This window comes from Novosphingobium sp. 63-713 (assembly GCF_001898925.1).
GTDB lineage: Bacteria > Pseudomonadota > Alphaproteobacteria > Sphingomonadales > Sphingomonadaceae > Novosphingobium.
In genome coordinates this window covers 1-57,671 of sequence record NZ_MKVS01000052.1, presented here as the reverse complement: position 1 = coordinate 57,671, position 57,671 = coordinate 1, and the positions used below count along the sequence as shown (strand labels likewise).

The window sequence follows — 57,671 nt, the reverse complement described above, 5'->3', positions numbered from 1 at the left end:
GGTTCTGATGTTGGCGCTGGCCTTGGGTGGATGTGCGGCGGAGAAAGCGCCGCTGCCCAAGGCTCCGGTGGCCGCGAGTTTTGCGGTGACGGAGGCATTGACCCCGCTGACATGGCAGGAGTTCTTTGCCGATGCGCGGCTGCAGAGGCTGATCGCGCTGGCCCTGAACGAGAACCGCGATTTGCGGATTGCCGTGCTCAACGCTCAGGCCGCGCGCGGGGCCTTGTCGGTGGCGCGCGGCGCGCAATTGCCCTCGCTGGAGGCGCAGGGCAGCTTTACCGGGGCGCAGACCGCAGGCGGCGGTTTTGGCGGCTTTCGCTACGATCAGTTGAGCGGCCAGATCGCGCTGACCAGTTTCGAGATCGACCTGTTCGGGCGCCTTCGCGCGCAGAGCCGCGCCGCCTTCGACCGCTATCTGGCCAGCGAGGCCGGACGACGGGCCAGCGAGCTGACAGTAGTGGGGGCGGTGGCCGAGGCCTATGTGGCCGAAAGGCTGGCGCAGGAGCAATGGCAACTGACCTCCTCGACGCTGGCCGACTGGCGCGTGTCGCTTGATCTCACGCGGCGGCTCCATGATGCGGGCCAAGCCAGCGGCAGCGATCTGGCGCAGGCCGAAGGGCTGGTGCGGCAGGCCGAGGCCGATCTGGCCCAGCGCCAGCGCGAGCGCGAAACGGCCGCCCATGCGCTGTCTCTGGCGGTGGGCGCGCCCTTGCCGGACGATCTGCCTGCGCCGATCGGGCTGATGCTGGCCTCGATGCCCGATCATCTGGGGGCAGGCCTGCCCTCGGACCTGCTGACCCGGCGGCCCGACATCATGCAGGCGGAATATAATCTGCGCGCGGCGCAAGCCGATGTGAATGCCGCGCGCGCCGCCTTCTTCCCCCGCCTGTCGCTGACCGGGGCGCTGGGGGCGGTCAGTCCGGGCCTGTCGGGGCTGTTTTCGGGGGCGAACAAGGCGTGGAATTATGCGCCTGCGGTCTCCTTGCCGCTGTTCCCCAACACCTCGCTGCGGGGCACCCTGCGCCAAGCCAAGGCGCAGCAGGGGATTGCGGTTGCCACTTATGAAAAGGCGATCCAGACCGCCTTTGCCGAAGTGGCCGACGGCATTTCGGCCCAGCAGACCTATGGCCCGCAGATCAAGGCGCAGGATGCCGCCGCCGATGCCGCCGACCGGCGCGTCAACCTGTCGAAACTGCGCTATCAGGCGGGGGTGGACAGCCGCCTCGAACTGCTCGACGCCCAGCGCAGCGCCTATTCCGCGCGCCAGACCCTGCTCTCCACGCGGGCAGGCGCCTTGCTGGGAATGATCGGATTGTATCGGGCGCTGGGCTCGATCTGATGGCGATGGCGGGCGGTGCGCGCCGCCCGCCATCGCCATCAGTTCCGCGCAAAGGCCCGGTGATAGAGCGCCAAGGTCCACGCAAGCCCCTGGAAAAACAGTGCGGGATCATAACGGGGGCCTTCGTCGCGCAGGAACGCGTGCTGCGCGTTGACCTCGTGCCATTCATAGCTTGCCCCGACAGCTTCCAGACGATCACGGATGGCCATGCGCCCCGCGTAGGGGACATGGGGATCCTGCCGCCCCCAGACGAACATCGTCTCGGCCTTCAGATCCGCCATGCGCGCCAGACTGTCATCCGCGCGGCCAAGGCCCAGACTGCCGGAATGGATGTCAGTGGGATAGAAACAGGCCGCCGCGGACACACGCGGGTCGAGCGCCGCCCGATAGGCCAGATGCCCCCCAAGGCATACGCCAAAACTCGCCACCCGGCCGTCGCAGGCGGGATGGTCGATAAGAGCGCTGATCCCGGCCTTTGCGTCGGCATCGTACCCCGCAAGCGGTTTGAGATATTTCAGCTCATTGCCGCGATCCGTTCCGACCGGATCATATTCGAGAACCGTGCCGGCAGGCTCGAACTCATGATAGACCTCAGGCACGGCAACGACATAGCCATGGCCCGCCAGAATGGCCGCCAGCCTGCGAATGGGATTGGTGACCTGATAGATCTCCGAGAACAGCAGAACGCCGGGAAACCGGCCTTCGATCGCGGGCCGGAACATATGCATCCGCATCGTGCCCCCGCCGGGCACCAGCACGTCCATTTTCTCATCGCTACGCAGGATCATGTCATCACCCTCTGCAAGGGGCGATTTCGATGCCCCATGTCACTTCGGCAGAGAATGCCTTTGGCATAAGGCAGCGCCTTGCAGCCAGTCTATTTTCGAACTTTGACATCCATACGAATGCCAGGAAATGGTGGGCGCTGTCGATCGCCGGACCCGACGGGCAAGCGGATCAAATCATTGAGCAAGGCGCAAAAAACCGGCTCCGGCAGATCACCACCTGCAAAGAGCATTCGAGGAATCACGGGTGCTCCGTTGGGTAGGGGCCTATGTCAATGGCCTGGTCACCATAAAATGGGGTAAATGAAAGACTTAACCTTTGGAGGCTTAAGGCCGGGCGGGAGGATGCGGCGCAGCATCGCACTTTATTAATGTATAACCTATTTTTTTGCAGACCGCGATGTTTCGGGAATTCTCGATATGTATCGCCTGCAGAGAAAGGTTGCTTCTCTAGACGCTTAAACGTTTGCCCATTGAAATTATGTAGAAATTTTTTTGGATGTTAATCAAGTTTAAATAAAATATTTGACCCGTTACACAAGAAATTATCAAATATATTCTCAATCTAATGAGATCTTTATTTTATAAATCAGGGTTAAAAATAATAATAATTAATTAACCATATTTAAGTTTTCTTTATAGTAAGTGTAACGTGGTATAGGGTAATACTTATGTTAGCGTTGATCATCACCCCGGTTGAGCCTACTGTGGATTCCGGAAAGGTTGCTTAAACTTTCAATCCAAAGTCTATGATCTGCGGAATTGGGGCATTTACACAATGAATGATGCAAGTCTGAAATCGGGGGCTATGGCAACCCGCTGCGGGATCAATGCGATTAACCGCCCCTGCCAGTCTTTGCCGCGCGGGACTGATATCGACCTGCCGGTTCCCCGGCATCCGATCTGCCACAGCCCCAACGAAAAGATCTATATCGTTGACGGCGACAAGGGTTTTCTGAAAGAGGCGAGTGAAATGCTCGCCTGGATTGGCACGCCGGTGGCCTGCTTTGACAATCCTTTCGAATTTCAAAAGGCCGCGCCCGCAATGATAGTGGGATGCGTAATCCTCGACGTGCGCATCCCCCAGTTTGACGGGCCGTCGCTGCACAACTGGCTACGCTCGGTGCATTGCATCGCACCCACGGTTTTCCTGTCGGCCACCGCCGATGTTGCAACCGCGGTAGAATGTATGCGCCTGGGGGCGCATAATTTCCTGCTGAAGCCCGCCAAGGAAGCAGAGCTGAGCTCAGCGGTCATCTCAGCCATTTCGCGTTCGCGAATGCGTTATTGCGAGATTTCCAATTCCGGCAAGATCGAGGAGGTGCTTGCCCGCCTGACGCCGACAGAGCGTAAAGTCGCCAATCTGATCGCGCGCGGCTATCTAACCAAGCAGATCGCAGCGATGATGGAGAGAAGCGAGAATACGGTAAAAATTCATCGTTACCGCATCATGAATAAAGTGGGCGCATCCTCTTCGGCCGCATTGGTCCGTATGATCACCATGGTGGGAGAAAAGAAGAATTTCTCTTCTGAAGCCAGTATGTTGTAAAAATTTAGTATTAAACTCGATCCATCTTACAACACACATGATCCATCATAAATATTAAGCAAAATATGCTTTAATTGGCGTCGCTGGTCGACCGAGGATGAATTACCAACTGGTAGCCAGCGCCGCGAACATTGCAGATCTCGACATGATCAAACAATTTGCGCCGCAATTGCGAAATGAGAACGCGCAGATGCAATTCGCTGACCATGGAATGGGCCGGACTGATGCTGCATCGCAAGGTAATCGCCGATGCGGTCATGTCGCGCGCCTGCATCAGGCTCAGCAATAAATCCTGCTCGCGCCAAGTCAGTCGGCGCTGATTGCATATCTGGTTCAGCTGTATGATTTCCAGTTGCTTGGCGTCATATCGCCCGATGGAAATCATCAGACGCAAATGCATGGCACGCACCCGCGCCGTGAATTCCGGCCACAAAATGCGTCCTATATCAATCACATCGTCGAACCCGGCCATCAGCAGCTGGGCCCTGTCGGCAGGCAGGCTCTGGTTCATCATGCAGATCTTGAGCTTGCGATGGAGCGCCACCCGATTGCGGGTAATAATGCGCTTCATACGCTGAACATCATTCCCCGCCACGATCATGACGTCATAATCACGCTCGACGACGGACAGGAAATTGGTTTCGCCCTCGCGATAAACATAGTCCTGGAATTGGGTGATACCTTGCTTCAGCCATTGCAAGCGCTCTTCCCGGCCGTTGTCCTGAAGAGACATGACACGAAACACAATATCGGACAGGCCCAGGCCCGGATCCGGTTTTTCTATGACGCCATCGGCCTCATGATCGGAACAAGATACCTCACTGTCCATCTTAAAAATGGCGGATGCTTTGTTCATGCCAGAATCTCTATATTGTCTGTAAGCTCAACATTTAATCCGATTTTTCGGCTTAGACATATAGAGTAGAGCAGGCCCTGGCTAAGCCATTGGACAATGGTTCGCTGCAAAAGGCCTGCATGTAATAATACGTAGACCTTACCCATGGCGACACGGGAACAATCATGGTCCGCCACGCGGCTTGTCCAGCCGACAGCGGCGCAAAGCCGTCACTCCGCTTCATTCGCGTTCGCACAATGATGGAAAGCAACGAAAACTCCTCAGACGGCTAAATCGCTGAGTCGGATTTTCATTCGCGCACAAAGCTGCCCTGCTCGTCATGACGCGGTGCAACAAAATTACGCCGCTAACCTTATGGCGGAATCATGTAAACTTGGCGGTTACTCAGTAATCCAGCGAAGCAAAACAGCAGCTTTAGAGGTTATTGAGCCCGCGCCAGTTACGTAGTTAGACATAGGCCATGACCATAAAACGGCCTCTCCCCGGAAATTCGGAATGCCTTGCTCCTGCCGCTTCCGGTACGGAGGCGCAGGTCGCTGCTGCATATGCAGCACAAGGCCTGGCGAGCCGGATCGACTGGTATGTGGCGGCGGCCATGCCCCGCAAGGAGCGTTTTGCACTTGCGAACCTGCATAATCAGGGTTTCGCCACTTTCTATCCCCTGCTGCACCGCACCCGGTCACCCGGAGGCGGCAAGACCGTCAGTCCGCTGTTTCCCGGATATATTTTCGTCGGACTCAACCCGCAGCGGATCCGCTGGCAATCGATCAACGGCACATTCGGCATCCGCTATCTGGTCGGCCCGCGCGGGGCGCTGCCCTCGGCGGTTCCCCCGCCGGTGATGGATGAACTGTTTCAACGTTTTCCCCAGGGCGCCCATTACGTGCCCGAATGCCGCCTTCGCCCCGGCGATCCCGTCAACGTCATAACCGGAGCCTTCGCAGGCATCCCGGCCACATTCGAGGACATGCTCTCACAGGATCGCATCCGCGTCCTGTTGAGCTGGCTGAACACCCAGGTTGCGGTGGTCATGCCCAAGACCTGCATCGACACCGCCGCCTGATTCAGCGCGCGAGAGGTTCAGCAAGTCGGCCCTGCGTGGAGTGATTCTCACGCAGTGCGGTAGCTTTGCCTCCTTCATGCGCCTGCCCATCCACCTGTCACAACAGAAGAACGCGCCATGATCCCCGTTGTCGAATTCGTTACTGCCACCTCGATCGAAGGCGTTATGATCGTGGCGCCGCGTCGGCATTATGATGCGCGCGGCCACTTCACCGAAACCTGGAACCCGCGCAGCCTGCGCCAGGCCGGAATCGATGCCGTTTTCGTACAGGACAACCATTCCTATTCCGCCCAGCCGGGCACCGTGCGCGGTCTGCACTATCAACGCCCGCCCCATGCACAGGCCAAACTGGTGCGCTGCGGCCGAGGGCGGTTGCTGGATGTGGCGGTCGATATCCGCTGCGGCTCGCCCACCTACGGCCGCTCGGTGACCGTCGAGCTGAGCGCCGAAAACGGGTTGCAGCTCTTCATTCCCGCCGGGTTCCTGCATGGCTTCATGACGCTCGAACCCGATTGCGAGCTACTCTACAAATGCTCGGATTATTACGCGCCCGACTGCGACGGTGCGGTGCGCTGGGACAGTTGCGGCATCGACTGGCCGCTTGATGGCCTGCCCGCCCCTTCGCTCTCAGACAAGGATGCTGCGGCCACTCCCTTCGATCAGTTCGACAGCCCCTTTATTTATGAGGCCGCGTAACATCATGAAACTTCTTGTGACCGGCGGCGCCGGTTTCATCGGATCGGCGGTGGTCCGGCTTGCCGTCTCGCGCGGGGCTCAGGTGGTGAACCTCGATGCGCTGACTTATGCGGCCTGCACGAACAATGTCGCCATGGTGGCCGACAGCCCGCTCTATCGTTTTGCCCATGTCGACATCCGCGATCCCGAAGCGCTGGCGCGGGTGTTCGAAACCGAAGAACCCGATGCGGTGCTGCATCTGGCCGCCGAAAGCCATGTCGATCGCTCGATCGACGGGCCGGGCGATTTCATTACCACCAATATCGTGGGCACGTTCAACCTGCTCAATGCCGCGCGCCATTACTGGGTCTCGCGCGGGCGTCCGGAAAGCTTCCGCTTTCTGCATGTCTCGACCGACGAGGTGTTCGGCTCGCTGGGCAAGGAAGGCAAATTTACCGAGACCACGCCCTATGACCCGCGCTCGCCCTATTCGGCCAGCAAGGCGTCCTCGGACCATCTGGCGCGGGCCTGGCATGAAACCTACGGGTTGCCGGTATTGCTGACCAATTGCTCGAACAATTACGGGCCTTATCATTTCCCGGAAAAGCTGATCCCGGTGGTCATTCTCAACGCCATCGCGGGCCATGAGATCCCGGTCTATGGCGACGGCAGCAATGTGCGCGACTGGCTCTATGTCGAGGATCATGCCCGCGCGCTCCTGCTGGTGCTCTCCAATGGAGAGGTGGGCCGCAGTTATAATATCGGCGGCGAGAACGAGCGCAGCAATCTGGACCTCGTGCGCGAGATCTGCGCGATCCTCGATGTCAAACGTCCGCTGCCCACCGGCTCCTATGCCGACCAGATCCGCTTTGTCACCGACCGCCCCGGTCATGATGCGCGCTATGCCATCGCCCCCGCCCGCATCCGTGAAGAACTGGGCTGGCGTCCGTCTGTCACGGTCAGCGAAGGGCTTGAGCGCACGGTGCAATGGTATCTCGACAACGAGGCCTGGTGGCGCCCGCTGCAACAACGCCACGGCGTTGGCCAGCGTCTGGGCACGAACGCCTGACCCTCCCCTTTTCACTTGCCGCAAGGGAACCGCAATGACCCAACGCAAAGGCATCATTCTGGCCGGAGGCTCCGGCACAAGGCTTTATCCGCTGACGCTGGCTGTCTCGAAACAGCTTATGCCGATCTATGACAAGCCAATGATCTACTACCCGCTTTCGGTGCTGATGCTGGCTGGCGTGCGCGAAGTGGCAGTCATCACCACACCCGCCGATCAGGACCAGTTCCGCCGCCTGCTGGGCGATGGATCGCAATGGGGTATGCGGCTGGAATATATCGTCCAGCCCTCGCCCGACGGTCTGGCGCAGGCATACATTCTGGCCGAGGATTTCCTCGACGGCGCGCCCTCGATCATGGTGCTGGGCGACAATATCTTCTTTGGCCACGGCCTGCCCGACATGCTGCGCGCGGCCGATGAAAAGCCCGCGGGCGGCACGGTCTTTGGTTATCACGTGGCCGATCCGCACCGCTACGGCGTGGTCGGCTTCGACGGCGACGGCACGGTCAATCAGATCATCGAAAAGCCAGAGACGCCGCCTTCCTCCTACGCCGTTACCGGCCTCTATGTGCTGGACGGCGAGGCCCCGGCGCGCGCGCGCCAGGTGGCTCCCTCGCCGCGCGGAGAGCTGGAGATCACCACACTGCTCGAAAGCTATCTGGCCGACGGCACGCTCAGCGTTGAGCTGATGGGGCGCGGTTTTGCATGGCTCGACACGGGCACGCATGGCTCGCTGCTGGATGCGGGCAATTTCGTGCGGACCCTTTGCGAAAGGCAGGGGATGCAGGTGGGCTGCCCCGAGGAAATCGCCTTCCGTCAGGGCTGGATCGACGCCGAAGGGCTTCATGCAGGCGCCCGCCTTCAGGGCAAGTCCGAATATGGCCGCTATCTGCGCCAGCTTGCGCAGGAAGAAGCCCCGGTCGGCTAAGGCTCCGCCCCTCCCCCACATCATCACGCAATCGCGGCGCAAAGACGGGCGCAAGGCCCCTGTCTGCGCGCGCCGCGATGTCCCGCTCCATCATCGTAAGGTTCCTGCCCTGTGAAAATCGCTATCTTCGGTTTGGGTTATGTTGGTTTCACCGCCGCCTGCTGCATCGCCAGCGAAGGGCACCATGTCGTTGGCGTTGATGTCAGCGACTCCAAGATTGCCGACATTCTCGCCGGTCGCTCGCCCATCACCGAGCCGAAGGTCGACGAGATGCTGGCGCAGGGGCTGGCCGACGGGCTGATCACGGCCACCACCAACGTAATCGAAGCGCTCAAGGATACCGATCTGGCGCTGGTCTGCGTCGGCACGCCCAGCGGCCCGGACGGCAGCCATGACATGCGCTATATCGCCGATGTCTCGCGCCAGATCGCGGCGGCGGTGGACACCGCGCGCGAAACGCCGCTGACGGTGGTGTTCCGCTCGACCATCCGCCCCGGCACGATGGACGATCTGGTCCACCCGATCTTTGCCGCGCGCCACGGGGCCGACACCGACCGCCTGATCGAACTGGTCTATAACCCCGAATTCCTGCGCGAGGCGACGGCGGTTTACGACTATTTCGCCCCGCCCAAGATCGTCATCGGCACCGCCGACGGCAAGCCCTCGGCTACGATGGACGCGCTCTATGCCGCGATCGAGGCGCCACGTTTCTACGTCCGCTTCCGCGAGGCCGAGGCGACCAAATTCGTCGACAACACATGGCATGCCGTCAAGGTCGCCTTTGGCAACGAAATCGGCCGGGTCTGCCTTGGGTTGGGGATCAATGCGAAGGATGTCTATGACATCTTCGTTTCCGACACCAAGCTGAACATTTCCAAGCATTACCTGCGCCCGGGCAGCCCTTTCGGCGGCTCATGCCTGCCCAAGGACGTGCGTGCGCTGCAACGCATCGCCGCCGAATGCGGGGCCAACACCCATCTGGTGGACTCGCTGCTGCGTTCCAACGATGCACACAAGCACCGCATGTTTGCCCGCGCCAGCGAAGGGCTGGAGCCGGGCGCGAAGATCCTGCTCGCGGGTCTGGCCTTCAAGGCGGAAACTGACGACCTGCGCGAAAGTCCCAATGTGGACCTTGCCCGCATGTTGCTGAGCGCGGGATATGAACTCTCGATCTTTGACCCCGCCATCGACGGGGGCAAGCTGGTGGGCGCCAATCTGGGCTATATCTATGCCCGTATCCCCCAGATCGAGCGCCTGCTGCTCAGCGCCGAGCAGGCCAATGCCATCGCCTTTGACCGCATCGTGATGTGCAACGGCACGGGCAAGAAGCTCGACCTTGCCAATCGTCCGGTCGTCGATCTCAGCAAGATCTAAGGGAGCGCCGCCTCATGCCCGACACTGTGCTCGACATTGGGCCCAAACCTGCGCCTGAAACCCGCGAACTGCAGGGCAAGCGCCTGCTCATCATCGTTGAAAACCTGCCTGTCCCCTTCGACAGGCGGGTTTGGCAGGAGGCGACCACGCTGCAGGAAGCCGGGGCCACGGTGTCGATCATCTGCCCCACGGCGCCCGGCTATGAGGCGCGCTATGAATTGCGCGACGGCATTCATATCCATCGCCACCCGCTCTATCGCGATGCGGCCAGTGCGCCGGGCTATCTGCTGGAATATGGCATCGCCCTGTTCTGGCAGACGCTGCTGGCTTGGCGGATCTTTTTCGGGCGCGGCTTTGATGTGCTTCAGGTGTGCAATCCGCCCGATCTGGGCTTTGTCATCGCGCTTCAGTTCCGCTGGCTGGGGCGACGCTACATCTTCGACCATCACGACATCAACCCGGAACTGTATGAGGCCAAATTCGGCAAACGCGGTTTCGGCTGGAAGCTGATCAGCTGGGCGGAGAAGCTGAACTTCCGCTTTGCCGATGTGGTGATTTCAACCAACAATTCCTATCGCTCGATCGCCATGCGGCGCGGGGGCGTGGCCGAGGGCGATGTCTTTGTGGTGCGCTCGGGTCCCAACCTTGCCCGGCTGAAACAGCGCGCTCCCGTCGAAAGCCTCAGGCAGGGGCGCAAGCATCTGATCGGCTATGTCGGCGTGATGGGCGAGCAGGAAGGCATCGACCTGCTGCTGGAAGCAGCACGCCATATCGTGCTGGAGCACGGGCGTCAGGACATCGGCTTTTGCCTTGTGGGCGGCGGCTCCAGCCTGAAATCACTACAGGCCATGGCGCAGGACATGGGGCTTGGCGACCATGTCCATTTCACCGGCCGCGCGCCCGATGATGTGCTCTTCGGTGTGCTTTCCACCGCCGATGTCTGTGTGAACCCGGATCGGGTGAACCCGATGAATGACCAGTCCACCATGAACAAGGTCTTGGAATACATGGCCTTCAGCAAGGCTCAGGTCCAATTCGACGTCAAGGAAGGCCGGTTCTCGGCGGGCGAGGCATCGCTTTATGCCCGGCCCAATGATGCGCTCGATATGGCCGACAAGATCCTCCATCTGATCGACAATCCCGAATTGCGCGAGCAGATGGGCCGCTATGGCCGCGCCCGCGTCGAGGCGGAATTTTCGTGGGATCGCCAAAAGGCCCCGCTGATCGCGGCCTATTGGCATGCGCTGGGCAAGGGCCGTGCAGGCGCCAGCCCGATCGCCCGGCCGGCCGGCCAACCGGTCCCCGGCTCGTCTTCCTGATCGCGCGACTGTGTCCGAAACCATCCCTTGGCCCCGCCGCAGTTGGACATTGGCGCTGCTCACCATCATTCTGATGGGCGGCGGCAACTGGACGATGCCATTGCCCGGCTTTGTGGCTCAATTGACCGCATGCGCGGTGATCATATGCGCTCTAGGTTCGCGCCACAGTGTTCTGTCCCGACCTCTGGTGGGGCAAGACCGCTTTCTGATCGCCGTGCTGGGGCTGATTGCGCTGCAGCTTTTGCCGCTGCCACCTGTGCTTTGGCATGCCCTGCCAGGGCGCGATGTGGCGCGCGATATTGACGATGCCCTGCCGCCTACCGCGCGCTGGCGGTCTTTGACGCTAGATCCGGGCGCGACGCTGGGGGCGCTGGTCTCGCTGTTGCCGCCTTTCAGCATTTACCTGGCGATCCGTACCGCGCCCAGAGAGCGTATTGCCGCGCTGCTTGATGCGATGCCGATCGCCTTTGTCGCCTCGGGCATGATCGCCTTTGCCCAACTCACGCTGGGCCAGAGAGGGTGGCTTCGACTTTATCCGTTGGGGGATTATGATTTCCCCATCGGCTTTTTCGCCAACCACAATCATCAGGCCGCTTTTCTGGCCTGTATGCTGCCTTTGCTGGCCCTGTGGCTGGGTCGGCTGAACCCGGCCAAGGCCCGGGCGCGATTGATGGGACAGAGCAAGGACACCGTGCTGCTGGCGGCTGCCGGGCTGGTCACGGCACTGTGCCTGATCACCGGATCGCGCGCGGGGGTGGCACTGCTGGTCCTCTCAATGGCCGGAACCAGCATGGCATGGCAGCGCCAATCACCGCAGGCCGGGGCGCAATGGATCATGCGCAGCATGCTGCCGATGGGTCTGATTGTGCTGTGCATCTGGTTCATGACCACCAATGGCGCCGAACGCCTCGCCGCGCCGTTCCTGCGCGGCGCGATGGAGCAGGACCAGCGCTGGACTTTCTGGCGCGATGTGTCCCATGCCGCCGCCGCTTTCTGGCCGGTGGGATCGGGCATCGGCACCTTCGTCGAGGCTTTTGCGATGCATGAGCCGTTGGCCAGCGTTTCGGAACGCTATCTCAACCATGCGCACAACGATTACCTCGATGTGGCGCTGGAGGCCGGTCTGCCCGGGCTGGTCTTTGTTGCCGGCGCGCTGTGGCTGACGCTGGCCACCGCATGGCGCAACAATCGCAGCGCGCGCAGCGAGCGACAGCGCATGGAAGTGATCCTGACCCTGCTGCCCCCGGCGCTGATCGCGCTGCATTCCTTCCTCGATTATCCGGCCCGGACCCATGCCATAGGCGCGCTTGTGCTGCTGTGCTGGGCGATGGCCGCCAACCGCATCACCCACAACCCTCCCACTGAACAACCCGGTTCCTGAAAAAAGGTCATATACCTTGAAACACTTAGCGACATTGCGATCCTTGGCGTTGCTTGGCACCGCATTGCCCATGATGAGCGGATGCATGGCCGGGCCAAAGTATGAACTGACCGACCCACCGCGCCTGGCCAAGCGCATGACGGCGCCCCTCGACATGCCCGCCCCGCCCGCCGATCCCGGCACGCTGGGCCCGGACGACAAAATTGCCATCGTGGTCGCGCGTGAGCCCGATCTGAGCGCGGCCAGTGTGATGATCGACGCCAACGGCACATTCTCGATGCCCGGCGTCGGCCGCATCAAGGCCACCGGCCACACGCCCGACGAACTGGCCCGCCAGATTGCCGCCAGCCTGTCCGCCAATTACATCAATCAGCCGCAGGTCTCGATCAACATCGTCGAACGCGCATCGCGCCGGGTTACGGTGGAAGGCGCGGTGACCAATCCGGGCATCTATCAATATCCGGTGGGCGCCACGCTGGTGGATGCCATCGCGCTGGCCCATGGCCCGCAACGCGTTGCCAAGCTGGACCGTGTGGCGATTTTCCGCACCGAAGGCGATGTCCGCAGCGTCGCGGTGTTCGATTTCAAACTTGTCCGGGCAGGGCGCATGTCCAATCCGCGCCTGATGCCCGGCGACCGGATACAGGTCGGCTTCTCGGGCCTGACCCAGGTCTGGCAGGACTTCCTGCAATCCGCCCCCGTCTTCAACGTCTTCACCCGTTTCTGACCGGGTACAGGAATTCCCATCATGGCCAATGCCCAAGAACCCTCGCTTGCTACCAGCCTGATCGACCGTTTCCTGCCGAATTTCTCTTCGGCCGAACCGCTTGAAAACAATGGCATCACCATGTCCGAAATCCGGGCGATGCTCTATCGTCAGCGCAAGCTGATCTTTCCGACGATCGTGGCAGGTCCGGTGCTGGCGCTGGGCGTCACATGGATGATGCCCGCGATCTACGAAGGCACGGTCTCGGTCAAAATCGACAATGAGCGCGCCAAGATCCTGGAAGGCCAGGATCTGGACCCTACAGTGACCACCAGTGACACCGGGCGCTATCTGGCCACGCAGGCCAGCATCGTGACCAGCCGTTCGCTGGCTACGCAGGTGGCCGATGAAATGGCGCTGGCGCGCGATGACCGCTTTTTGCTGAGCATGGGCAAGAAGGTCAAAAACGATGGGCTTAGCAAGAAGGATGCCGATGCCGCCCGACGCGAACAGGTCATCACCCTTTTGCAGCAGACGGTGAAGATGGCCACCCCCACCGACAATCGCGTGGCCACCATTTCCTTCCGCAGCCGCAATCCGCAGATCGCCGCGCAAGTGGCAAACACCTATGCCGACAAATATATCGGCCAGAATGTGCTGCAGCGTTATGAAATGAACGCCTATGCCCGCAAGATTCTGAAAAATCAGGTGACGCAGACCCAACAGGAATTGCGGGCGGCCGAACAGAAGGCCATCGACTACGCCCGCCAGTATCACCTGATAGACATTGGCGATGCCGCGTCGGGCGCCGATGAAGGCAAGGGCAATGGCGGCACCAAAGACACCGGCAACGGTCGCTCGATCGTTACCGCCAATCTGGTGGCCATCAATGACGCCTATGCGGCGGCGCAGGCCGAGCGTATCGCCGCCGAGGGCCGTTGGCACGTGGCCCAGTCCGCCTCGCCGCTCGACCTGCCTGAGGGGCGCAACAGCCCCAGCATACAAGGCCTGATGCAAAGCCGTGCCGCCACCGCATCCCAACTGGCTCAATTGCGCAAGCGCTATGCCGCCAATCGCCCCGAGGTGCAGGAAGCGGCCGCCCAGCTCGCCTCGATCGAGAGCCAGATCGCCACTGTGGGCCAGAACATCCGCGCCTCTATCCGCGCCGAATATCTGGGCGCACTGCACAAGGAACAGGAACTGGCCAAAAGCCGTTCCGATCTCTCGGCCCAGTCGCTGGGCGAACAGGAACGCCGGGTTCAGCTCAACCTGATCGTGCGCGATGCCGACACATTGCGCCGCCAGTTGGGCGATCTTCTGACGCGCCTGAACCAGATCGAATCCGCCGCCGATGTCGATACAAACAATATCGCCATCATCGACAAGGCCCGCGTGCCCGATGATCCGGTCTCGCCGATCATGTGGCGCAACCTGCTGATCGGTCTGGTCGCCGGTGTGACGCTGGCGATTTCGACGGCCCTGCTGCGCGAATTGTTCGATGAAACGCTCCAGCGCCCCGAAGATGTCGAGGACAAGCTGCGCCTTCCGCTGCTGGGTGTGGTTCCGGCCACGCTGACCAATGTGCTCGACAGCCTCAACGATGGGAAATCGGGTCTTGCCGAAGCCTATTATTCAGTGCGCAGCACGATCGACTATGCCTCGGGCGGCGATGTGAAAAAGCTCATTCTCATCACCTCCAGTTCGCCCGCCGAAGGCAAATCGACCACAGCCTATGCTCTGGCGCAGGATTTTGCCCGCGCCGGACGCCGGGTGCTGCTGGTAGATGCCGATACGCGCGCGCCCTCGCAGCATCGCCTGCTCAAACATGCCCGCAATCTGAGCGGTCTGACCGATAGCATAGTGCATCAGAAGCCCTTCACCGAAACCATCCACCAGAGCGAAACGCCCGACCTCTATTTCATGCCGCTCGGCGCGCGTCCGGCCAATCCGGCGCATCTGCTGTCCTCGGATGTCATCGCGCCCTTCCTGAACCGCCTGAAGGAGATGTTCGACGTGGTGATCGTCGATGCGCCGCCGGTTATGGGTCTGGCCGACGCGCTGCTGCTGGCGCGTCATATGGACGCGGTGATCTTCATTGCCGAAGCGGGCCGTGCGCATAACGGTCAGGCCAAAATCGCCCTGCGCCGTCTGCGCGACAATGGTGCCCATGTGCTGGGCGCTGTGCTCACCAAGTTCAACCCGGTTGAATCCGGCTATGGCCAGAGCACCGGTTATTATTACTACTACAACTATCGCTATGAGCGTGCCCTGCCCGAAGGCGAAACGGCCTGATGAGCATGACGCCGCCCTCTCTGCACCGCCGTCGCCTGCTGGCGGGCGCGGTCGGCATCCCGGCTTTGGCTGCGGTGCTGAGCGTGTCGCTTGCCAATGCATTGATCAGCGTAAAGCTGGTCGATGCGGCGGCGGCTGTGCCGATGGGGGCGGCGATTGCGGCACGCTCGGCCGATGCGCGCGATCTCTCGGTTGAACTGTCTGCTCGGGCCTTGCGGGAAAGCACTATCGTGCAACCCGCACTGACCCATCTCGCGCTCAACGAAGCGAGGCCGCGCGGTGATCGTCTTCTGGCGCTCAGCGCGAGGCTGGGCTGGCGCGATGCCGAAACACAGCGCAGGCTTTATGCCATGGCGGTGCGTCATGGCAACTGCCCTGCGGCGCTGTCCTATGCCTCGGCGCTGATGCGTCAGGGAGTGGGGTTCGACACGCTGGCCCCGGCCGTCACCCACGCGGCCGCCCTGCCCGCCTGCCAGCCCGCCCTGCTCGCGTTGATGCGCCATGGGGAACCATGGGCTCCGGCATGGCTGCGCCGCCATGGGGCAGACCTGTCCCCGGCCATACAGAGCCAGATCGTGGCCGCCATTCATCCGGGGCGCGAGACATGGGCACCGCTCGTCGACCAGCGTCTGGCCAAGGGCCAGTCGGTGGAGGCATACAACCTGTGGCAACAGGCCGGTGAAACGACCTCCGCCCCCAACCGCCTCGACTGGCCCGGTGTGGGGGCGCGACTTTATCCAACCGCTTTCGACTGGACCATTGCGCCCGACATGGCCCTGTCCGACGGCCTGCTTTCGCCCGCATCGGAAGGTGTGGGCGTGGCGGTAAGGCGCCTGTTGCTGGCACCGGGAGCCTATCTCCTGTCCACCGGCGCGCCGGGCGACGCAGCACTGGGCTGGCGCTGGGGCCTGTCCTGCGGCCTCAACCCGATGCCTGCTCCCACCGAGGCGCTCCGTCCGCGTCAGGCTTTCACCATCACTGCGGCCTGCCCCACTCCATGGCTGACGCTGGCCGGGGGCGAAGGGCCGATCTCGGCGCCCACCCTGCGCTTCATAGCTCCCGCACGGTGACAAAGCCAATGCACGGCCCCATCCTTCACCTATCCGCCGATTTTCCCGACCGGTTCGACGCCACAAAGACCCGCGCCATCCAGACGCTGGTCGAACTGGTCGAGGATCGTTTCGATCAGCAGGTCTTTTCCCTCAACCGCATCGCGCCCGGCCCGGCTGGCACCATCGCCACGCTGCTGGGCCGCAATCCGCTGTTCGAGCCCCCGATCCAAAACCACGGAACCGACGGCCCATTTGCCACGCTGGCCTATCGAGCGCCGGGGCGGGGCATGTGGCATCATACGATGCTGCGCCGTCTGGCCGATGCCTTGCTCGATCGGATCACGCGGGGGCCGCGCCCGGCGCTGATCGTCGGACACAAGCTGACGGTCGAAGGTCTGGTCGCCGCCCGCATCGGGGCGCGAATGGGTGTGCCCTATGCCCTGACCATTCAGGGCGATACCGACACCAAGATTCTGTCTGCCCGGCCCGATCTTCGCCCCGCTTTTGCCCGCGTGTTTCACGGCGCCAGCGTGGTTTTTTCGCTGGCTCCGTGGTCGCTGCGGGCGGTCGAGGCCCGGCTGGGCGCGCGTGAAGGCCAGTCCATCATGCTGCCCTGCCCGCTTGCTGCCGACCGCATCATGCCCCCGCGCGTGGGCGGCAATGCGATTGTGACCGCCTTTCACCTGCGCAATGCGCGGCGCAAGAATCTGGCCCGCCTTGTTGATGCACACCAGACCTTGCGCGCGGATCGCCCCGATGTCGAACTGCATATTCTGGGCGGCGGCGGCGAGCGTGACCACCTGCGGGTCAAACAACTCGTCGGCGCGCGCAACGGCATCTCCCTGCGCGGGGCGGTGGCCAATGCCGCCATTCCCGAAAGCTTCAATGCCGCCATAGGCCTTGCCCTCCCCAGCCTGCGCGAAAGTTTCGGCATGGTCTTTATCGAAGCGATGATGGCGGGGCTGCCGGTGGTCTATCCCCAAGGCCGCGCCATCGACGGCTATTTTGACGGGCAGGCCTTTGCCATCCCGGTCGATCCGCAAAGCAGCGCCTCCATCGCCGAGGGGCTGGCCCGGCTGGTGCGCGACGAGGCCGCCCTCAAAGCCGTGCTGGCGCAATGGCAGAATGCGGGCGAGGCCACCCGTTTCACCCGCGCCGCCATCGCCGACACTTTTGCAAATGGGCTCTCCCTCGCCCTTGCAACCAACGGACACGCTGTATGAGCATCGGCAAGAACACCGCCTATAATCTCGTGGGTTTCATTATCCCCACGGTGCTGGGACTGGCCACGGTGCCAGCCTATATTCATCTGATCGGCGCGGCACGCTATGGTGTGCTGTCGCTGGTGTGGCTGATCCTGGGCTATTTCGGCCTGTTCGATCTGGGCCTTGGCCGCGCCACTACCCAGCGCATTGCCGAATTGCGCGACGCACCCCGCGCCGAGCGCGCCAAGGCCTTTCATACCGCGCTGATAACCAACCTGGCGATCGGCGTAGTCGGTTGCCTGATTCTGTGGGCTGCGGCCTATGTCATCTTTTCGCGCGTGGTCGCGCTTGCCCCCGATCTGCGCGCCGAGGCCGTTTCGGCAACCCCTCTCGTCGCCCTGGCCCTGCCCATCGCCACCACGCTGGGCGTGCTGAGCGGCGCGTTGATGGGGCGCGAGAAATTCCTGCTGACCAACCGCATTTCAGCCACATCAACCACGCTGTTCCAGATCCTGCCCTTGCTGGTGGCATGGCGCGTGGGGGTGGATCTGCGAATGCTGGTGACGGCCTCGCTGCTGGCGCGTGGCTTTGCGGTCGTTTCGCTGTGGCGGGCATGTCGGCGCGAATTCGCCCTGGACGAGCCTGTGGCTTGGGACCGCGCGCAGCTGCTGCGCCTGCTGCGTTACGGCAGCTGGATGACGCTCTCGTCCATGACCATTCCGTTTCTGGCCTTTACCGACCGGTTCCTGATCGGCTCGATCCTCGGCCCGGTGGCGGTCACCATCTACAATGTCCCGAGCGAGGCTGTAAAGCGCGTCACGGGTGTTGCCGGATCGGTCGCCAGCGCCCTGTTCCCCCGCTTCGCCACCGAGGGGCGCGAGGAAGCGGTCAAGCTGGCCACCTATGGCGCGGATCTGCTCTATACGCTGGTCACGCCCGCAATGGCGGTGGGGCTGGTGCTGATGGACCCGCTGATGCGCCTGTGGCTGGGCCAGGATATCGGGGCGCAGGCCGCGCCGCTTGCCCGTATTTTCATGCTCGCCTATTGGCTCAATACTTTCCTGCAAATTCCATTTACCCGGTTGCAGGCGGGCGGGCGCCCCGATCTGGTCACCAAGATCATGGCGGCAGAATTGCTGCCCTATATCGCGGGCCTGTACTGGTCGCTCAAAAGTTTTGGGCTGGCAGGCGGGGCTTGGGCCTTCTTCATACGCATGGTGGTTGATGGCGTACTGCTGTCCTGGTTTGCCGACACCGGCTTTCCCCGTCTGAGGCTGATGGTCTGCACGCTGGCGGCCTTGCTCGGCCTTGAGGCATGGCTGACGCTTGGTCCGGTTCTGGCCCTTCCTTCCCAAATCGCGCTGGCCGCAGTTGTGGGTCTGATCTCCACGCTGGCTGCGCTGCTGGTGATGCCCGAGGATCTGCTCAATCGGCTACCTTTGCCTCAAGCCTTGCGCAGGATGCTGCGCTCCGCCCGATTTTCCGCCCCGATTGGAATCCTGTCATGACGCCCGCCTCCCCCATTGCCACACCGCCCCGGACCGAGGTTCGCGGGTCGGTTTGGATTGCCGCGATCATCCTGTTCACCACACTGTTGCCGCCCGAAGTGCGCGTTACCGTGGCGGGGATCGAGCTGTTTTCCTATCGTCTCGCCTTTTTGCTGCTGCTGCCCTTTATCGTACGCCATGCGCCCGCCAATGTGCGCAAGCCCGTGCCTTCAGATCTGATCGTTCTGTTCTCCGCTGTCTGGATGGTCGCCGCGATGGTGGCCAATCAGGGGCTGGCCGCAGGCATTCAGCGAAGCCTTTCGGTGGCGATGGACCTGTTGCTGGGCTATATCGTCGCGCGCGCCTCGATCGCCAGCATCAACGACCTGCGCCGCCTTCTGGTCATCATGGCGCCTTTTTTCCTGCTGGCCGGACTGCTGGTCATGGCCGAAAGCCTGACGCACGGACTCATCGTCCAGCCAGTGGTGCAAAAGATCTTTCCCAATATCGAGGCGATGGGCATCGTCATGACTTCGCTGGCGAATTATCAGACCCGCATGGGGCTGTTTCGCGGGGTGGGTGCCTTTCCCCATCCCATTCTGGGCGGACTGTATCTGGCGTCGGTGGTACCACTGTTTTTCACTTCCCATCTGCGCGGTTGGCCGGGCAAGGTCGGGCTGCTGGCTGGCTGTCTTGCCTTTTTTTCGGTCAGTTCCACCGCTTTCATGATGCTGGCGCTCAGCATCGGCCTGCTGTTCTATGATTGGCTGACCCGCATGCTGCAAGGCATCCGCTGGCAAGGACTGTTGCTCATGGTGGGACTCAGTCTGACCGCCTATCAATTGTTCAGCTCGCATGGACTGATCGGTCTGACGGTAAAACTGGCGATGGATGGCAATACCGCCTATTATCGTTCTCTGACTTGGCAATTTGCCGGCGCCGCAGTGGCCGCGCATCCGGTCTTCGGGCTGGGTGACGGGCATTTTGCGCGCCCGGTCTGGATGGTTTCGGACACAATCGACAATTACTGGCTGCTGCTGGCCGTGCGCTACGGCTATGCCGTGCCCGCCGCACAGTTGCTGGCCACGATTTCGATCATGTTTCAATTGGGTCAGGGCAGCCGCCTGGTCGACCGGACCGACTCTTACTTCTTGCGTGGCCTGTGCATGACCATCAGCGTGGTGACGCTGGGTGGCTTTTTCGTGGCTCTGTTCAGCGGCGTGCAGATCTGGTTTGCGGTTCTGCTGGGCTGCGGCGCCAATTGCGCGCTCTTTGCCCGCGGCCAGCACAAATTGCGCCAAAGCCGCGTGGTCGCCGAGCAGCGCGCCCGAAATATCGAACAGCACACCCGCTCTGCGGCTGCCTGACAAACCATTCTGTCAAAGGACTTATTTCGATGGCTTCCTTTCGTTTGCGCCGCCTGGCCTCTGGGGCTGTGGCCGGTTTCGCACTGGCGGGCGGCGCTGCGCTGGCGGCGCACCATTTCACGCTGGCCTATGGCCAGCCGGTGGATGTCACGTTCCGCGCGGACGAACCGGCAGGCACCAGCGAAACCGATCTGATGTTGGGCAAGGCCGATTATGCGCTGCAATATTGCTGTGCGACATCCACGCGGCTGGTGGCGAACCCGCTCAATCCCCAGCGGATGGTGCGCGAATTCCGCGTCGCGCCGACCGAACCGCTTGTCAAAGGCAATCACCGCGCCGAGCTGCGCCTGCGCCCCAACGCCCTGGGCCAGGAAGTGTGGTATCGCGTCTCGGTCTTCATCCCAGAGGACTGGGTGCCTTCACCGCGCCATTCCATCATCTTTCAATGGCATGGGTCCCGCGACGTCCTGCTGCTCGAACCGGGCAAATACCCTCCGCTCGACATTGGCATCGAGAGCGACCACTGGACCATCCACAAGAGCTGGGACAACCGGATTGCCACCCCGCCTCATGGCGCGGTCCAAGGCATCAGCGAAATCGGCCAGGCTCCCCTTACCAAGGGGAGCTGGCAATGCTGGACGGTCAGCGCCCTGTGGTCCAGCACGGCCCAGGGCCGCCTGCGCCTGTGGCTGGGCGACAGGATCGTGACCGATGATAAGGGGCCCAACGCCCATCGTGACTATCTTGGTCCTTATCTGAAAGCCGGGATCTATGAATCGAGCTGGCACTATGACGGCGCCGATCCGAAAGTGACCGAGCGCCGCGTCCTGATCGGGCCCATTCAGGTGCGCTACGGCTCCGATCCTTTTGGGGTGATCAACCACCGAGCCGATCCGTCCTGCAGCTGATCCTTCTTTTTTCCGAAAGCCGTTTCCCGGATGCTGTTCTTCACATGGCCCTTCGCGGTCTTCTTTGCGCTGTTCTATCCGGCGTTCCTGATGCTGCGGCGACGGGTCAGGGCGCGCAATGTGCTGCTGATCGTGGCGGCCTTCATCTTTTACGGTTGGTGGGATGTGCGTTTCAGCACGCTGCTGGCCTTCACGGTCGGGCTCGATTACCTGAGCGCGCTCGGCGCAGCCGGTCGGCGGATCACCCGCGAGCAATGGTCCAAGAGCTGCCTGTTTTTGGGCGGGGTCGGGCTGTTGGCGCTGGCGGCCAACCATGGACATCAACTCACGCTGATGACCCTGCCCGTGCTGGCCGCGCTGCTGCTTTATACGGGGCTGACCTATGCGCTGAACGGGATCAAGGATGAAGCGGTCCGCCGCCGCCGGTGGCTCCATGCCTGCGTGATCGTCAATCTGGCGGTGCTGTGTTTCTTCAAATATATGAATTTCTTTGGGGAATCTCTCGATCATGGCCTGTCCGCACTGGGCGTGCATTTAGGATATGTGTCCCTTGCCATCATTCTGCCGCTGGGCATTTCGTTTCACACGTTTCAGTCCATCGGCCGCACCATCGACGTCTCGCGCGGGCGGTTGGAGCCTTCGGACGATTTCATCGAATTCGCCACCTTCCTCACCTTCTTTCCGCAAATCCTGGCCGGCCCCATCGAGCGCGCCGCCCATATGCTGCCCCAATTCCGCCATGTGCAGACAATCAGTTGGGCGCTGGCGCGGCAAGGCATTGTGCTGTTCCTGTGGGGCCTGTTCAAGAAACAGGTGGTGGCCGACAATCTGGCGGTGCTGGCCAATCCGGTGTTTCATGCGCCCCACGGCCTGTCATCGGGCGAATTGCTGGTGGGCGTTCTGGCCTTCAGTTTCCAGATCTATGGCGACTTTTCCGGCTACAGCGATATGGCGCGGGGCCTTGCCGCGCTGATGGGCTTTGATCTGCGGATCAACTTTGCCCTGCCCTATTTCTCGCGCACGCCGTCCGAGTTCTGGCGGCGGTGGCATATCAGCCTCTCGCAATGGCTGCGCGATTATCTCTATATCGCGCTGGGCGGTAATCGGGGCGGGGCGTGGAACACCTGCCGCAATCTGATGCTTACCATGGTGCTGGGCGGACTGTGGCATGGGGCGGCATGGACCTTCATCGTCTGGGGCTTTCTGCACGGCCTAATTCTGGTGCTTTACCGCGTGGCGCGGGTCGATGACTATGTGTTCCGGCCCGATCGCACATGGCTGCGAAGCATAGTCGCATGGGCGGTGCTGATGCCGCTGATCGCGCTGACATGGACCTATTTCCGCGCCAACGGCGTTGAAACCGGCAATGTCATCGTCACGGGCATTCTGAACATGCATGGTTTGGCGCAGGGCCCCTGGGCTGGTTTCGCCTTCTATGCGCTTCCGCTCTTTGCAATCGAGGGCGCGATGCGACTGGCTGAGGATCGAGCCTTTGCCTTTGCGCGACTGCCCTTTCTGCTGCGCTACACAGCTGTGGTCGTGCTGGTGCTGGCCAATCTCGTGCTGGTCGCCTCGGCGGGCCAGCAATTCATCTATTTCGATTTCTGACAAGCGGGGCGCTTTTTCATGTCATCCTCCCTGTTGGGCCGGATTGCCCGGATTGCGGCGCTGGCTCTGTGGACCGCGCTGGTCGCCGAAGTTTTTGTGCGCCTTGTCGCGCCGCAAGCCTTGATGCCCCGCTATGTAACGGGCACGCCATCGGGCATTCGCGGCAATATTCCGAACGCCACCTATGCCCATGTCACGCCCGAAGTCGACGTCACCTATCGCATCAACGCGCAGGGCATGCGCGATGACCGTGACTATCCTCTGGCCAAGCCGCCGCGTACCTGCCGCATCGCGCTGTTCGGCGACAGCTATACGATCGGTTACGAACTGCCCTTGGCCGCCACCTATGCCAAGCGCCTGGAAGCCTTGCTTTCGCGGCCGGATCGTCCGGTCGAGGTGCTCAACTTCGGCGTCTCGGGCTTTGGCACGGCGGAAAATCTGCGCGCCTATGAAAGCATCGGGCGACGGTTTCATCCCGATCTGGTGCTGATGCAGTGGCAGGTCACCGATTATGACGACAATTCGCGCGCCGGGCTTTACCGGCTCGACGGCGATCATCTGGTGCCGGGCCGTGCGGCCTATCTGCCCGGCGTAGCGGTGCAGGACCGGCTGATGCGCTGGCGCCTCTATCGCCTGCTGGCCGATCACAGCCAGTTCTACAATTTCGCGCGCGAACAGATCGGCTGGCGCGGCAAGCAATTGCTCGCACTTTTCAGCAAGAGGCAGGCCGCAGACGCTAAGGATGGCGGCGAGGTGGAGAATGGCGATTACGCCATCAGCCCGGCCCAGATCCGGCTGTCGGCGGCCCTGCTGCTCCATGCCCGCGATGTGGTCCATTCTGACGGGGCCAATTTCGCCACTTTCGACATTCCCAACCGGAATCTGACCTCATCCTACACCTTGCTGCCCGCATCGGTGCAACAGCAACTGCCACCCATCTCGCCGCTGGCCGGTTTTCGCACCGCCGCGGCCGGGGGGCAGCATCTCTTCTACTCCACCGGCGCGCGCCATTTCACCCCCGCCGGCGCCGAGCTCATGGCCCGCGCCATGGCGAAAAGGATCGAACAGGACCGCCTGCTCGCATCCTGCAGCGCCGCATCCTGATCTATTGCGCCCAATCCTTTGCGCCCGTCCCTTGTGAAAGCCCAAACGATGTTCAGTCGCCCATTGCACGGCCTTCGCGGCCTTGCCTCCTTCATGGTGCTGTGTGCCCATGTCTCCTACGGCTTTTACGACCATTTTTATCATGAGGATCCGCTGCTGACAGCCGTCATGCCGCGTCTGGCCAATCTGGGTACTTATGGTGTCGAACTGTTCTTCGTCATCAGCGGCTATGTCATCACGCAAAGCTGTCTGAAATACAGCCCGCGCGAATTTGCCGGGCGACGCTTCATGCGGATCTATCCGGTCTTTGCGCTGTTTACGCTGTTCTATTTTGTCGCCAATCGCGCGCTGCATATCGCGCCTGACCGGGGATCGCCCACCGATCTGCTGGCCAATCTGTTCTTTGTCGACATGTTTGCCGGCACCCAGGCGCTCAGCCCCAATGCATGGTCGATCACGTTGGAGATCTGGTATTATATCTGCTCTTATCTGGTCATCGACGCCTTTATCCGGCGACGTGAAGATTTCCGCCCGATCCGTGCGCTTTGCGCCGTGGCCCTCTCGCTGCTGGTGCTGACCGCCTATGACATCACCGCCTATTTCATCGGGGGCGTCGTGCTCTATTTCATGGTGGCCAAGATGGAGCGCCCGCGCGCGCCGCGCCGCAATCTGCCCTTTGTGCTGGCCGTGGCGGCAATTCTGGTCATTGCCACTTTCTTCGATTTCGATCCGCGCTCCTATTTCTCGCAAACCGGCACGCAACTGATCGCGCTGGTGCTGCTGGCCGCCACGCTGGTGGCGGTTCACGATGTGTTGGATGAACGCAATCCGCTGGCCCGCCTGTTGATGAGCCGCCCTTTCACCTTTCTGGGCACGATCAGCTATTCGCTCTATCTGACCCATCCCTATGTCTACATGGCGCTGCGCATGGCCGGACACAGGCTGCATGTCGAACGCCTGCCATGGGTGCTGACCATGCCGGCCTACCTTGTCCTCGCGCTGGGCTTGTCGCTGGCGGGGGGCTGGGTGGTCCACTGGTTGGTAGAAACCGTTCCCTATCGCCTTGCCTATCGCAACCGCATCTATCGTGCGGTCTGAACCGCTGCACCCTCATCATGAAAGGACGCCCGACGTGGACACCGCACCCGCGCCCGAACTCTCGATCCTGCTGATCAGCTGGAACACAAAGCAGATGACGCTGGACTGCATCGCCTCGGTCTATGAACAGACCCACGATACCAGCTTTGAGATCATCGTTCTCGACAATGCCTCCTCCGACGGTTCGGTCGAGGCGATCCGCGAACAATTCCCCGATGTCGTGGTGATGGCCGAAACGGTCAACCACGGCTTTTCGGTGGGCACCAATCTGCAGGTGCCACAGGCAAAGGGTGAAAAGATCCTGCTGCTCAATACCGATACGGTGGTGCTGGACCGGGCGATCGACAATCTGATGGCTTTCAGCCGCCGCCAGCCTCAGGCAAAAATCTGGGGCGGGCGCACGTTGTTTGGTGATCGCTCGCTCAACCCCACCTCGTGCTATGGGCGACTGACGCCATGGAACCAGCTCAGCCAGGCGCTGGGCCTGACCGCGCTGTTTCCACGCTCGCCCTTCTTCAACCCACGCGCCTATCCGGGATGGCTGCGCGACAGCGAGAGGCGGGTCGACATTGTCACCGGCTGCCTTTTGCTGATCGAAAAATCGTTCTGGGAAGAACTGGGCGGCTTTAACGCGGGCTATTTCATGTATGGCGACGACACCGATCTTTGCGCCCGCGCGATCCGTCTGGGGGCCAAGCCGATGATCACCCCATCGGCCACCATCGTCCATTACGGCGGCGGCAGCACGCGCAGCCATACACGCAAGATCTGCCAGATCTCGGCTGCCCATATAGCGATCATCAAGCAGCATTATCCATGGGGCTGGCGCAATTTCGGTGCGGCCACCATCGTGGCCAATGTGCTGATCCGGCGGATCGGCTATGGGCTGGCGGCATGGCTGCGGCCCGCCCGGTTTGGCGACGTTGCCGCCAATTGGCGCGCGGCCTGGGCCCAGCGGGAGGAATGGCGCCATGGCTATCCCTCGGGCAAGACCTCGGGGTAACCGCCCATGGGCCAGACAGTGCCTGCTATCGCGATGAGCGCAGCCTACCTGGTGGTGGCGGCGCTGGCCGCGCTTAATGCCGGACGCCGCGGCGGGCCCCATAGCGGGCGGCTGTGGCGACGGATTGCGGTGCTGCTGGGGCTGCTGGCGGTCTGGCGGCTGCTGGGGGCGCAAGGCTGGCTTATCCAGTCGCTGCGCGAGTGGAGCCAGGCCACCACGCTTTATGAAGAACGGCGGCTGGTGCAGGTGCCGGTGCTTTATCTGGCGCTGGGGCTGCTTTATCTCGCTTGGCGCCGGTGGGGGGGATCTCTTCGCCGGGGGCGGGCAACAATCGCATGGGTCGCGGCGATGGGGCTGGCCGCGTTGGCGGTCATGCGCATCATTTCCCTGCATGGCACCGATGCCATCCTTTATCAGCAAATTGGGCCGCTGCACCTGCATCACATCATCGACATCGCGCTGACGGTGATCATCGGCGGCTGTGCCGTTTGGTCTCGGCTGCGCCCCTCGGCCCACCATCGCAGCAAACCTTTATGATAAATGGAAATTCATCCATGTCCCGAAAGAATGGCTTTGGCGCGCTACGCCTGATGCTCGCGCTGCTCGTCATCCTCAGCCATGCTCCGGAAATGGCCGATGGGGATCGCCACCGTGAAATCCTGACGCACCTGTTTGGTACGCTCAGTTTCGGCGATCTGGCCGTCGATGGCTTTTTCATCATCAGCGGCTACCTGATTTCGGCCAGCATGCTTTCGAACAGCAAGGGTTTTCTGCGGCGCCGCATCATGCGCATCTATCCCGGATTTGTTGTGGCAAGCGCATTCTGCGTGTTTATCGTTGGCCCGTTGGCGGGAGCCAATCTGAGCGCTTTGTCGCTCCGCGAATGGAGTGCGGTCGGGCTGCATATTTCCTCGCTTCGCCCCCCTCAGTTGAACCATGTTTTCGATGGATCGCATTATGCCGCACTCAATGGTTCGATGTGGACCATCCGCTTTGAATTCGGCTGCTATCTGCTCACGTGCCTGCTGGGCTTAGCCGGGATTCTCAAGCGCCCCCGTATGCTGTTGAGCATTACCGGAGCGCTGGGGCTGCTTCACATTTGGGCTCAGAGCCACTCGCTGCCTGTTGCGCCGAAACTGTTCATTGCGGTACTGGGCAGACCCGAGGATCTACTCCGGCTAGCGCTGGCCTATATGGCGGGCAGTTGCTTTCGCGTACTTTCACCCCCGTTCCGATCCAAGATTGCGCTGGGGGCGGCGCTCTTGCTGATCCCGGCAATGTTTTCCCATGCGCTGGCTGAAACGGCGCTGGTGACACTGGGCGGTTACGGGCTGCTCTGGCTGGCGTTTAGCGTAAAAAATCCGCTCTTCCTGCGCATCAACGCCAAAGAGGACATTTCTTACGGCGTCTATCTCTATGCTTTCCCCATCGGCAAACTGTTGTTCCTTTACAACCCGCAGATGAACATCTGGCTGAACGCCGCCCTGACAGCATGCCTTGCGCTGATTGCCGGCTGGATCAGCTGGAAGCTGGTCGAACGGCCCGCGATGCGTCTGGGCCATCCAAGGTCTCCGGCCCCGCAAACCACATTGGACACCATCAGCCCCCAATTCAGGACCCTGCCTTGATAAAAGATCTGCTCTTTCGTGCAAAATTCTTCCTGCGGCGCAAGCAGCAGCCCTTCGACCCATGGGTGCGCAGCGAGTTTCGCCGGAAATATAATATCGATGTCGGGCTCTATTCCTATGGCTGCTTTGACCGCTGGCGGATTCCGGGTCCTTTGCGGATCGGCCGCTATTGTTCCTTTTCCAAAACCTGCCGGGTGGTCGATGCCAATCACGATCTCCATGCGCTTACAACCCATCCGCTGGTCTATGAAGCCCGCTTCGGCGTCGTCGAGCGCGACACAATCCATGCCGAAACGTTGGTGATAGAGGATGATGTGTGGATCGGCCATCATGCGATCATCTTGCCCGGCTGCAAATTCATCGGACGCGGAGCCGTGATCGGCGCGGGCTCCATCGTCACCCGCAATGTGCCCGCCTACAGCGTGGTGGCCGGAGTGCCCGCGCGGGTCATGCGGATGCGCTTCGAGCCCGAAACGATCGCGGCCATCGAGGCCTCGCGCTGGTGGGAAATGGATATGGAAGCGCTCGGCCGGACATGGCGCCGCGACCGCAGCGCCATTCTTCACCCCGACCCCGCGAATCTGGCCATTTTGAAATCCTGAGCATTCACCTTTCAACCGAACCACAGGAGAGCGGTCTCATGCGCCCCACCTCATTCGGCTTGCTGAACGATGCCCCCACAGGCCGGGCCGTCGTCCGTTCCCCGGCGATGCCCCACCTGAGCCCTGCCCCGGCCGTGCCGCCTCAATTGCCCCCCATGCGGCAAAGGCGGCTGCAGTCCTATCTGGCATTGATGCTGGCTGATGGGCTGGCCATTGTGCTCGGTCTGGCCGCCGCCGCGCGCCTCGGCCCGCCCTCGCCCGTCCATGCCGAAGTGCTTTTGCCGATCTACTGGACGATTGCGCTGATCCTGCCCGCCTATTCACTGCCCACGCTGACCGGTCGCCTGCTGGCACCGGGCAAGGCCATCGCCGCGCTGTTGCTGGCCCATGGCGCGCTGTTGACGGCCCATTCGGCCACGCTGCTGACCCATGGCATGCGTCAGGGCGGCGATGACGCGCTGGCCGTGGGGGCGGGAATGGGGCTGGCCATCGCGCTGATGTTCGCGCTGCGCCTGATACTGCGCCCAATCATCCGCCGCCGCTGCGGTACGCATGCGCAAAACCTGCTGATGATTGACGATGGCGGCGAATTGCCCGCCATCGCCCATGGCGTTCGCATCCATGCCCGCACGCATGGTCTGCGCCCCGATCTGGGCGATCCGCATATGCTCGACCGGCTTGGCCGCTATATGGAAGATGTGGACCGTGTTCTCGTTGCCTGCCCGCCCCATCGGCGCGAGGCATGGTCGCTGGTGTTCAAAAGCGCCAATGTATCGGGCGAGATCCTGGATGCCGATGTGCATATGCTCGATGTTCTGGGGTCGCGCCGGGGTGCCGATTACGGCGCTCTGGTGGTGTCCGTCCAGCCTTTATCGATGAGCCAGCGCGCGACCAAACGCGCCTTCGACATGGTGGTGGCGGGCGGAGCCATTCTGGCGCTGGCGCCCTTGCTGGCGGTGGTCGCCTTGTTGATCCGGCTGGGCGATGGCGGGCCGGTGCTGTTTGTGCAGAACCGGACCGGGCGCAACAACCGCTTCTTTCCGATCTACAAATTCCGCTCGATGCGGGTGGAGCGCACCGATGCTGCCGGCGCCCGTTCGGCCAGCCGCGACGATGATCGCATCACCCCCATCGGCCGCCTGATCCGGCGCAGCAGCATTGATGAATTGCCCCAACTCTTCAATGTCCTGCGCGGACATATGAGCATTGTGGGGCCGCGCCCCCACGCCATCGGCTCATTGGCGGGCGAACAATTGTTCTGGGATGTCGATCGCCGCTACTGGCTGCGCCATGCGGTCAAGCCGGGGCTGACCGGGCTGGCCCAGATGCGGGGATTGCGCGGCGCAACCCAGACCGAAAGCGATCTCACGCAGCGTTTGAAGGCCGATCTGGAATATCTGGATGGCTGGACGATATGGCGCGACATAGCCATCATTTTGGGTACTTTGCGCGTGCTGATCCACGCGCGGGCCTTTTGACGCAGGAGGACCCGATGACCATCCGCACCGCTCTGTTTGCGCTTGTTGTCGCAGCCTCCTTTGCCGCGCCTCCCCTGTCGCTCGCTCAACCGGGACCCTCGCAGACGGCCAAGGCCGATCTGCAGACACTGGCCGCCGATCCTGTGCCGCCCCTCAAGTCCAGAATCATGGGCTATACTGTAACGAGCTTTCCCAAGAGCCGTTGATCCGACCGATTCCTATTGCGATGCGGAATTTTATTTTCTCAATTCTTTGAAGACCGTATTTATCCCGTATTTACCCTATTTCGCACTCACCGCATAATCGGAAAGACTACGTACTAAACCGGATGTGCAATAGCCCTGCTCCCACATCGTCCATTACTGTGCCAACCGGATGCCACCATCATCGAAGGCCCTTACCGGGCCATATCGATGAAGCTCGACGATTTTGAGCCAGGCGGATGGAGATGTCTTGTTCAATTTGCGTAAGCTGACGGCGACGGTCGCCTTTTTCTTGTCGATTGGCGCCCATGACGGAGCCAACGCCCAAGGCAATGCTGTATCCAATGGTGCAACCGGCTATGCGGCCAGTAATAATGGACGAAACGGAGCCGTGATCGCCACTGTCAATGGTATCCGGATCTTTGACGAGGATCTCTCGCGCCGCCTCCAGGAAGAGCACGGGCCCTCCTCCGTGTCGCAGGATGTGCGCCTGCAGACGCTCAAGACCATGATGGCCGAGGTCGCGGTCGATGCCGCCTTTGGCAAGGCGATCAAGAGCGATCCGCAATTGCAGGCCGCGCTGGAATCCCAGCGGCGCAAATTCGTACTGGCCGCCTATGACAGCAGCCGCCTGCAGGGGATCGATGTTTCTCCGCGCGAGGTGGACGATTTCATCGCCGCCCATCCCGATTATTTTGCCGGGCGCCGCACCTATCACTATTCACGCGCCGACCTGACCGCACTGACCCGCAACGCACAGGTGGAAATGACCAGCCGCCTGCCCGAATGGCGCAAGCAGGCCGCGATGACCCCCGGTGAATTCCAGCTCAATCTGGTCTGGGCCCAGAACCCGGCCTTCCGCATCAGCATGTCGCGCAATTGGGACGGCAGCGAGCAGATCCCGGCCGAGGATCTGGCCGTGCTCCAACAGCTCGACGCCGCGCCCGGCAAGATCAGCGTGCAATGCAAAGGCGACAATTGCCACCTTCTCGTGCTGCATGGCTCCTATCCGGATCCTGTCGATCCGGCTCTGGTGCGTAATGCGCTGGCAGCTCAGCTCCATCAGGCCAAATCGGCACAGGTAATCGAACAGGCCAATACGGAACTGCTCGCGCGGGCCGATGTGAAGGTCGACGATGCCGCCATGGCGGCGGCCATGGCCCGCGCCGCATCGTCCTTGACCCGCGACGAACATGCAATGCAGCGACGCCTGATATGGGCGGCCCAGATACTGACCCTGCTGGGCTCGGTCGGCTGCGCGGTGCTTATTTTGACCAAGCGAAGCCATAAATATCGTGCGCCCTCCTATCTCGTGCTCATCAGCTACGAACGTTATGTGCGGATCACCTGCGCGCTGCTGTTGCCTTTGGGCATCGCCTTTTTGGGGCTGGTGGTGTTGGGAGCCAATCCCATCGTCAGGCCGGCCATTGACACGCCCGTCATAGCCGGCCTGACACTTTGCTCGGCGGCTCTGGCGGTGATGGCATGGCGCCATGCGAGCGGTCTGCGCCATGTATTGCGCCGCCGCCGCTACGGCTTGATCATGTTGCTGGCGGCCCAGATCACCCTGCTGGCGAGTGTGTTCTAGTGGGCGTCTCCTCCCTTGAGCGCGGGCCCGACCCTGTCCTGCCGCCTGCTGCCGGGTGGAGGTTGGCGATCCATGGCCCCCGCGCGCTGGCCGCGCTGGCGCAGATTGTGCTGCTGGCTTTGGTTGTGCTGGCCTCGGACACGAAATATGCCAACCCGGACCTGTCGGGCGGTCTGTTGCAGCAGTTGCTGACCTGGCTGCCCGCCTTGATCCAGGGACTGGTGCTGGGCGGCGCGGCAGGGCTGGTCTATGCGGCTACGAATGATGCGGGATTGATCGTGCGCGTGATGACGGCGCCGGTGCCCCCTGTGCTGGCGCTGATGCATGGGGTCATCGGACTGGTGCTGGTTGCCGGATCGATAATGACGCCGCCCCTGATGGCGCTGGACATGTCCGGCCCGAATGCCGCATTACTGTTTTATCTGGTCGCCCCGGTTCTGTGGCTGGCCTATCTGGCCACAGGCTGGCTGGTTGCCATCCCGGCCCATGCGCTTGATGATACGCGGCGGCAGGGAGACACCTTCGCGCTTTGCGGCACGATCACGCTGGCCATGTTCGCCTGGCAGTATGTGGATCGCACGCAAAGCGCCAATTCCTATGCGATCACCGATGCCTGCGTGACGATTGCCTCCTGGTTCAGCCTGCTTGTCGGCAATCCCATCCAGCCGATCGGTATCAACGAAAGGGGCTGGCCGCTTTATCAGACCGGTGACATCACCGTCTCAATCGCCCCGGCCTGTGCAGGGATCGAGGGACTGTTGCTGACTATCGCCCTGCTGTTGACGCTGGTCGTGCTGGAGCGGCACCGACTTTATGTTGGCCGCGCGCTGGGGCTGATCGCGGTCGCGGCGGGGTTGACCTTTGTCATTAATGGGCTGCGTCTGGCACTGCTGTTCTATATTGGCGATCATTGGTCGCCTGAAATCGCCCTCACCGGATTTCACAGCAATTTCGGCGTGTTGACACTGGTGGTCGTCTGCGCTGCCTTCACCATAGCAATCCGCCGCTTCGCCAGTCGCACGCCGGCCCCTGGCGCGGCCCCGGATCACGGGCCGCGCATGGCAGAGACGGGGGCTCGGCCGCAGATCGCGCATTATGATATCCGACTGATCGTCCCACAGATGGTGATGATCGCCTGCCTGCTGTTGCTGGGATTGGTGTCAGGTGAATTCGACTGGCCCTATCCGGTCGGCGTGATCGTAGTGGGTACTCTGCTGTGGCGGATGAAGGATCTGCGCCCCCTGGCCAAATGGCAGGTAACGCTTCTGCCGATGCTGGCCGGGCTGAGCGCTTTTGGCCTGTGGCTGGCGCTGGTACCCGCCGATCCTCTGGTCTCGGCCCGTTTTGAATCCGCGCTGTTTGACGCGCCCATTATCGCAAGCTGTCTCTGGCTGGTGTTTCGCCTGGCCGGATCGGTGCTGCTGGCGCCGCTGGTGGAAGAAATGGCCTTTCGAGGCTTTCTGCTGCCCTGGCTGGCCGACCGCGCACAGATCACCCTTCCCCGTCCGATCGCCCGCGTCAGCGCCTTGCTGGCAACGTCGATCGTCTTTGGCCTGGTGCATGCAGACGTTCTGGCGGGGATTGCAGCAGGCCTGGTCTATGGCGCAGTCCAAATGCGTCGTGGCCAATACGCCGACGCAATACTGGCGCATTGCGTGACCAATGCATGCTTGTGCCTGTATGCCCTGTCCACCGGCCAATGGATTTACCTGTAATTCTTTGGCCAATCACCCAACCAACGGGAGATTTTCATGAAAAATGGAATCTTTACAAGGCTGGCGGCGCTGTTTTTTCTGGCGTTTGCCGTTGCCTTTCCGTCGTTGGCGTCGGCAGCAACAACACCGCTGTTTGACTTCACCGACTATACTTACTCGCGCAATACCTATAACAACAAGACCGCACCTACTTCTTCGACCGACTCCCTCATTTCGGTGGCGGCAACGAAGACCAACGCCAGCAAAAGCTCGATTGCGGGCGTCAGCTATACGGCGCTGGCCAACGGGTTGTTCAACTTCGATTATTCGGTGGTGACCAACTCGACTTCGGCGGTCAATTACACGCTTCACTTTGTGGTAAACGGTGTTTCGACGGCCTTGACCAGTTCGCCGGGTACCTATGCCTACAATCTGAGCGCAGGCGATACGTTCGGCTGGCTGCTGACCTATACCAAGGGCAGTACCAATTCGACGGCGACCCTGAAAATCACCAACTTCACCACGACCGTGGCCGCGCCGGAAATCGACGGGGCCAAACTGCCGCTGGCGCTGTTGCTGATGGTCCTGCTGTTTATCGCGGGCCGTTATCGCATGAAGGCAAAAGATCTGGCCGCTTGATAAAGTGACCTGTTCCTTGCACGACATGCCAATCTGAAAAAGGCATCGCATGGGTCAATTCCCTTGCGGTGCCTTTTTCTCATGGGGACTTTCCATGATCCGAACCCGCCTCGCCTGCCTTGTTTCCCTGGCCGCCAGTGTATCATGCACCGTGCCGGCTTCATCGCCCGCCGCGCCGCGCGGATGGCGACCAGACACCCCCCGCCTGGGCATCAACCTGTCGATGCTGGGAAGCCCCTTTCCCGAGATCCCTTTCGTTGATGTTTTCAAACAGTTCGACCCCTGGATCATCCGGGGTACCGCGCTTTACGGCAAGACAACTCTGGTCAATGGCTGGGTCACCGAATTGGCCGCCGGACAAACTGCACAGGCCTGCACCTTTCAGCGTTTCAATCAGGGCCATTATCCGGCGGGCCGCTATACGGTGCTGTATGATGGCCGGGGCGAGCTAACCGCGCGCGGCAGCCTCAAGATTGTCGAGGATCGGCCCGGCCGCCTTCTGCTCGACGTCACCCCAAGCGCCAATCCGACCAAGAGCGGCATCTGTCTGATCGAGAACGCCACAGCCCCGGAAGATCCCATCCGCAACATCCGGGTCATCCTGCCGGGATTTGAACAGACCTATCGGCGCGATCCTTTCTATCCGCCTTTCCTGCGGGCGCTCAAACCTTTTGGCACGATCCGCTTTATGCCATGGGCCGGGATTGCGCGGTCCGATGTGGTGGAATGGTCAGAACGCCGCCCGGCTGACTATGCCACGCAGGCGCTAAGCTTCTCGCCCACCACCGAGCCCGTTACGCGCACCGGCGTGGCGCTGGAATTTCAGATCGCGCTGGCCAACCGGCTCGGCGCCGATCCGTGGCTGAACGTGCCGGTCCGCGCCTCGGACGATTACATTCGCCAGATGGCGATCTATGTGCACAGCCATCTGCGGCCCGACCTGCATCCCTATATCGAATTTTCCAATGAAATCTGGAACGGCCGCTTTGCCGCCGACTATCACTATGCGCGCGAGATGGGCACGCTGATGGAGCTGGATTCCTCGCAGAATCACGCCAATGCCGGACTCTATTGGTACGCCTTGCGCGCCACGCAAATGTTCGACATCTGGAATGCCGTCTATGGCCGCGATGCCGGCAAGATCGCCCATGTCATTGCCGGGCAGCAAAACTGGCCGCGCGAGGCAGAAATCATCCTGTCCTATCGCGACACCTATCGCAAAGCCGATGTGCTGGCGGTGGGCGGCTATGTTTCGGCCTATCCCTATCGCGATATGTCCAATCCCGAAGCGGCAAGCCGGATCGCCACCCGCACGCCTGCCGAGGTGATGGCCAGCCTCAATCAGGCGATCACCGCATCAGCCGCATCCATCGCTGTCCATGGCAGCATTGCCCGGCGCTATGGTTTGGGGATGGTGGTTTATGAAGGAGGCACCGATTTTGAAACGGGCATGGTTCCGGCGCCTTTCCGGGCCAAAATTGATGCTCTGTTCGCCCAGGTGCAGGCGGACCCGAAGATCGCCGAGGCCTATCGTCGCCTGCTTGACATACAGTTTGCGCAGGGCACGACGCTGTTCAACCATTTCTGCGACGTGATGCCGCCGACTGCCGGTGGCCACGGCATGCTGAACTGGCAGGATCAGCCGCTGGCCACCTCAGCCAAATATCAGGTGCTGAGCCACTATTTCGCCCGCAAACGCTGAAGGAATGGCGCCCCGTCCGGCGGCGGGGCGCCTATGGCCATCAATTGCGCCCTTCAGCCTCCCAGGCGTTTCCCAGACCCAGCCTTGCATAATCGGGCTGGACCACCGCCGGGCCGCGAAAGCGCGGGGCCGGATGTGCAACATCGCGTGTCGTTTCGCGCCCCGGATTTCCGGCCGCCGGAATGCGGGGCGTGGAGTGATTGTCCATGACAAAACCTTTCCTTGCAACGGCCCGCCGCCCTGTGGGGCGCGACCGATATGAGCGGAAAGTTTAGGATCGAGCACAATCAGGACAATCAGACCCGATGACATCAAAATAATACCTATTGGTTACCATGGATCCCATTGAGCTTATGCTTATAAGCTACAGCATCTACAATCACACCACTAAAGGTGTTGATGGATGAATGGCATTTCCTCCGCCGCTCAACAATATCGTAACCTATTAAGGCGACTAGCCATTACAACGCCGAGCATGACAAGGGTTTACTGTGGGACGATCCGGCCATTGGGATCATCTGGCCTCATCTGGCCGATGCAGAGATGCTTTCGGGCAAGGACCGGGTGCAGCCGCTGTTGGCCGATCTGCTGCCTCAGTTTAGCGTAAAGGATTGATCATATGCGCGTTAGAGTCACCGGCGGGGCCGGGTTCATCGGTTCAGCGCTGGTGCGTCCTCTGGTGCAGAAGCATGGCCATGATGTGCTGACCATTGATGCGCTGACCTATGCGGGCAATCTGGCCTCGCACAGACTTGGCCTGCTGGAGAAAATGGCATGAGGATCGCGGTGACGGGCCGGGCCGGGCAGGTGGTGTCTTCGCTGATCGAGCAGGCGGGCATGGGGGTGGAGATCATCGCGCTGGGGCGGCCGGAACTGGATCTGGGCGATCCGGCCACGATTGCCCCGGCGATTATGGCGGCGCGGCCCGATGTGGTGGTCTCGGCCGCGGCCTATACCGCCGTGGACCGAGCCGAGAGCGAGGAGGAGGCCGCCTTTGCCCTCAATGCCGCAGGGGCGGGGGCCGTGGCGGCGGCGGCCAGGGCGCTGGGCGTGCCGGTGATCCATCTTTCCACCGATTACGTCTTCGACGGCACCAAGCCCGAGCCCTATGTGGAGAGCGACCCTGTCGCGCCGCTGGGCGTCTATGGCCGATCCAAGCTGGCGGGCGAGCAGGCGGTGATCGCCGCCGCGCCCGATGCCGTGATCCTGCGCACGGCGTGGGTCTACAGCCCATTCGGCGCCAATTTCGTGAAAACCATGCTGCGTCTGGCGCAAACGCGCAGGGAATTGGGCGTGGTGGACGACCAGATCGGCAATCCGACCAGCGCGCTCGACATTGCCGATACGGTGCTGGCCGTGGCGTATCGATTGTATAGCGCGCCCGATCAGGCCCCGCGCGGCATCTTTCACATGAGCGGCAGCGGCGAGGGCAGTTGGGCCGATCTGGCCGAGGCGGTGTTTGCCGCCAGCACCGCGCGAGGCGGACCATGCGCGCGCGTGCGCCGCATCGCCACCGCCGATTACCCCACCCCCGCCGCGCGCCCCGCCAATTCGCGCCTCTGCGGCGACCGTCTGGCCGAAGCCTATGGCCTGCGGCTGCCACCCTGGCGCGAGGCGGTCAGAACTGTTGTGGACCGGCTCGTTACGGAAAAAGATCCCTCCGCTTGAGAGGCCCCCCGCCGGGATCATCGTGCCACACGCCCGTTGAACCAATAGCAGTTCTGTGCCCCTCTATACCGAAAGCACATCGCATCATGCGGGCAAAACATTGGTTGCGCCCCGGCCCGCGCGATACCCAGGTGTGACCCAAAGTCCCACGCCGCACCATCCGGCCAACGAAAGGACCACCTGTGGAGAGGACCACCTACCGTTCCATCGCCCTGCTCGCCGCTCTATGCGCGGGCAGCGCGGCCATGGCGCAAATGCCGCCGCCCCATCCCGCCAGCCCTGCTGCCTATCCGGCGCAGGCGGCCTATCCCAAGGAGAACCGCGAGGCGGTCGGCCGCTATCTGGCCGAGGGGCGCAAGCTGGCCGGGGCCGATCTGGAGGCCGATTTCAACTGGCGCTGTCTCATCAGCCCGCTCGACAAGAACCTCGTCTTTGGCGTCCAGCATGACGGGTTGGTGCCCGCCACGCGCGTCTTCGACAATCTCTACGCCATCGGCCAGAACGCTGTCTCGGCATGGGCCATCGACACGCCGCAGGGCATCATCGTCATCGACGCGCTCAACAGCCCGGACGAGGCCCGCGACATCCTCGTGCCCAATATGGAAAAACTGGGGCTGGACCCCAAGCGCATCAAATATGTCGTCATCACCCATGGCCATGGCGACCATTGGGGCGGAGCCAAATTCCTTCAGGACACCTATAGCGCGCGGGTCGTCGCCTCGGCCACGGATTGGGGGATGATGGAAAGCCCATCGCGCGGGGGCGGGCCATTCGCTTCGCTGGTGCCGCCAAAGCATGACATCGAGGTCAAGGACGGCGACAGCGTGACGCTGGGCGATTTCACGATGAAGACCTATATCACGCCGGGCCATACGCCGGGCACGCTCTCGCTCGTCTTTCCGGTGTTTGACAAAGGCGTACGCCATAATGCGGGCCTGATGGGCGGCACCGGCGGGGGCAGCACCGCCGAGGCCGCGCGCCAGCAGATCGCCTCGCTGACCCGCTGGCAGGGGATCACCAAAGCGGCGGGTGTCGATGTGCTGGTGACCAACCATCCGGTGCATATGGCCGCGACCGAGAAGGAGGCGCTGATCCGCTATGGCGCCACCGGGGGCAACAATCCCTTCATCTACGGCGTGGACAAATATCAGCGCTATATGGGCATTATGAGCGCCTGCAGCCGGGTGCAACTGGCCCGGATGGGCGAAGCGGCCGAATAATCCGGGCACAAGAAAACCCCCGCTTCCGAAGGACCGGAAGCGGGGGTTTCTTTATGCCAGCGCGCCGATCCGCTCGATCTTGCCGACAAGGAAGAGGTAGGAGAGCGCGGCGGCCAGCGCGCTGCCCGCCACCAGCATCAGCACGAGATCGAAGGAACCCGTTTCCTTCAGGATCCAGCCGATCAGGATCGGCGTGGTGATCGAGGAAATATTGCCGAACATATTGAAAATGCCGCCCGAAAGCCCCGCACTGTCGCGCGGCGCCACATCGGCCACCACCGCCCAGCCCAGCGCGCCCACGCCCTTGCCAAAGAAGGCAAGGCTCATGAACAGCAGCACCAGCGTGTTCGAATGGACGAAATTGCAGCCAAGGATGGTCAGCGCCCCCAGCATCCCCGCCACCACTGGCACCTTGCGCGCCCATGTCAGCGACACGCCGCGCCGCAGCAGCCAGTCCGACCAGATCCCGCCCAGCACCCCGCCGATAAAGCCGCAGACCGCAGGCATCGTGGCGAACAGCCCGGCCTTCATTACCGAAAGCCCGCGCTCCTGAACCAGATAGACCGGGAACCAGGTGATGAAGAAATAGGTCAGCGTGTTGATGAAGAACTGGCCCGAATAGAGGCCCCAGAGTGTGGGCGTGGTCAGCAAAACGCGCATCTTGCGGCGGTTTTCGGCCTTGGCCGCCGCGCGGTCCACCAAAGGCTGCGCCACCGGATCAACCAGCGCCCCGCCCTCGACCAACAGGCCCAGTTCGCCCGCCCGGAGGCGCGGATGGTCGCGCGGATCGCGCACCACCCGCGGCCAGAACAGCGAGGCCACCAGCCCCAGCCCGCCCATCGCCACAAACACCCATGGCCAGCCGAAATCGGCCACGATCCACCCCATCAGCGGGGCAAACAGCACGGTGGCGAAATATTGCGCCGCATTGAACACCGCCGAGGCCGTACCCCGTTCGCGCGCAGGAAACCAACTGGCCACCACGCGGGCATTGGCGGGGAAACTGGGCGCTTCGGCCAGCCCCACCAGAAAGCGCAGGGCAAACAGCGCCGTCACCGCCGCCGTGCCGCTCAGCCAGACCACCGTGCCATGGGCCACTGTGATGATCGACCATGCAACGATCACCCAGAGATAGACGCGCGGCGCGCCAAACCGGTCGAGCAGCCAGCCCCCCGGCACCTGCGCGATGACATAGGACCAGCCGAAAGCGGAAAAGACGATGCCCAGTTGCAGCGGGTCAATGCCCAGATCCTTGGACAGCGAAGGGGCCGCCAGCGAGAGCGCCGCGCGCACCGCATAGTTGATGATGGTGACGCCAAACAGCATCCCCAGCACCGCCCAGCGCAGGCGCCCGATCTTGTGCAGCGCCTCCATCAGCCGTGGACTTTATCGGTACAGCCTTTGGCGTCGATGCGGCAACTGGCCTCGGTCCACGCCCGCGCCTGATCCGACAAGGTGACGCCAAGGCCGGGGCGAGTGGAGAGCATCATCCTGCCGCCCTCAAGGATCTGGCGCTCGTTGAACAGCGGGTCGAGCCAGTCGAAATGTTCGACCCATGTGCCCAGCGGATAGGCGGCGGAGACATGGACATGGATTTCCATCGCGAAATGGGGGGCCATCATCAGGCCTGCCTGCTCGGCGCGCGCGGTCACGCGCTGGAATTGCGTGATGCCGCCCACGCGGGCCGCATCGGGCTGGATGAAATCCACCGCGCGCGCGTCGATCATCGCGAAATGCTCCGCCGCGCTTACCAGCATCTCGCCCGAGGCGATGGGCGTGTCGATGGCGGCGGCAAGGGCCGCGTGGCCCTCTATATCATAGGCGTCGAGCGGCTCCTCGATCCAGACCAGGCCATATTGCTCCATCGCGCGGCACATGCGCAGAGCCGTGGGGCGGTCCCATTGCTGATTGGCGTCCACCATCAGCGCCACGCGCCCGTCGATCTGCTTGGCCACGGCCTCAAGGCGGGTGAGATCGACCTTGGGGTCGGGATGGCCAACCTTGATCTTGATCCCGCCGATCCCGCCGGCGATCGAGGCCTCCACATTGTCCAGCACTTCGGGCAGAGGCGAGGAGAGAAAGCCGCCCGATGTGTTATAGCTGGGCACGCCATCGCGCCATGCGCCCAGCAACCGGCCCAAGGGCAGGCCCGCGCGCTTGGCCTTCAGATCCCACAGGGCGATGTCGATGGCGGCAATCGCCTGCGTCGAAAGGCCCGAACGCCCCACCGACGCCCCGGCCCAAACCAGCTTGTTCCACAGGCGGCCAATATCGGCGGGATTTTCCCCGATCAGGCTGTCGGCCACCTCGCGCGCATGGGCATACATGCCCGGCCCGCCCGCGCGCTTGGAATAGGAAAAGCCGAGGCCGGTGTGGCCATCCTTCGTCTCGATCTCGGCAAACAGCATGGCCACGCGGGTCAGCGGCTTTTGGCGGCCGGTAAACACCTTGGCATCGGAAATCGGCGTGGCCAGAGGCACCCAGGCGAGGCTGAGCGTGATGGCGGAAATCGTATCGGTGGGCATGGATGTCCTCTCCGGGCCTTTTCTATTGCAGGCCATGATCGCGGGGGATCGATGCGCAATCAATCGCCAAGGCGGCATCGGTCGATAGGAAATTCGCATTGGTCTTGGAGAGCGCATCGGGCCATGCGGGTGGAAAGAACAAAATGGAGAGTGCCTGATGCAGATCACCGCGCTGCGCGTGACGCCGATTGCCTTTCGGGATCCGCCGCTGCTCAACGCCGCCGGGATCCACGAGCCTTATGCGCTGCGCTCGATCATCGAGGTTGAGGCGGGCGGCCTTACAGGGCTTGGCGAAAGCTATGGCGATGCGCCGGTGCTGGCGGCGTTGACGCAGGCCGCGCCGGATCTGGTGGGGCTGTCGATCTATGATCTCAATGGGCTGCATGACCGGCTCGCCTCGGCGCTGGCCCGCCTGCCCGCCGCGCAGGCCGGGGCCGAACTCGCGCCCGGATCGCAGCCCTCGCGCCTGCTGGGCAATTGCTTTTCCGCCTTCGAGGTCGCGCTGCTCGATCTTCAGGCCAAGGTGGCGGGCGTGCCTTTGCATGAATTGCTGGGCGGTGCGGTGCGGCAAGAGGTGCCCTTTTCGGCCTATCTCTTCTTCAAATATGCCTGCCATATCGAGCCGGAGGAAGCCCCCGACCAATGGGGCGAGACCATTACTCCCGAAGGGATCGTTGCGCAGGCGCAGCGCATGATCGACCTCTATGGCTTCGGCTCGATCAAGCTGAAGGCGGGCACCCTGCCCCCCGATATCGAGGTCGCCAGCATCGAGGCGCTGTCCCACGCCTTTCCCGGCCTGCCGCTGCGGATCGACCCCAATGGGGCCTGGGCGATGGAAACGGCGTTGAAGGCGGCGGAAAAGCTGGGGCCGCTGATCGAATATTACGAGGACCCGGTGGCGGGCCATGACGATATGGCGGAACTGCACCGGAAAACAGGATTGCCGCTGGCCACCAATATGATCGTTATCGACTTTCCGGGCTTCAAGGAAAGCGTGGCGAAAAATTCGGTGCAGATCGTGCTGTCGGACCATCATTACTGGGGCGGATTACGCGCAACGCAGCATCTGGCCGCCATGTGCGACACGTTCGGGCTGGGTCTTTCAATGCACTCCAATTCGCATCTGGGCATCAGCCTGATGGCGATGACCCATCTGGCCGCGACCACGCGCAACCTCACCTATGCCTGCGACACGCATTATCCGTGGGTGGAAGAAGAGGATGAGGTGATCGCGGGGGGCAAGATCCCCATCACCGGCGGCTGTGTGCGCATCACCGACACGCCCGGCATCGGCGTCGAACTGGACGCGCAAAGGCTGGCGCGCGCCCATGCGATGTTCAACCGCATAACAATCCGCACCCGCGATGACTTGGGCCAGATGCGGAAATATGATAAGGCTTTCACCGGGAAAAAGCCAAGATATTGAATATGTCGCGCGACCGGCCCCGCCCGTCGCATGACGGGGGGAAGAGGCCTTGTTTGAACTGATCCAGTTGCGCTGCTTTGTGGCCGTGGCCGAGGAGCTGCATTTTGGCCGCGCCGCGGGGCGCCTCAACATGACCCAGCCGCCGCTCTCGCGCCATATTCAGGTGCTGGAACGGGTGATGAAGGTGCCGCTGTTCTACCGTTCCAGCCGGACGGTGAAGCTGACGGCGGCGGGCTCGGCCTTTCTGGTCGAGGCGCGGCGTGTGGTGCAGCTGGCCGACAGCGCCGTGGCCACCGCGCGCGCGGCGGCCGAGGGACGGCATGGGCTGGTCAGCCTGGGCTTTACCGCCGCCTCGGGCTATTCCTTTCTGCCGCGCTTCATCGCCAATGTGCAGAAAATCCTGCCCGATGTGCGCTTTGTGCTGAAAGAAATGGTCAGCGACGAGCAGGTCGAGAGCCTGCTCTCGGGCCGGATCGATCTGGGCTTTCTGCGCCCGCCGGTGCGGCATCCCGCGATGGTCTCGCAGGAAGTGCTGCGCGAACGTTTCATCATCTGCTCTCCGGCCAGCGTGCCGGAGGAGGAACGCCCGCGCCGTCTGGCCAATTTCGACCGCCTGCCCTTCATCACCTATGCGCCGGATAAGGCTCGCTATTTCCACGATCTGCTGGCGGGCCTTTTCGCAGGCGCGCGGGCCGAACCCCGCTTTGTGCAATATCTGGCCCAGATCCACACCGCGCTGATGCTGGTGGGGGCCGGGCATGGCTATGCGCTGGTGCCGGAAAGCTCGCGGCGGCTGCACCCCGATGGCGTGGTCTTTTCCGAACTGGAGGATGGCGAGCCGATTGTCGAATTGCAGGCCACATGGCGGCGCGATGCGGATAATCCGGCACTGCTGGCGCTGATCCCGCGCTTGATGGAATTGTGCGGGTCCGATTAATACTGGGGCAGCATCGCTTGATCGCCATACGCGATTGGCCGAACGCGCCTTGGACAGGTTACGCTCCCCCAAAACCATAAATGGGAGAGTGCCATGGAAAGGCGTGATTTTCTGACCACTATCGGGGCGGGAGCGCTGGCCGGCGCCGCGCCCATGGCGCAGGCGGCGGGGCGCAAATCTGCGGGCCCCAAGCGCCCGGCGCTAAAAATGAAGCTGGGGTGTCAGAGCGGCCCGGCGACCGACGATCATTTCGCCTTCCTCGCCCGCTATGGCGTGACCCATGTGGCCGCGCGGGCTAAATCGGCCGAGGGCGCGCTCTATTCCACCGCTGACGAGGTCAAGTCCCTGCGCGATCTGGCCGAGAAGCATAAGTTGACGCTTGCGATCCTCGATCCGCTGCTGCTGCCCTCGTCCCATATCGACCGGGAAAAGAACCCCGGCATCATGCTGGCCACCAGTCCGGAGCGCGAGCGCGAGGTCGAAGCATTTCAGAACCAGATCCGCGCCTGCGCGGCAGCGGGCGTGCCCTGCATCAAGTATAATATGAGCCTGCTGGGCGTGATCCGCACCGGGCGGGTGCAGGCGCGCGGCGATGCGGTGTTCTCCGAATATGACGCGGCCAGGCTGGACCCGGCCAAGCCCCTCACCCGCGCGGGCGCGGTCAGCGAGGATGCGTTTTGGGAGCGGATCACATGGTTCCTCGACCATGTCGTGCCCGTGGCCAATGAGTATAAGATCCGCATCGCCTGTCACCCCCACGACCCCGGCACCCCGCCGCAGGGCTATCAGGGCATCCACCGCGTGCTAGGCACGATTGATGGCATGAAACGCTTTATCACCATCCGCGAGAGCGCCTATCACGGTTTCAATTTCTGTCAGGGCACAGTGAGCGAAAATCTGCCCAAACCGGCCGAGCAGATCTTCGACGTGATCCGCTATTTCGGCAGCCGCAAGAAGATCTTCAACGTCCATTTCCGCAACATCGTGGGCGGGCGCGGCCATTTCCGCGAGGCGTTCCCAGATGAGGGCGATGTCGATCTCTATCGCGCGCTGCTGACCTATGCCGAGGTGGGCTATGACGGGATGCTGATGCCCGACCATGTGCCGATCATCCCCGGCCACCCGGAAGCCGAGGGCGAGAGTTTCGCCTTTGCCTATGGCCATATTCGCGGGCTGATGCAGGCGGCGGCGCATTATTCGGGGTAAAAAACAGGCCAAAAAAACAGGAGAGAGCCGGGTGGATGGCTCCCTCCTGTTCAACGCACTTTGGCGTAAAACTGGGGCGTAAAACTTAGCGCACCAGACAGGGCCGCTTGTTGTCAAAGGTCCAGCCGGGGATTAGATATTGCATCCCCATCGCGTCATTGCGCGCACCCAGCCCATGCTGCTGATACAGTTCATGCCCGCGTATCAGCGCGTCCTCGTCGATCTCGATCCCCAGACCCGGCTTGTCGCTGATGGCAACATGGCCGTCCTCAATGCGCGGCGGGTTCTTGGTCAGACATTCGCCGTCCTGCCAGATCCAATGCGTGTCGATGGCGGTGACCTTGCCCGGCGCGGCGGCGGCGCAATGCGTGAACATGGCCAGCGAAATGTCGAAATGGTTGTTCGAATGGCTACCCCATGTCAGGCCGAAAGCATCGCACAGATGCGCCACGCGCACCGCGCCCTCCATCGTCCAGAAATGCGGGTCGGCCAGCGGGATGTCCACCGATTGCAGCGAGAGCGAATGGGCCATCTGGCGCCAGTCGGTGGCGATCATGTTCGTCGCGGTGGGCAGTCCGGTGGCGCGGCGGAATTCGGCCATCACCTCGCGCCCGGAAAAGCCATTCTCGGCCCCGCAAGGATCCTCGGCATAGGCCAGCACTTCGCCCAGCGGCTTCATCAGGCGGACCGCCTCGGACAAGCTCCACGCGCCATTGGGGTCAAGCGTGATGCGCGCCTGCGGGAAAGCCTCCTTCAAGGCCCGCACCGCCAGCACTTCCTCATCACCCACCAGAGCGCCGCCCTTCAGCTTGAAATCGCGGAAACCGTATCGCGCCTGCGCCGCGCGGGCCAGGGCCACCACGGCTTCGGGCGTCAGCGCCTCGCGGTTGCGCAAGCGTTCCCATTCATCCGCGCTGTCGCTTTCATCGCGATAGGGCAGATCGGTCTTTTTGGGGTCGGCGATATAGAAGAGATAGCCCAGCATCTCCACCCGGTCGCGATGCCGCCCGGTGCCGAGCAGATCCGCGACCGCCACGCCGACATGCTGGCCCAGCAGGTCGAGCATCGCCGCCTCGATCGCGGTCTGGGCGTGGATCGTCGTGCGCAGGTCAAAGGTCTGCAAACCCCGCCCGCCCGCATCGCGCGAGGCAAAGGCGCGGCCCACCTGAGCCACCACACTGGCATGAGTGCCGAGGGGGCGGCCCACGACCAGCCCCCGCGCATCCTCCAGCGTCTCCCGGATCGCCTCGCCGCCGGGCACTTCGCCTAGGCCCTGACGCCCATCACTGTCGGTCAGGATGACGATGTTGCGGGTGAAGAAAGGCGCATGCGCGCCCGACAGGTTGAGCAGCATCGCATCATGCCCCGCCACCGGCACAACGCGCATTTCAGCAATAATCGGAGCCGAACCCATCAGATGCTTGCCTTCGCCTTGGCCACCAGCGCGGCCAGTTCTTCATGTTCCGCCGCCGAAAGATCCGTCAAGGGCGTGCGCACCGGGCCAGCGGGGCGACCGATGACATTCATCCCTGCCTTCACGATCGACACCGCATAGCCCCGCCCGCGATTGCGCAGCGCAATATAGGGCAGCACGAAATCGCGCAGCATCTGATGCACCTTGGCATGATCGCGCGCGCGGGCGGCCTTGTAAAAGGCCACTGCCCATTCCGGCATGAAATTATAGATGGCCGAGGAATAGGTCGTCACGCCCATTTCCAGATAGGCGGGCGCAAAAGTCTCCGCCGTGGGCAACCCGCCGATATAGGTCAGCCGGTCGCCCAGCTTGCAATAGACGCGCATCATCAGCTCGATGTCGCCCACCCCGTCCTTATATCCCACAAGATTGGGATTGCGCTCGCACAGGCGGGCCAGCGTATCCTCGTTCACAATCGCATTGTCGCGGTTATAGACGATCACGCCCAGATTGGTCGAACGGCACACCGCCTCGATATGCGCGGCCAGACCTTCCTGTTTCGCCCCCACCAGATATTGCGGGAGCAGCAGGATGCCGTCGGCCCCGGCCTTTTCCACGCCCTGCGCAATTTCAACCGCAATCGCCGTGCCATAGCCGCAGCCCGAAATGACCGGCACCCGGGCGGCAGTCTCTTCCACCGCCGCACGCACCACCTGCACCGTTTCGGCAGGCGTCAGCGAGAAGAACTCGCCCGTGCCCCCGGCGGCAAACAGCGCCGCCACGTCATGTTCGAGCATCCATCCGCAATGCTGCCGATAGGGCGCGTCATCAAAGCGCAGGTCCGCATCGAAATGCGTGACCGGAAAGGACAGCAACCCCGAGCCAATTACCTTTGCCATGTCCTGTGGGGCCATCATCTCTCGCCATCCTGTGTTCTGGTTGATCCTTGCCTTTGGGCTAGGACCAGAAGGCGCGATGCGTCCATATCCATTCCTGGTTCAATTCATGCTGGATCGGCATCGCTTGGCCATCGTCGCGCATATCAGCCATTTTCGAGGCGATCATAACGCCAAATTGCAATGTAAAACAGCGGATTTGCCGCAAGGCCCCGGCCATCAGTGCCGGTTGGGCATTGTTCCATGCCCAACCGGGAATGGTCGCAGGCAAAAGGCGCGGCATAACAGGGCCACAAGCCATAGCGCCGAGACAAAGATGCGGCGCGTGGGGGAAAGAACCTGGGGCAACAGCCTCGGGCCAGAGGATGTCAGCACCATGCCGCCCGGCGGGATGGTGCTGTGAATGGGGGATGCCATCATGAAAAATGCCCGCACCATGCGCCTTATTGCCAATCGCAACCGCCTGATTTTGGGCAGCAGCCTTGCCGCGCTTATCCTGCCCGCTGCGGTCCATGCGCAAACGACGCCTGCGCCTGCCAATGTGCCGGGCGCGGCCGAGATCATCGTCACCGGATCGCGCATCACGGCCAGCGGTTTCAACGCGCCCACGCCCACCACCGTGGTTTCCATCGAGCAATTGCAGCAGGCGGCCCAGCCCAACCTGTTCGATTCCATCGCGCAATTGCCCGCCCTTCAGGGCAGCGTGGGCACCGCCAACACGCGCCAGAACGGCGGCACCAGTTTCGGCAACAACGGCTTGTCGGCGCTCAACCTGCGCGGCCTTGGCTCGATCCGCACGCTGACCCTGCTCGACGGTCAGCGCGTCGTGCCCGCCTATATCACCGGCATTGCCGACGTCAGCCAGTTCCCGCAATTGCTCATCAAGCGGGTCGATGTGGTGACGGGCGGCGCCTCGGCCTCATGGGGTTCGGACGCGGTGGCGGGCGTGGTCAATTTCGTTACCGACAAGACGTTCAAGGGCTATAAGGCCAACCTGTCGGGCGGCACATCGACCTATGGCGACGACCAGAGCGTGCTGGCGCAGGCCGCTGCGGGCTGGGGGCTGCTGGGCGACCGGATGCATATCGAGATCGCGGGCGAATATTTCCGCAATTCGGGCGTGCCGGGCGGCGAAGTGGGCGGGGCGCAGCCCAATGGCCGCCCCGATGCCTATCGCTCGGGCACAACCTCCTATGCGCTGGGCGCGCAATCGGCGGGCTCGCCGCAATTCTACGCCTATCCCTATAATGCCCAGACCACCACGCTGGGCAGCGTGGGCCTGATCACCGCAGGCCCGCTCTCGGGCACCGCCTTTGACATCAGCGGCAATCCCTATGCCTTTCAATATGGCACCGGCTGCGTCTCGGGCACCTGCGTCGGCGGGCAGCAGGACAATTACATCACCACCAACACGATCGACAATCCGATCAACCGCGTGGTCGGCTATGGCCGCATCGGTTTTGACCTGACGCCCAATATCGAAATCTATGCCACGGCCAATGTGTCCGAGGTGCGCACCAGCAACACGCCGATCGCCTATCCGCGCAAGCCGGGCAATCTGACCATGCAATGTTCGAACGCCTATCTGGCCTCGACCACCATCCCGGCGCTCTGCGCGTCCAAGGGCATCACCAGCTTCTCCTATGGCACGGCCAATGCGATCATGCCGGGCAAGGAAACGATCTATTCGGTCCGCCGCCAGTATCGCTTCGTGATCGGCACTGAGGGCTCGTTCAACATCGGTGCGACGCCGATCAAATTCGACGCCTATTATCAGCATGGCACCAACAATGTGCATGTCGATATCCGCAACATGACGCTGAACGGGCGCTATAATGCGGCCATCAACGCCGTGCGCGATTCCAGCGGCAATATCGTCTGTTCCTCGGCCACGGCGCGGGCGGCGGGATGCATTCCGATCAACATCTTTTCGGGCGCCAAGATTTCTGATGCCGCCTTTGCCTGGCTGACGGGGGGCACAGGCCCGTATCAATACAGCACCTTCAAGGAGGACGCGGCCAGCATCGCCTTTAACGCCACGCCTTTCCACAACTGGGCAGGCGACGTTTCGGTGGCGCTGGGCGCGGAATGGCGCAATGAATATTACAACACGATTTCTGATCCTTACGGCAATGGCGTGACCGCCGACACGCCCAACACCGCCGCCTATCCGGCCGACCCCCTGCTCTCCACCGGGGGCAACAACTGGTTTGCGGGTAATTACCACAATGGCTCGGGCGCGTTCAACGTGCGCGAGGCTTTCCTTGAGATCGGCCTTCCGCTGCTCAACAGCAAGGAGATCGGCAAGATCGACCTGAGCCTGTCAGGTCGCACCGCCCATTACAGCACGGCGGGCAATGCCAATACGTGGAAAGTGGGCGCGACATGGGATACGCCGCTCTCGGGTCTGAAGCTGCGCGGGGTGGTGTCGCGCGATCTGCGCGCGCCCAACCTGTCCGAACTTTTCGCCGCGCCGCAAACCGCCAACCAGCCGGTCATCAACCGCGCCACCGGCGGCACGGTGCAGGTGGTTTCGACCACGCTGGGCAATCCGGCGCTCAAGCCCGAAATCGCCAAGACCATCGATGTGGGCGCGGTCTATCGGCCTGACTTCATTCCGGAGCTGAGCATCTCCTTCGACTATTACGACATCCGCCTCAATCAGGCGATCTCGACCCTGACCAACCAGCAGGTGATCGACCTGTGCTATAATGGCAATACAACCTATTGTTCCAACGTGAAATTCACCGGGGTTCTCGGCACGTCCGACTATCCCTATGTGATCTCGCAGCCCTTCAATCTGGCCTCGCTCAACATGCGCGGCTTTGACATCGAAGCCGCCTATCGCCGCAATCTGGGCAAGGCAGGCACGTTGACACTGCGCGCTCTGGCCACCCATGCGATCTCGATGGTCAGCAACACCGGCATTGCGGGGCAACAGATCGCGCAACTGGCGGGCAACAACACCGACAATGGCAATGGCGTGCCCAAGTGGAAGATCATGCTGCAGCAAAATTGGGAAAAGGGCCCGGTCTCGCTGACGCTGACCGAGCGCATCATCAGCGCGGGCTATATCGATCCCAATGCCATTGTTTGTTCGAGCAATTGCCCGGCCTCGACGGTGCAGAACCCGACCTATAATTTCAACGATATCCCCGGCGCCGCCTATCTGGACATCGGCGGCAATTACAAGCTGGGCAAATCCGCACAGGTCTATTTCAAGGTCGACAATGTGTTCAACCACCGCGCTCCGCCCTTTGGCGGCTCGGTGCTCTATGATCCGATCGGCCGCATGTTCCGCCTTGGCGTGCGGGTCGCGATGTAATCCTTGGCGAGGTGATTTTAAGGCCCGCCCTCCTTGGCCGGAGGGCGGGCCTTTTCTTATGGCTTTTCCGGGTCCAATCCCGCGCGCACCAGCCCAAGCTGGCTGCATGTTTCCTGAACCTTGTAATAGCGCGCCAATTTATCGGGCCCCACCACAAAGGGATTGGCATCGCCCGCACGGCGATAGTTCAGCAATTCAAGCTTTTCAAACGCGCCATCCTGCACCGGATGGTTGGCCAGCATGACATCGGCCCCGGCCCGCGCCGCCAGATCGGCAAAGCGACGCATCGAGGCGATATGGGGATAACGCTGCAGCGGATCGCGCGGCGCGCCAAACCCGCCAAAGAAGGCCGCGACATGGCGCTTGCCATGGTCGGTCACGTCAAAGATCGTCGAAACCGTCCCCGCCGTATGGCCCGGCGTGACATAGAAATGCAGCGTGGTCGCGCCCAGTTTCAGCGCCTCGCCATCGGCAATGGTCCGGTCCTTGCCCTCGATGCGGGCGGGGGGCATCGGGGCGCCTTCCGGCCCTTCGGCCTTGCCTCGCGCGCGCATCGCGTCCATCGCCACCCAATCGGGGCCTGAGGAAATCAGCCGCGCGCCATAGGCATTGCGCAGGAATTCCGCCCCGCCGTAATGATCGCCATGGGCATGAGTGATAACGATATAGCGCAGCCGCGCCGGGTCCAGTCCCACCGCCTTCAGCCCCGGAAGGATGATCTCGCGGGCCTGCTCCTCATTCTCCAGCGCATCAAACAGCACGATGCCCTCGGCCGTATCGAGCGCCCAAGCGGATTCGGCATTCTGGCCGACGAAATAAAGCTGATCGAACACCTTGGCGGGAGGCAGCAGGGCGTTCATCTGCAAGGCATTGACCCGCTGGCGGAAACGCGGATCGGCAATGCAGCGGTGGACGAAATCGCCGAACAGGTCATCGCCCGCAGCGGCGCGAGCGCGGGCCAGATACTCCGCCGCCAGCGCCTTGTTCTCCTTGGGAAATTCGGCCATCTTCGGATAGGTCGCCACAGGCGGTGTGCGCGATTGCGCATGCAGCGCACCACCCATGGCCAGCGCCGACAATAACGCCATTCTCAATCTCGACCGCATCGCTCTCTCCCTTGCCGGGCGGGCCTGCCCCGCCTCGCGGGCATGTTGCGCCACCTGCGCGCGGGCCTCCAATGCGCAACCGCTTTCATCCCATGCCATATGCGGATCGATCCATCCTGTTTCAGCAATGGGACGGCGCGCTCCGCCGCGCTACTGTCCCGGCCAAAGACAAGAGGGAGAGAGACGATGCCCATCACTCGCCGCGCCGCACTGGGCGGTATGACAGCCATGCTGGCGGGACTGCCGCTGGCGGGGCTGGGCGATATGGCGATGGCCGAAACGCGGGCGCGGGCGGGCGCGTTGGGGCTGAAGATCACGGGGCTCAAGACTTTCCTCGTCGCCCCGCGCTCGATCTTTGTGAAGGTCTATACCAATCAGGGCCTTACCGGGCTGGGCGTGGCGATCCAGACATCCAAGGAAATGGCCACCGCCGCCGCGATCATGGAATGCGAACGTGTGCTTGTTGGGCGCGATCCCACCCAGATCGAGAGCCTGTGGAACGAACTCTATCAAACCCCACGCTGGCGCGGCGGGCCGCTGACGGCCGCGATCAGCGCGCTCGACATCGCCTTTTGGGACATTCTGGGGCAAGCGCTGGGCGCGCCGATCTACACTTTGCTGGGCGGGTCAGGTGCCAGTCGCCTGCGGATTTACGGCAGCACGATGGACATGACCCCCGCCATTTTTGAGGCGCAAAAGGCGCAGGGCATCACCGTCACCCGCGTTCAGGCCCCCAAGGGCAGCATCCCCCAGATGATCGCCACCACCCGCCGCTGGCGCGAGATTGTCAGCCCCGATCATCAGCTTGCCGTGCATATGGATGGCACGCTGACCACGCGCGATGCGCTGCAATATCTCCACGGGGTCGAGGATCTGAACCTGCTCTGGGTCGAAGAACCGATCCAGATGGACGATATCGAAGACTGGGCGCATCTGCGCGCCCATACCACCACCGCCATCGCGACCGGTGAAAGGGTGCTGACCAAATGGGGCTTCGCGCCTTACCTCAATCGCCATCTGATCGACTTTGCCCAGCCCGATCTGGCGGCATGCGGCGGCATCACCGAAGCGCGCAAAATCGCCGCCCTGTGCGAGGCCAACCGCATCCAGATCGCCCCCCACGGACCGCATGAAACGGCGGGCGCGCTGGCCAATTTCCACTTCGACGCCTCAACCACCGCCTTCTATGCGCAGGAAGTGCGCGACTACACCTCGCAATTCGAACTGGACCTGCACGAGGGGCAGACCCCAAAAATCGTCAACGGCTTTTGCGAATTGTCCGACCGCCCCGGCCTTGGCACGGTGCTGAACGAGGCGGTGGCGGCCAAGCGGCCCTATCAACCTTTGACCAGATCGAGCGAAGGCCGCGCCTTTTAACGCATCGGACTACCATCATCGTTGAACAGGCGGCGCGGGCCGGACTTTTCCGCCACCGCCGCGCCATCCGCCCATGGATCGCGCCCCGGCGTGGCCCGGCCCGCCGCGCTGAAATCCATCATCACGCGGGTCTTGGCACGATAGGCCGGCCATGGGGCTTGGCCGGGCGCGAAAGGCACGCCGGTCTTGGCGAAATTGACAACATAATCAGCGATAATATGGCCCATCGCGGCGTCGGCAGGGCGCGTCCTGTCGCCATATTTCACATCCACCGTGTCGAAATAATAAGGCAGATCATCGGCATGGATCGCCCCATCGCTCTTGGGCGTGGGCGCGGCATCGGCCACATAGGAAAAGCGGTAATAATAGGTCGGCAACCCCTTGGCGGCGAACAGATCAGCCATCTCGCGCGCGCCCTTGACCATCATCCCCTCGCGCCCGCCCATATCGCCGCTGGTCGCGCCCACCATCACCGGCACGCGGTTGAACGCCCCCGCGCGATAGGCCGCCAGCGGATCGACCGTCACTCGCCCATCGGGAAAGGGGCTGCTGAACTTGCGCGGCCCCGGCCCCATCACCGCCGACATCTTGATCCCGCCCAGCACCTTGTCCGCCGGAACCGCGCGCAGCCGCGCCAGAGCATCGGCATCCTGCGCGCCGATCCCCTGCTCCTCGCCAAAAGCCTTGCCGATCGCCTCGGCCCCGGCCAGCGTGGGGTCGCCGATGAAATGGCCATCCCCGCCCGAAGCGATGATCGCGCGGGCAAACAGCCCCTGCGATTGCGGCGAGGTCAGCAGATTATGCACCGACATGCCGCCCGCGCTCTCGCCCATGATGGTGATATTGGCCGGATCGCCGCCAAAAGCCGCAATATTGCGCCGGATCCAGCGCATCGCGGCAATCTGGTCCATATAGCCATAATTGCCCAACTGCCCCTTGTCCTCATCGGCGCGGGTCAGCGCGGGATGGGCAAAGGTGCCGAACCGGCCTAGGCGGTAATTGAAGCTGACCAGCATCACCCCGCGCCGCGCCAGCCTGTCGCCCGCATAGATCCAGCGCGAGGCCGAGCCATTCACAAAGCCCCCGCCATAGATCCACACCAGAACAGGCAGTTTGCGCGCCTCCCCCGCCAGGCGCCAGATATTGAGATAGAGGCAGTCCTCGGAATGTTCCGAGCCGGGGGGCAAGGGGTTGGGCTGATAGACCTGCATGCAGTCATGGCCGAAATTGGCCGCATCTCGGTCGCCCTGCCACGGCCCGGCGGGCTGCGGCGCGCGCCAGCGCAGCGCCCCCACCGGCGGGGCGGCAAAGGGAATGCCCTTGAACGAGGTGACGCCATCCTGCGTCTGCCCTACGAGGGCGCCCTGCTCCACCACCGCGCGGGGCTGGGCCTGAGCGGCGATGGGGAACGCCATAAGGGCGGCAAGGGCGGCCAGCGCGCGGTGCTTCATGTCTATCCTGTCCCGATTATGATTTTATCTTACCGCCGAACATCGCCGGAATTGCCGGTAAAGCTGTCGACCTCGGCGCGCGGCAGGCGGAGCCAGTCGCCGTGGAGGGAATGTTTGAGGGCATTCATGGCGAGGCCGAGCTGCGCCATTTTCCTGGCATCGCCGCCCTCCAGCCAGCCCGTCAGGACCCCTGCGGCAAAGGCATCGCCCGATCCTACGCGGTCGATGATATCGGTGATCTCGATTTCCGGCGTCTGATGCCGATCCTCGCGCAGATCGACGCGGGCCGAGAGGCGGTGGTGGGTCTGGGTGATCGGATGGCGCGCGGTGCTGGCCATGACCTGAAGGTTGGGAAAGGTGGCGAAGGCAGCCTCGACCGCCTCGCGCCTCCGTTCCGCGCCATCGCCGGAGAAAGGCTTTTGCAGCAGCAGCGTCATATCGCGGTGGTTGCCGAACATGATCGTCGCGTCCGCCAGCAATTCCAGCAGGATCTCGCGCGGATTGCTGTCCCACGCGCCCCACAATTTCTCGCGGAAATTGCAGTCGAAACTGACCGGAACGCCTGCCGCGCGGGCCGCCCTGATCCCGGCGCGGGCGAGGTCAACGCCGCCCGGGCCAAGCGCGGCGGTGATGCCAGAAATGTGGAACAGCGATGCACCATCCAGCGCGGCGGCGAAATCGAATTCCTCCGACCGCGCAGTGGCAAAGGCCGAACCGGCGCGGTCATAGGTGATCGCGCTGGGCCGCAGCGAACCGCCGACTTCTAGGAAATACAGGCCCATGCGGCCATCCCCGCGCACGAAATGCGCGACATCGACGCCTGCGCCCGCCAGCGCCGCGCGGGCCTTGTCGCCCAGCGCGTTGGCCGGAACCTTGGACACGAACCGCGCCTGATGCCCCATCGCCACCAGCGCCACGCCGACATTGGCCTCCGCCCCGCCGATGGTCAGGTCAAGCGATTGCGCATCGGCAATCACCCTTCCGCCAGGCGTGGCAAAGCGAAGCATCACCTCGCCGAAACAGACGACAGGGCCAGAACGATCCTTGGTCATCGCGCCAATCCTTCCATAATCAGCGCCACTTCCGCCGAGTTGGGCACCCAATCGCTCTCGATCAGGCCATTGGGACCGAAGAGTCCGGGGACCGGCTCTGCGTTTTGCGCCACTTCGCTCAATTCGGCAGCCCTTGGGTCATCGAGTGGGCCGTTTTGGCCGCGCAGGTGTTTGATCCAGGCGGCGATGGCCGAGAGGATCGCGGGGCAGGATCGGCCCTGCGCCTGATTGGCGGCCAGGGTGGCGAGCCAGCGCTGGGGGATCTTCTGGCTGCCGTCCATCGCGATCTGGATCAGGCGGTGGTTGAGCGCGGGATTGTCGAAGCGCTCGATCAGCGCGGCGGCATAGGCGGCAAGATCCATGCCCTCGGGGGCGGGAATGGTGGGCGCTGCCTCCTCGCGCATCAGGCGCAGGGCCATGTCGCGCAAGGCGGGATCGCCAACAGCCTGATGAACATAGGTATATCCGGCCGCCAACCCGCAATAGGCCAGCGCCGAATGCGCGCCGTTGAGCATCCGCAGCTTCGCCGTTTCATAGGGCGCCACATCGGCCACGATCTGCGCGCCCACAGCCTCCCATGCCGGGCGCGGACCGGCAAAACTGTCCTCGATCACCCACTGGCTGAAGGGCTCGGTCATCACCACACCCTCGTCGCGCAGGGCCAGCAGGCCCTCGACCTCGGCGCGGTCAGCGTCCGTGGTCGAGGGCACGATGCGGTCAACCATGCTGCACGGAAAGGTGCAATGAGCCGCGACCCAATCCACCAGATCGGGATGATGCGCGGCCAGATACTCACCCATCAGGCGTTTGAGCTGATGCCCATTGTCGGCCAGATTGTCGCAGGACAGCAGCGTCAGCCCGCCGATCCCCGCCGCCTTGCGCGCAGCCAGCGCTTCGGCCAGCAGCGGATAGAAACCGCCCGCTGCAAGGGTAAGATCAAGGCCCCCGTCCGCCTTGCGGCAATAGCCCTTTTCGGTCACGGTGAACGTGACGATATGGGTGGTCGGAGCGCTCAGCAACGCTTTGATCCGCGACGGGTTTTCCGGCGCGACGATCACCTCGGCCACGCTGCCGATCACGCGCAGCCTGGTCCCCTCGCCCGATTTTTCGGCCAACGTGTAGAGCCCGTCCTGCGGGTTCAATTGCTCGCCAACGGTAGGGCTGCGCAGCGAAATGCCCGCGATCAGCCAATCACCACCCCCACCAGTTTCAAGGGGGCTCTCCATCGCGCGATCCGTGTACCACGCCTGATGCGCGCGGGTGAAGGCGCCGAGGCCGAAATGGACGATGCCGATGCGCTTGGCCGCCCGATCATAGGCGGGTAAGGCGGCAACTTGGGCGACATTGTCGGGCAGGTTCTGTGCGGAAATCCGGCTCACAGCTTATAGGCCTTTTTCACCAGATTATAGGTCAGGTCCTGTGCCAATTCGGCCGCTTCCCAATCGGCCATCCGGTGTTCGACCACCATTTGCGCCAGGAAACCGCAGTCGATCCGCCGGGCCACATCGTGGCGCGCCGGGATCGAGAGGAAGGCCCGCGTGTCATCGTTAAAGCCGACGGTGTTGTAGAAGCCGGCCGTTTCGGTGGTGGCATGGCGGAAGCGGCGCATCCCTTCGGGGCTGTCGTGGAACCACCATGCCGGGCCCAGTTTCAGGCAGGGATAATGCCCGGCCAGCGGCGCCAATTCGCGGGCATAGGTCGATTCATCGAGCGTAAACAGGATGATGGACAGGCTCGCCTCATTGCCGAACACGTCGAGCAAGGGCTTCAAAGCGTTGACATAATCGGTGCGCATCGGAATATCGGCGCCCTTGTCGCGGCCGAAATTCTCGAACAGGCTCCGGTTGTGATTGCGGAAAGATCCGGGGTGGATCTGCATCACCAGCCCGTCCTCAAGGCTCATGCCCGCCATTTCGGTCAGCATTTGCGCGCGGAACAGTTCGGCATCGGCGGGTGTAAACGCGCCCTTGGTCACGCGGTCGAACAGCGCCTCCGCCTCAGCCGAGGACAGGTTGGCGGTCTGCGCGGTGGGGTGGCCGTGGTCGGTGCTGGTCGCGCCATGGGCGGCAAAAAAGGCGCGGCGCTGGCGATGGGCGGCCAGATAGCCCTGCCACGTCAGGCAATTCTCGCCGGTTATTGCGCTGAAACGCTTGAGATTATCGCGGAAGCCTTCGAACTCGGGATCGACCACTGGGTCCGGGCGATAGGCGGTCACCACCCGGCCCTGCCAGCCACCGGCCCTATTCTCGGCCATAATCGCGGCGTGATGCGCCAGATCATCGAGCGGGCTTTCGGTCGTCGCGATCACCTCGATATTATACCGATCGAACAGCGCGCGCGGGCGGAACGCGTCGGTCGAAAGCTGCTCG

The 57,671-nt window shown here is 62.5% G+C and carries 49 protein-coding genes and 1 pseudogene (1 of these 50 running past the window's edge); 38 read left to right on the top strand and 12 right to left on the bottom strand.

Going from position 1 to position 57,671, the window contains the following annotated elements; all coding sequences use genetic code 11:
• On the top strand, positions 1–1,339 hold the 3' portion of the coding sequence (locus BGP00_RS23845; RefSeq protein WP_292692026.1) for an efflux transporter outer membrane subunit. It extends 8 nt beyond the left edge of the window; only the last 1,339 of its 1,347 coding nucleotides appear in the window; the start codon falls outside the window, past its left edge; its stop codon occupies positions 1,337–1,339.
• Between the two features lie 38 nt (positions 1,340–1,377).
• Here the strand turns inward: BGP00_RS23845 and BGP00_RS23840 are convergent, their stop codons facing one another.
• Entirely contained in the window at positions 1,378–2,127 is a 750-nt protein-coding gene (locus BGP00_RS23840; RefSeq protein ID WP_292692025.1) for a dienelactone hydrolase family protein, read from the bottom strand.
• Positions 2,128–2,902: 775 nt separating this feature from the next.
• Between BGP00_RS23840 and BGP00_RS23835 the strand changes: the two genes are divergently transcribed.
• Positions 2,903–3,673: a response regulator gene (locus BGP00_RS23835; protein ID WP_292925919.1), complete on the top strand. Its 771-nt coding sequence runs from the start codon at positions 2,903–2,905 to the stop codon at positions 3,671–3,673.
• A gap of 70 nt (positions 3,674–3,743) precedes the next feature.
• On the opposite strand, the gene BGP00_RS23830 is transcribed toward BGP00_RS23835, so the two are convergent.
• The gene (locus BGP00_RS23830; protein WP_292692022.1) at positions 3,744–4,529 is read right to left on the bottom strand and encodes a winged helix-turn-helix domain-containing protein; all 786 of its coding nucleotides are present in this window, start codon (positions 4,527–4,529) and stop codon (positions 3,744–3,746) included.
• 460 nt (positions 4,530–4,989) lie between these two features.
• Between BGP00_RS23830 and BGP00_RS23825 the strand changes: the two genes are divergently transcribed.
• The 27 genes from BGP00_RS23825 to BGP00_RS23695 all read left to right on the top strand — a co-directional run bounded on the left by BGP00_RS23825 (position 4,990) and on the right by BGP00_RS23695 (position 35,699).
• A complete protein-coding gene (locus tag BGP00_RS23825; RefSeq protein ID WP_292692020.1) occupies positions 4,990–5,592 on the top strand; it encodes a transcription termination/antitermination NusG family protein in 603 nt (200 codons plus the stop codon).
• A gap of 117 nt (positions 5,593–5,709) precedes the next feature.
• Positions 5,710–6,288 carry a dTDP-4-dehydrorhamnose 3,5-epimerase gene (rfbC, locus tag BGP00_RS23820; RefSeq protein ID WP_292692018.1) on the top strand — a complete coding sequence of 193 codons (579 nt, stop codon included), beginning with the start codon at positions 5,710–5,712 and terminating at the stop codon, positions 6,286–6,288.
• Positions 6,289–6,292: 4 nt separating this feature from the next.
• Positions 6,293–7,336, top strand: a complete 1,044-nt coding sequence (rfbB, locus tag BGP00_RS23815) for a dTDP-glucose 4,6-dehydratase (RefSeq protein ID WP_292692016.1) — start codon at positions 6,293–6,295, stop codon at positions 7,334–7,336.
• 34 nt (positions 7,337–7,370) lie between these two features.
• A complete protein-coding gene (gene rfbA / locus BGP00_RS23810) occupies positions 7,371–8,261 on the top strand; it encodes a glucose-1-phosphate thymidylyltransferase RfbA (protein WP_292692014.1) in 891 nt (296 codons plus the stop codon).
• 111 nt (positions 8,262–8,372) lie between these two features.
• A complete protein-coding gene (locus tag BGP00_RS23805; RefSeq protein WP_292692013.1) occupies positions 8,373–9,635 on the top strand; it encodes a nucleotide sugar dehydrogenase in 1,263 nt (420 codons plus the stop codon).
• Positions 9,636–9,649: 14 nt separating this feature from the next.
• Positions 9,650–10,954 (top strand): glycosyltransferase family 4 protein, encoded by a 1,305-nt coding sequence (locus BGP00_RS23800; protein WP_292692012.1) that lies wholly within the window; start codon positions 9,650–9,652, stop codon positions 10,952–10,954.
• A 10-nt stretch (positions 10,955–10,964) separates the two neighbouring features.
• Entirely contained in the window at positions 10,965–12,335 is a 1,371-nt protein-coding gene (locus BGP00_RS23795; RefSeq protein ID WP_292692010.1) for an O-antigen ligase family protein, read from the top strand.
• 85 nt (positions 12,336–12,420) lie between these two features.
• Positions 12,421–13,062 carry a polysaccharide biosynthesis/export family protein gene (locus BGP00_RS23790; protein WP_292692008.1) on the top strand — a complete coding sequence of 214 codons (642 nt, stop codon included), beginning with the start codon at positions 12,421–12,423 and terminating at the stop codon, positions 13,060–13,062.
• Between the two features lie 21 nt (positions 13,063–13,083).
• Positions 13,084–15,333, top strand: coding sequence for a polysaccharide biosynthesis tyrosine autokinase (locus BGP00_RS23785; RefSeq protein ID WP_292692006.1), 2,250 nt, complete (start codon positions 13,084–13,086; stop codon positions 15,331–15,333).
• A gap of 5 nt (positions 15,334–15,338) precedes the next feature.
• The gene (locus BGP00_RS23780) at positions 15,339–16,403 is read left to right on the top strand and encodes a hypothetical protein (RefSeq protein WP_292921846.1); all 1,065 of its coding nucleotides are present in this window, start codon (positions 15,339–15,341) and stop codon (positions 16,401–16,403) included.
• An 8-nt stretch (positions 16,404–16,411) separates the two neighbouring features.
• Positions 16,412–17,608 (top strand): glycosyltransferase, encoded by a 1,197-nt coding sequence (locus BGP00_RS23775; protein ID WP_292692003.1) that lies wholly within the window; start codon positions 16,412–16,414, stop codon positions 17,606–17,608.
• On the top strand, positions 17,605–19,098 hold the full coding sequence (locus BGP00_RS23770; RefSeq protein WP_292692001.1) for a flippase: 1,494 nt from the start codon (positions 17,605–17,607) through the stop codon (positions 19,096–19,098). Before BGP00_RS23775 ends, BGP00_RS23770 begins: the two co-directional genes overlap by 4 nt.
• Positions 19,095–20,444, top strand: coding sequence for a hypothetical protein (locus tag BGP00_RS23765; RefSeq protein WP_292691999.1), 1,350 nt, complete (start codon positions 19,095–19,097; stop codon positions 20,442–20,444). The genes BGP00_RS23770 and BGP00_RS23765 overlap by 4 nt, the downstream gene beginning before the upstream one ends.
• 29 nt (positions 20,445–20,473) lie before the next feature.
• Positions 20,474–21,352: a polysaccharide lyase gene (locus BGP00_RS23760; RefSeq protein WP_292691997.1), complete on the top strand. Its 879-nt coding sequence runs from the start codon at positions 20,474–20,476 to the stop codon at positions 21,350–21,352.
• Between the two features lie 30 nt (positions 21,353–21,382).
• Positions 21,383–22,960, top strand: coding sequence for an MBOAT family O-acyltransferase (locus BGP00_RS23755; RefSeq protein WP_292691995.1), 1,578 nt, complete (start codon positions 21,383–21,385; stop codon positions 22,958–22,960).
• Between the two features lie 18 nt (positions 22,961–22,978).
• Complete coding sequence (locus BGP00_RS23750; protein ID WP_292691993.1) at positions 22,979–24,064, top strand: hypothetical protein; 1,086 nt, start codon at positions 22,979–22,981, stop codon at positions 24,062–24,064.
• 48 nt (positions 24,065–24,112) lie between these two features.
• Positions 24,113–25,162: an acyltransferase gene (locus BGP00_RS23745; RefSeq protein ID WP_292691991.1), complete on the top strand. Its 1,050-nt coding sequence runs from the start codon at positions 24,113–24,115 to the stop codon at positions 25,160–25,162.
• 34 nt (positions 25,163–25,196) lie between these two features.
• Entirely contained in the window at positions 25,197–26,165 is a 969-nt protein-coding gene (locus BGP00_RS23740) for a glycosyltransferase family 2 protein (protein ID WP_292691990.1), read from the top strand.
• Positions 26,166–26,198: 33 nt separating this feature from the next.
• On the top strand, positions 26,199–26,702 hold the full coding sequence (locus tag BGP00_RS23735) for a hypothetical protein (RefSeq protein WP_292691988.1): 504 nt from the start codon (positions 26,199–26,201) through the stop codon (positions 26,700–26,702).
• Positions 26,654–27,793, top strand: coding sequence for an acyltransferase (locus BGP00_RS23730; protein WP_292691986.1), 1,140 nt, complete (start codon positions 26,654–26,656; stop codon positions 27,791–27,793). The genes BGP00_RS23735 and BGP00_RS23730 overlap by 49 nt, the downstream gene beginning before the upstream one ends.
• Positions 27,790–28,395, top strand: coding sequence for a CatB-related O-acetyltransferase (locus tag BGP00_RS23725; RefSeq protein ID WP_292691984.1), 606 nt, complete (start codon positions 27,790–27,792; stop codon positions 28,393–28,395). The genes BGP00_RS23730 and BGP00_RS23725 overlap by 4 nt, the downstream gene beginning before the upstream one ends.
• 38 nt (positions 28,396–28,433) lie before the next feature.
• Positions 28,434–29,873, top strand: a complete 1,440-nt coding sequence (locus BGP00_RS23720; protein WP_292691982.1) for a sugar transferase — start codon at positions 28,434–28,436, stop codon at positions 29,871–29,873.
• A gap of 14 nt (positions 29,874–29,887) precedes the next feature.
• A complete protein-coding gene (locus tag BGP00_RS23715; RefSeq protein ID WP_292691980.1) occupies positions 29,888–30,079 on the top strand; it encodes a hypothetical protein in 192 nt (63 codons plus the stop codon).
• Positions 30,080–30,467: 388 nt separating this feature from the next.
• The gene (locus BGP00_RS23710; RefSeq protein WP_292691978.1) at positions 30,468–31,664 is read left to right on the top strand and encodes a hypothetical protein; all 1,197 of its coding nucleotides are present in this window, start codon (positions 30,468–30,470) and stop codon (positions 31,662–31,664) included.
• Positions 31,664–33,379, top strand: a complete 1,716-nt coding sequence (locus tag BGP00_RS23705) for a CAAX prenyl protease-related protein (RefSeq protein ID WP_292691976.1) — start codon at positions 31,664–31,666, stop codon at positions 33,377–33,379. Before BGP00_RS23710 ends, BGP00_RS23705 begins: the two co-directional genes overlap by 1 nt.
• A 36-nt stretch (positions 33,380–33,415) precedes the next feature.
• Positions 33,416–33,997 (top strand): hypothetical protein, encoded by a 582-nt coding sequence (locus BGP00_RS23700; RefSeq protein ID WP_292691974.1) that lies wholly within the window; start codon positions 33,416–33,418, stop codon positions 33,995–33,997.
• Between the two features lie 94 nt (positions 33,998–34,091).
• Positions 34,092–35,699 (top strand): hypothetical protein, encoded by a 1,608-nt coding sequence (locus BGP00_RS23695; protein ID WP_292691972.1) that lies wholly within the window; start codon positions 34,092–34,094, stop codon positions 35,697–35,699.
• A gap of 40 nt (positions 35,700–35,739) precedes the next feature.
• On the opposite strand, the gene BGP00_RS23690 is transcribed toward BGP00_RS23695, so the two are convergent.
• On the bottom strand, positions 35,740–35,907 hold the full coding sequence (locus BGP00_RS23690) for a hypothetical protein (protein ID WP_292691970.1): 168 nt from the start codon (positions 35,905–35,907) through the stop codon (positions 35,740–35,742).
• Between the two features lie 236 nt (positions 35,908–36,143).
• On the opposite strand from BGP00_RS23690, the gene BGP00_RS23685 reads away from it, so the two are divergent.
• The 4 genes and pseudogenes from BGP00_RS23685 (at position 36,144) to BGP00_RS23670 (ending at position 38,587) form a co-directional block, all read left to right on the top strand.
• Complete coding sequence (locus tag BGP00_RS23685; RefSeq protein ID WP_310015483.1) at positions 36,144–36,314, top strand: dTDP-4-dehydrorhamnose 3,5-epimerase family protein; 171 nt, start codon at positions 36,144–36,146, stop codon at positions 36,312–36,314.
• 4 nt (positions 36,315–36,318) lie between these two features.
• Positions 36,319–36,444, top strand: a pseudogene (locus BGP00_RS23680) (NAD-dependent epimerase/dehydratase family protein); the annotation flags it as partial.
• Between the two features lie 29 nt (positions 36,445–36,473).
• Positions 36,474–37,367, top strand: coding sequence for a dTDP-4-dehydrorhamnose reductase (gene rfbD / locus BGP00_RS23675; protein ID WP_292691968.1), 894 nt, complete (start codon positions 36,474–36,476; stop codon positions 37,365–37,367).
• A 182-nt stretch (positions 37,368–37,549) separates the two neighbouring features.
• Positions 37,550–38,587, top strand: coding sequence for an MBL fold metallo-hydrolase (locus BGP00_RS23670; protein ID WP_292691966.1), 1,038 nt, complete (start codon positions 37,550–37,552; stop codon positions 38,585–38,587).
• A 51-nt stretch (positions 38,588–38,638) separates the two neighbouring features.
• On the opposite strand, the gene BGP00_RS23665 is transcribed toward BGP00_RS23670, so the two are convergent.
• Together BGP00_RS23665 and BGP00_RS23660 are read right to left on the bottom strand one after the other, a co-directional pair.
• Positions 38,639–39,913 (bottom strand): MFS transporter, encoded by a 1,275-nt coding sequence (locus BGP00_RS23665; protein WP_366556810.1) that lies wholly within the window; start codon positions 39,911–39,913, stop codon positions 38,639–38,641.
• 47 nt (positions 39,914–39,960) lie between these two features.
• A complete protein-coding gene (locus BGP00_RS23660) occupies positions 39,961–41,112 on the bottom strand; it encodes a mandelate racemase/muconate lactonizing enzyme family protein (RefSeq protein ID WP_292691963.1) in 1,152 nt (383 codons plus the stop codon).
• Between the two features lie 157 nt (positions 41,113–41,269).
• On the opposite strand from BGP00_RS23660, the gene BGP00_RS23655 reads away from it, so the two are divergent.
• The 3 genes from BGP00_RS23655 to BGP00_RS23645 all read left to right on the top strand — a co-directional run bounded on the left by BGP00_RS23655 (position 41,270) and on the right by BGP00_RS23645 (position 44,681).
• Complete coding sequence (locus BGP00_RS23655) at positions 41,270–42,538, top strand: glucarate dehydratase family protein (RefSeq protein ID WP_292691961.1); 1,269 nt, start codon at positions 41,270–41,272, stop codon at positions 42,536–42,538.
• A 49-nt stretch (positions 42,539–42,587) separates the two neighbouring features.
• Positions 42,588–43,475 carry a LysR family transcriptional regulator gene (locus tag BGP00_RS23650; protein WP_168605426.1) on the top strand — a complete coding sequence of 296 codons (888 nt, stop codon included), beginning with the start codon at positions 42,588–42,590 and terminating at the stop codon, positions 43,473–43,475.
• Positions 43,476–43,568: 93 nt separating this feature from the next.
• Positions 43,569–44,681 (top strand): mannonate dehydratase, encoded by a 1,113-nt coding sequence (locus tag BGP00_RS23645; RefSeq protein WP_292691958.1) that lies wholly within the window; start codon positions 43,569–43,571, stop codon positions 44,679–44,681.
• An 85-nt stretch (positions 44,682–44,766) separates the two neighbouring features.
• Here the strand turns inward: BGP00_RS23645 and BGP00_RS23640 are convergent, their stop codons facing one another.
• Together BGP00_RS23640 and kdgD are read right to left on the bottom strand one after the other, a co-directional pair.
• On the bottom strand, positions 44,767–46,095 hold the full coding sequence (locus tag BGP00_RS23640; protein ID WP_292691956.1) for an enolase C-terminal domain-like protein: 1,329 nt from the start codon (positions 46,093–46,095) through the stop codon (positions 44,767–44,769).
• Positions 46,095–47,009 (bottom strand): 5-dehydro-4-deoxyglucarate dehydratase, encoded by a 915-nt coding sequence (kdgD, locus tag BGP00_RS23635; protein ID WP_292692208.1) that lies wholly within the window; start codon positions 47,007–47,009, stop codon positions 46,095–46,097. The genes BGP00_RS23640 and kdgD overlap by 1 nt, the downstream gene beginning before the upstream one ends.
• A gap of 400 nt (positions 47,010–47,409) precedes the next feature.
• On the opposite strand from kdgD, the gene BGP00_RS23630 reads away from it, so the two are divergent.
• Positions 47,410–50,316 (top strand): TonB-dependent receptor, encoded by a 2,907-nt coding sequence (locus BGP00_RS23630; RefSeq protein ID WP_292691954.1) that lies wholly within the window; start codon positions 47,410–47,412, stop codon positions 50,314–50,316.
• Positions 50,317–50,372: 56 nt separating this feature from the next.
• Here BGP00_RS23630 and BGP00_RS23625 read toward each other — a convergent pair whose 3' ends face one another.
• On the bottom strand, positions 50,373–51,404 hold the full coding sequence (locus tag BGP00_RS23625) for an MBL fold metallo-hydrolase (RefSeq protein ID WP_292691953.1): 1,032 nt from the start codon (positions 51,402–51,404) through the stop codon (positions 50,373–50,375).
• A 204-nt stretch (positions 51,405–51,608) separates the two neighbouring features.
• Here BGP00_RS23625 and BGP00_RS23620 point away from each other — a divergent pair, with 204 nt between their 5' ends.
• Positions 51,609–52,799: an enolase C-terminal domain-like protein gene (locus BGP00_RS23620; RefSeq protein ID WP_292691952.1), complete on the top strand. Its 1,191-nt coding sequence runs from the start codon at positions 51,609–51,611 to the stop codon at positions 52,797–52,799.
• Here the strand turns inward: BGP00_RS23620 and BGP00_RS23615 are convergent.
• The 4 genes from BGP00_RS23615 to uxaC form a co-directional block, all read right to left on the bottom strand.
• Entirely contained in the window at positions 52,796–54,250 is a 1,455-nt protein-coding gene (locus BGP00_RS23615; RefSeq protein ID WP_292691951.1) for a carboxylesterase family protein, read from the bottom strand. The genes BGP00_RS23620 and BGP00_RS23615 overlap by 4 nt on opposite strands.
• Before the next feature lie 29 nt (positions 54,251–54,279).
• Positions 54,280–55,302, bottom strand: a complete 1,023-nt coding sequence (locus BGP00_RS23610; RefSeq protein ID WP_292691950.1) for a sugar kinase — start codon at positions 55,300–55,302, stop codon at positions 54,280–54,282.
• A complete protein-coding gene (locus BGP00_RS23605) occupies positions 55,299–56,681 on the bottom strand; it encodes a mannitol dehydrogenase family protein (protein ID WP_292925915.1) in 1,383 nt (460 codons plus the stop codon). Before BGP00_RS23605 ends, BGP00_RS23610 begins: the two co-directional genes overlap by 4 nt.
• Positions 56,678–57,671 (bottom strand): glucuronate isomerase (gene uxaC, locus BGP00_RS23600; RefSeq protein ID WP_292925913.1); only part of this gene is annotated, 994 nt, incomplete at its 5' end. The genes uxaC and BGP00_RS23605, both read right to left, overlap by 4 nt.

Excerpts from the sequence above, each read along its gene's own strand:
- BGP00_RS23660 (WP_292691963.1), bottom strand. The coding sequence starts at position 41,112 with ATGCCCACCGATACGATTTCCGCCATCACGCTCAGCCTCGCCTGGGTG.
- BGP00_RS23720 (WP_292691982.1), top strand. The coding sequence starts at position 28,434 with ATGCGCCCCACCTCATTCGGCTTGCTGAACGATGCCCCCACAGGCCGG.
- BGP00_RS23665 (WP_366556810.1), bottom strand. The coding sequence starts at position 39,913 with ATGCTGTTTGGCGTCACCATCATCAACTATGCGGTGCGCGCGGCGCTC.
- BGP00_RS23760 (WP_292691997.1), top strand. The coding sequence starts at position 20,474 with ATGGCTTCCTTTCGTTTGCGCCGCCTGGCCTCTGGGGCTGTGGCCGGT.
- BGP00_RS23765 (WP_292691999.1), top strand. The coding sequence starts at position 19,095 with ATGACGCCCGCCTCCCCCATTGCCACACCGCCCCGGACCGAGGTTCGC.
- BGP00_RS23625 (WP_292691953.1), bottom strand. The coding sequence starts at position 51,404 with ATGGCGTTATTGTCGGCGCTGGCCATGGGTGGTGCGCTGCATGCGCAA.
- rfbC (WP_292692018.1), top strand. The coding sequence starts at position 5,710 with ATGATCCCCGTTGTCGAATTCGTTACTGCCACCTCGATCGAAGGCGTT.
- BGP00_RS23695 (WP_292691972.1), top strand. The coding sequence starts at position 34,092 with ATGATCCGAACCCGCCTCGCCTGCCTTGTTTCCCTGGCCGCCAGTGTA.
- BGP00_RS23780 (WP_292921846.1), top strand. The coding sequence starts at position 15,339 with ATGACGCCGCCCTCTCTGCACCGCCGTCGCCTGCTGGCGGGCGCGGTC.
- BGP00_RS23690 (WP_292691970.1), bottom strand. The coding sequence starts at position 35,907 with ATGGACAATCACTCCACGCCCCGCATTCCGGCGGCCGGAAATCCGGGG.
- BGP00_RS23620 (WP_292691952.1), top strand. The coding sequence starts at position 51,609 with ATGCCCATCACTCGCCGCGCCGCACTGGGCGGTATGACAGCCATGCTG.
- rfbA (WP_292692014.1), top strand. The coding sequence starts at position 7,371 with ATGACCCAACGCAAAGGCATCATTCTGGCCGGAGGCTCCGGCACAAGG.
- BGP00_RS23735 (WP_292691988.1), top strand. The coding sequence starts at position 26,199 with ATGAGCGCAGCCTACCTGGTGGTGGCGGCGCTGGCCGCGCTTAATGCC.
- BGP00_RS23700 (WP_292691974.1), top strand. The coding sequence starts at position 33,416 with ATGAAAAATGGAATCTTTACAAGGCTGGCGGCGCTGTTTTTTCTGGCG.
- BGP00_RS23615 (WP_292691951.1), bottom strand. The coding sequence starts at position 54,250 with ATGAAGCACCGCGCGCTGGCCGCCCTTGCCGCCCTTATGGCGTTCCCC.
- BGP00_RS23640 (WP_292691956.1), bottom strand. The coding sequence starts at position 46,095 with ATGGGTTCGGCTCCGATTATTGCTGAAATGCGCGTTGTGCCGGTGGCG.
- BGP00_RS23610 (WP_292691950.1), bottom strand. The coding sequence starts at position 55,302 with ATGACCAAGGATCGTTCTGGCCCTGTCGTCTGTTTCGGCGAGGTGATG.
- BGP00_RS23840 (WP_292692025.1), bottom strand. The coding sequence starts at position 2,127 with ATGATCCTGCGTAGCGATGAGAAAATGGACGTGCTGGTGCCCGGCGGG.
- BGP00_RS23830 (WP_292692022.1), bottom strand. The coding sequence starts at position 4,529 with ATGAACAAAGCATCCGCCATTTTTAAGATGGACAGTGAGGTATCTTGT.
- rfbB (WP_292692016.1), top strand. The coding sequence starts at position 6,293 with ATGAAACTTCTTGTGACCGGCGGCGCCGGTTTCATCGGATCGGCGGTG.
- kdgD (WP_292692208.1), bottom strand. The coding sequence starts at position 47,009 with ATGGCCCCACAGGACATGGCAAAGGTAATTGGCTCGGGGTTGCTGTCC.
- BGP00_RS23715 (WP_292691980.1), top strand. The coding sequence starts at position 29,888 with ATGACCATCCGCACCGCTCTGTTTGCGCTTGTTGTCGCAGCCTCCTTT.
- BGP00_RS23745 (WP_292691991.1), top strand. The coding sequence starts at position 24,113 with ATGTTCAGTCGCCCATTGCACGGCCTTCGCGGCCTTGCCTCCTTCATG.
- BGP00_RS23785 (WP_292692006.1), top strand. The coding sequence starts at position 13,084 with ATGGCCAATGCCCAAGAACCCTCGCTTGCTACCAGCCTGATCGACCGT.
- BGP00_RS23770 (WP_292692001.1), top strand. The coding sequence starts at position 17,605 with ATGAGCATCGGCAAGAACACCGCCTATAATCTCGTGGGTTTCATTATC.
- BGP00_RS23755 (WP_292691995.1), top strand. The coding sequence starts at position 21,383 with ATGCTGTTCTTCACATGGCCCTTCGCGGTCTTCTTTGCGCTGTTCTAT.
- BGP00_RS23790 (WP_292692008.1), top strand. The coding sequence starts at position 12,421 with ATGGCCGGGCCAAAGTATGAACTGACCGACCCACCGCGCCTGGCCAAG.
- BGP00_RS23655 (WP_292691961.1), top strand. The coding sequence starts at position 41,270 with ATGCAGATCACCGCGCTGCGCGTGACGCCGATTGCCTTTCGGGATCCG.
- BGP00_RS23645 (WP_292691958.1), top strand. The coding sequence starts at position 43,569 with ATGGAAAGGCGTGATTTTCTGACCACTATCGGGGCGGGAGCGCTGGCC.
- BGP00_RS23750 (WP_292691993.1), top strand. The coding sequence starts at position 22,979 with ATGTCATCCTCCCTGTTGGGCCGGATTGCCCGGATTGCGGCGCTGGCT.
- BGP00_RS23800 (WP_292692012.1), top strand. The coding sequence starts at position 9,650 with ATGCCCGACACTGTGCTCGACATTGGGCCCAAACCTGCGCCTGAAACC.
- BGP00_RS23630 (WP_292691954.1), top strand. The coding sequence starts at position 47,410 with ATGAAAAATGCCCGCACCATGCGCCTTATTGCCAATCGCAACCGCCTG.
- BGP00_RS23835 (WP_292925919.1), top strand. The coding sequence starts at position 2,903 with ATGAATGATGCAAGTCTGAAATCGGGGGCTATGGCAACCCGCTGCGGG.
- BGP00_RS23775 (WP_292692003.1), top strand. The coding sequence starts at position 16,412 with ATGCACGGCCCCATCCTTCACCTATCCGCCGATTTTCCCGACCGGTTC.
- BGP00_RS23825 (WP_292692020.1), top strand. The coding sequence starts at position 4,990 with ATGACCATAAAACGGCCTCTCCCCGGAAATTCGGAATGCCTTGCTCCT.
- rfbD (WP_292691968.1), top strand. The coding sequence starts at position 36,474 with ATGAGGATCGCGGTGACGGGCCGGGCCGGGCAGGTGGTGTCTTCGCTG.